This window comes from Microbacterium imperiale, from assembly GCF_017876655.1.
Taxonomy (GTDB): Bacteria; Actinomycetota; Actinomycetes; order Actinomycetales; family Microbacteriaceae; genus Microbacterium; species Microbacterium imperiale.
Map to the genome: position 1 here is coordinate 2149458 of NZ_JAGIOK010000001.1, position 56996 is coordinate 2206453.

Annotated in this window: 53 protein-coding genes, 1 tRNA gene and 1 pseudogene (2 of these 55 cut by a window edge); 35 read left to right on the forward strand and 20 right to left on the reverse strand. The window is 71.4% G+C overall.

Translation table 11 applies throughout. The features are described 5' to 3' along the window. Nucleotides 1–813 carry the 3' portion of a M23 family metallopeptidase gene (locus JOF37_RS10550; RefSeq protein ID WP_210006770.1) on the forward strand. Its footprint begins 636 nt before the window's first position, so the window shows 813 of its 1449 coding nt (coding positions 637–1449); its start codon lies beyond the left edge, outside the window; its stop codon occupies nucleotides 811–813. A gap of 69 nt (nucleotides 814–882) precedes the next feature. Here the strand turns inward: JOF37_RS10550 and JOF37_RS10555 are convergent, their stop codons facing one another. Beyond that, on the reverse strand, nucleotides 883–1416 hold the full coding sequence (locus tag JOF37_RS10555; protein ID WP_210006771.1) for an inorganic diphosphatase: 534 nt from the start codon (nucleotides 1414–1416) through the stop codon (nucleotides 883–885). A 162-nt stretch (nucleotides 1417–1578) separates the two neighbouring features. Between JOF37_RS10555 and tilS the strand changes: the two genes are divergently transcribed. The 17 genes from tilS to JOF37_RS10640 all read left to right on the forward strand — a co-directional run bounded on the left by tilS (nucleotide 1579) and on the right by JOF37_RS10640 (nucleotide 17511). Then, on the forward strand, nucleotides 1579–2580 hold the full coding sequence (gene tilS, locus JOF37_RS10560; protein WP_210006772.1) for a tRNA lysidine(34) synthetase TilS: 1002 nt from the start codon (nucleotides 1579–1581) through the stop codon (nucleotides 2578–2580). A 9-nt stretch (nucleotides 2581–2589) separates the two neighbouring features. After that, the gene (gene hpt, locus JOF37_RS10565; RefSeq protein WP_210006773.1) at nucleotides 2590–3141 is read left to right on the forward strand and encodes a hypoxanthine phosphoribosyltransferase; all 552 of its coding nucleotides are present in this window, start codon (nucleotides 2590–2592) and stop codon (nucleotides 3139–3141) included. A 77-nt stretch (nucleotides 3142–3218) separates the two neighbouring features. Next, nucleotides 3219–5234, forward strand: coding sequence for an ATP-dependent zinc metalloprotease FtsH (ftsH, locus tag JOF37_RS10570; protein WP_210006774.1), 2016 nt, complete (start codon nucleotides 3219–3221; stop codon nucleotides 5232–5234). A gap of 9 nt (nucleotides 5235–5243) precedes the next feature. Beyond that, a complete protein-coding gene (folE, locus tag JOF37_RS10575) occupies nucleotides 5244–5834 on the forward strand; it encodes a GTP cyclohydrolase I (protein WP_210006775.1) in 591 nt (196 codons plus the stop codon). Further along, the gene (gene folP, locus JOF37_RS10580; RefSeq protein ID WP_210006776.1) at nucleotides 5831–6628 is read left to right on the forward strand and encodes a dihydropteroate synthase; all 798 of its coding nucleotides are present in this window, start codon (nucleotides 5831–5833) and stop codon (nucleotides 6626–6628) included. Before folE ends, folP begins: the two co-directional genes overlap by 4 nt. After that, nucleotides 6625–6993, forward strand: a complete 369-nt coding sequence (gene folB, locus JOF37_RS10585; protein WP_210006777.1) for a dihydroneopterin aldolase — start codon at nucleotides 6625–6627, stop codon at nucleotides 6991–6993. The genes folP and folB overlap by 4 nt, the downstream gene beginning before the upstream one ends. Next, nucleotides 6990–7547 (forward strand): 2-amino-4-hydroxy-6-hydroxymethyldihydropteridine diphosphokinase, encoded by a 558-nt coding sequence (gene folK / locus JOF37_RS10590; protein WP_210006778.1) that lies wholly within the window; start codon nucleotides 6990–6992, stop codon nucleotides 7545–7547. The genes folB and folK overlap by 4 nt, the downstream gene beginning before the upstream one ends. Further along, a complete protein-coding gene (locus JOF37_RS10595; RefSeq protein ID WP_210006779.1) occupies nucleotides 7544–8032 on the forward strand; it encodes a DUF3180 domain-containing protein in 489 nt (162 codons plus the stop codon). Before folK ends, JOF37_RS10595 begins: the two co-directional genes overlap by 4 nt. Continuing rightward, nucleotides 7980–8588 (forward strand): PH domain-containing protein, encoded by a 609-nt coding sequence (locus JOF37_RS10600; RefSeq protein WP_210006780.1) that lies wholly within the window; start codon nucleotides 7980–7982, stop codon nucleotides 8586–8588. The genes JOF37_RS10595 and JOF37_RS10600 overlap by 53 nt, the downstream gene beginning before the upstream one ends. Next, nucleotides 8585–10606 (forward strand): PH domain-containing protein, encoded by a 2022-nt coding sequence (locus tag JOF37_RS15565; RefSeq protein ID WP_271175050.1) that lies wholly within the window; start codon nucleotides 8585–8587, stop codon nucleotides 10604–10606. The genes JOF37_RS10600 and JOF37_RS15565 overlap by 4 nt, the downstream gene beginning before the upstream one ends. Continuing rightward, nucleotides 10603–11307 (forward strand): DUF2520 domain-containing protein, encoded by a 705-nt coding sequence (locus tag JOF37_RS10610; protein WP_210006781.1) that lies wholly within the window; start codon nucleotides 10603–10605, stop codon nucleotides 11305–11307. Before JOF37_RS15565 ends, JOF37_RS10610 begins: the two co-directional genes overlap by 4 nt. 46 nt (nucleotides 11308–11353) lie before the next feature. After that, on the forward strand, nucleotides 11354–11992 hold the full coding sequence (locus JOF37_RS10615; protein ID WP_210006782.1) for a formylglycine-generating enzyme family protein: 639 nt from the start codon (nucleotides 11354–11356) through the stop codon (nucleotides 11990–11992). Between the two features lie 179 nt (nucleotides 11993–12171). Next, nucleotides 12172–13701, forward strand: a complete 1530-nt coding sequence (lysS, locus tag JOF37_RS10620; RefSeq protein ID WP_210006783.1) for a lysine--tRNA ligase — start codon at nucleotides 12172–12174, stop codon at nucleotides 13699–13701. Nucleotides 13702–13826: 125 nt separating this feature from the next. Beyond that, nucleotides 13827–14981 carry a DUF4192 family protein gene (locus JOF37_RS10625; RefSeq protein ID WP_210006784.1) on the forward strand — a complete coding sequence of 385 codons (1155 nt, stop codon included), beginning with the start codon at nucleotides 13827–13829 and terminating at the stop codon, nucleotides 14979–14981. A gap of 5 nt (nucleotides 14982–14986) precedes the next feature. After that, on the forward strand, nucleotides 14987–15178 hold the full coding sequence (locus tag JOF37_RS10630) for a hypothetical protein (RefSeq protein ID WP_210006785.1): 192 nt from the start codon (nucleotides 14987–14989) through the stop codon (nucleotides 15176–15178). Nucleotides 15179–15243: 65 nt separating this feature from the next. Continuing rightward, nucleotides 15244–16713, forward strand: a complete 1470-nt coding sequence (gene cls, locus JOF37_RS10635; RefSeq protein WP_210007773.1) for a cardiolipin synthase — start codon at nucleotides 15244–15246, stop codon at nucleotides 16711–16713. Between the two features lie 78 nt (nucleotides 16714–16791). Further along, nucleotides 16792–17511, forward strand: coding sequence for a hypothetical protein (locus JOF37_RS10640; protein ID WP_245338145.1), 720 nt, complete (start codon nucleotides 16792–16794; stop codon nucleotides 17509–17511). Nucleotides 17512–17581: 70 nt separating this feature from the next. On the opposite strand, the gene JOF37_RS10645 is transcribed toward JOF37_RS10640, so the two are convergent. The 5 genes from JOF37_RS10645 to JOF37_RS10665 all read right to left on the reverse strand — a co-directional run bounded on the left by JOF37_RS10645 (nucleotide 17582) and on the right by JOF37_RS10665 (nucleotide 24432). Further along, nucleotides 17582–19192, reverse strand: a complete 1611-nt coding sequence (locus JOF37_RS10645) for an L-lactate permease (protein WP_210006787.1) — start codon at nucleotides 19190–19192, stop codon at nucleotides 17582–17584. Nucleotides 19193–19203: 11 nt separating this feature from the next. Continuing rightward, nucleotides 19204–20157: an L-lactate dehydrogenase gene (locus JOF37_RS10650; protein WP_210006788.1), complete on the reverse strand. Its 954-nt coding sequence runs from the start codon at nucleotides 20155–20157 to the stop codon at nucleotides 19204–19206. A 95-nt stretch (nucleotides 20158–20252) separates the two neighbouring features. Continuing rightward, entirely contained in the window at nucleotides 20253–21620 is a 1368-nt protein-coding gene (locus tag JOF37_RS10655) for a pyridoxal phosphate-dependent decarboxylase family protein (protein ID WP_210006789.1), read from the reverse strand. Between the two features lie 38 nt (nucleotides 21621–21658). Then, complete coding sequence (locus JOF37_RS10660; RefSeq protein ID WP_210006790.1) at nucleotides 21659–23380, reverse strand: amidase; 1722 nt, start codon at nucleotides 23378–23380, stop codon at nucleotides 21659–21661. Continuing rightward, on the reverse strand, nucleotides 23377–24432 hold the full coding sequence (locus JOF37_RS10665; protein ID WP_210006791.1) for an agmatine deiminase family protein: 1056 nt from the start codon (nucleotides 24430–24432) through the stop codon (nucleotides 23377–23379). Before JOF37_RS10665 ends, JOF37_RS10660 begins: the two co-directional genes overlap by 4 nt. A 62-nt stretch (nucleotides 24433–24494) precedes the next feature. Between JOF37_RS10665 and JOF37_RS10670 the strand changes: the two genes are divergently transcribed. Both JOF37_RS10670 and JOF37_RS10675 read left to right on the forward strand, forming a co-directional pair. After that, nucleotides 24495–25118, forward strand: a complete 624-nt coding sequence (locus tag JOF37_RS10670; RefSeq protein ID WP_210006792.1) for a TetR/AcrR family transcriptional regulator — start codon at nucleotides 24495–24497, stop codon at nucleotides 25116–25118. A 108-nt stretch (nucleotides 25119–25226) separates the two neighbouring features. Further along, complete coding sequence (locus JOF37_RS10675; protein ID WP_210006793.1) at nucleotides 25227–25886, forward strand: ThuA domain-containing protein; 660 nt, start codon at nucleotides 25227–25229, stop codon at nucleotides 25884–25886. Between the two features lie 16 nt (nucleotides 25887–25902). On the opposite strand, the gene JOF37_RS10680 is transcribed toward JOF37_RS10675, so the two are convergent. From JOF37_RS10680 to JOF37_RS10705, 6 genes are all read right to left on the reverse strand, one after another. After that, nucleotides 25903–26586, reverse strand: coding sequence for a sirohydrochlorin chelatase (locus tag JOF37_RS10680; protein ID WP_210006794.1), 684 nt, complete (start codon nucleotides 26584–26586; stop codon nucleotides 25903–25905). Further along, nucleotides 26583–27728: a uroporphyrinogen-III synthase gene (locus tag JOF37_RS10685; protein ID WP_210006795.1), complete on the reverse strand. Its 1146-nt coding sequence runs from the start codon at nucleotides 27726–27728 to the stop codon at nucleotides 26583–26585. The genes JOF37_RS10680 and JOF37_RS10685 overlap by 4 nt, the downstream gene beginning before the upstream one ends. Then, complete coding sequence (gene cobA, locus JOF37_RS10690) at nucleotides 27725–28954, reverse strand: uroporphyrinogen-III C-methyltransferase (RefSeq protein WP_210006796.1); 1230 nt, start codon at nucleotides 28952–28954, stop codon at nucleotides 27725–27727. Before cobA ends, JOF37_RS10685 begins: the two co-directional genes overlap by 4 nt. Beyond that, the gene (nirD, locus tag JOF37_RS10695; protein WP_210006797.1) at nucleotides 28951–29331 is read right to left on the reverse strand and encodes a nitrite reductase small subunit NirD; all 381 of its coding nucleotides are present in this window, start codon (nucleotides 29329–29331) and stop codon (nucleotides 28951–28953) included. Before nirD ends, cobA begins: the two co-directional genes overlap by 4 nt. Next, the gene (nirB, locus tag JOF37_RS10700; protein ID WP_210006798.1) at nucleotides 29328–31901 is read right to left on the reverse strand and encodes a nitrite reductase large subunit NirB; all 2574 of its coding nucleotides are present in this window, start codon (nucleotides 31899–31901) and stop codon (nucleotides 29328–29330) included. Before nirB ends, nirD begins: the two co-directional genes overlap by 4 nt. A 75-nt stretch (nucleotides 31902–31976) precedes the next feature. After that, on the reverse strand, nucleotides 31977–32879 hold the full coding sequence (locus JOF37_RS10705) for a formate/nitrite transporter family protein (RefSeq protein WP_210006799.1): 903 nt from the start codon (nucleotides 32877–32879) through the stop codon (nucleotides 31977–31979). 165 nt (nucleotides 32880–33044) lie between these two features. On the opposite strand from JOF37_RS10705, the gene JOF37_RS10710 reads away from it, so the two are divergent. Continuing rightward, nucleotides 33045–33842 (forward strand): MOSC domain-containing protein, encoded by a 798-nt coding sequence (locus tag JOF37_RS10710; RefSeq protein ID WP_210006800.1) that lies wholly within the window; start codon nucleotides 33045–33047, stop codon nucleotides 33840–33842. Between the two features lie 92 nt (nucleotides 33843–33934). Next, the gene (locus tag JOF37_RS10715; protein ID WP_210006801.1) at nucleotides 33935–34123 is read left to right on the forward strand and encodes a ParA family partition ATPase; all 189 of its coding nucleotides are present in this window, start codon (nucleotides 33935–33937) and stop codon (nucleotides 34121–34123) included. 150 nt (nucleotides 34124–34273) lie between these two features. On the opposite strand, the gene JOF37_RS10720 is transcribed toward JOF37_RS10715, so the two are convergent. The 6 genes from JOF37_RS10720 to JOF37_RS10745 form a co-directional block, all read right to left on the reverse strand. Then, complete coding sequence (locus JOF37_RS10720) at nucleotides 34274–35944, reverse strand: ABC-F family ATP-binding cassette domain-containing protein (protein ID WP_210006802.1); 1671 nt, start codon at nucleotides 35942–35944, stop codon at nucleotides 34274–34276. Between the two features lie 703 nt (nucleotides 35945–36647). Further along, nucleotides 36648–36721, reverse strand: a tRNA-Gly gene (locus tag JOF37_RS10725). Nucleotides 36722–36814: 93 nt separating this feature from the next. Next, nucleotides 36815–39094, reverse strand: coding sequence for a beta-xylosidase/alpha-l-arabinosidase (locus JOF37_RS10730; protein ID WP_444980435.1), 2280 nt, complete (start codon nucleotides 39092–39094; stop codon nucleotides 36815–36817). Nucleotides 39095–39119: 25 nt separating this feature from the next. Further along, the gene (locus tag JOF37_RS10735) at nucleotides 39120–40016 is read right to left on the reverse strand and encodes a carbohydrate ABC transporter permease (protein ID WP_210006803.1); all 897 of its coding nucleotides are present in this window, start codon (nucleotides 40014–40016) and stop codon (nucleotides 39120–39122) included. Further along, nucleotides 40013–41032, reverse strand: a complete 1020-nt coding sequence (locus JOF37_RS10740) for a carbohydrate ABC transporter permease (RefSeq protein WP_210006804.1) — start codon at nucleotides 41030–41032, stop codon at nucleotides 40013–40015. The genes JOF37_RS10735 and JOF37_RS10740 overlap by 4 nt, the downstream gene beginning before the upstream one ends. Before the next feature lie 8 nt (nucleotides 41033–41040). After that, entirely contained in the window at nucleotides 41041–42345 is a 1305-nt protein-coding gene (locus JOF37_RS10745) for an ABC transporter substrate-binding protein (RefSeq protein ID WP_245338146.1), read from the reverse strand. Nucleotides 42346–42536: 191 nt separating this feature from the next. On the opposite strand from JOF37_RS10745, the gene JOF37_RS10750 reads away from it, so the two are divergent. Together JOF37_RS10750 and dcd are read left to right on the forward strand one after the other, a co-directional pair. Then, entirely contained in the window at nucleotides 42537–43559 is a 1023-nt protein-coding gene (locus JOF37_RS10750; RefSeq protein WP_210006805.1) for a LacI family DNA-binding transcriptional regulator, read from the forward strand. Between the two features lie 9 nt (nucleotides 43560–43568). Then, on the forward strand, nucleotides 43569–44174 hold the full coding sequence (gene dcd, locus JOF37_RS10755; RefSeq protein WP_210006806.1) for a dCTP deaminase: 606 nt from the start codon (nucleotides 43569–43571) through the stop codon (nucleotides 44172–44174). Nucleotides 44175–44231: 57 nt separating this feature from the next. On the opposite strand, the gene JOF37_RS10760 is transcribed toward dcd, so the two are convergent. Further along, nucleotides 44232–44852 (reverse strand): winged helix DNA-binding protein, encoded by a 621-nt coding sequence (locus JOF37_RS10760; protein WP_210006807.1) that lies wholly within the window; start codon nucleotides 44850–44852, stop codon nucleotides 44232–44234. Between the two features lie 110 nt (nucleotides 44853–44962). Between JOF37_RS10760 and JOF37_RS15570 the strand changes: the two genes are divergently transcribed. From JOF37_RS15570 to JOF37_RS10815, 11 genes and pseudogenes are all read left to right on the forward strand, one after another. Further along, nucleotides 44963–45490, forward strand: coding sequence for a MarR family winged helix-turn-helix transcriptional regulator (locus JOF37_RS15570; protein ID WP_245338147.1), 528 nt, complete (start codon nucleotides 44963–44965; stop codon nucleotides 45488–45490). 236 nt (nucleotides 45491–45726) lie between these two features. Next, nucleotides 45727–48516 (forward strand): hydrogen gas-evolving membrane-bound hydrogenase subunit E, encoded by a 2790-nt coding sequence (gene mbhE, locus JOF37_RS10770; RefSeq protein WP_210006808.1) that lies wholly within the window; start codon nucleotides 45727–45729, stop codon nucleotides 48514–48516. Next, nucleotides 48513–48872 (forward strand): sodium:proton antiporter, encoded by a 360-nt coding sequence (locus JOF37_RS10775; RefSeq protein WP_210006809.1) that lies wholly within the window; start codon nucleotides 48513–48515, stop codon nucleotides 48870–48872. The genes mbhE and JOF37_RS10775 overlap by 4 nt, the downstream gene beginning before the upstream one ends. Then, entirely contained in the window at nucleotides 48869–50377 is a 1509-nt protein-coding gene (locus JOF37_RS10780; RefSeq protein WP_210006810.1) for a monovalent cation/H+ antiporter subunit D family protein, read from the forward strand. The genes JOF37_RS10775 and JOF37_RS10780 overlap by 4 nt, the downstream gene beginning before the upstream one ends. Continuing rightward, on the forward strand, nucleotides 50374–50736 hold the full coding sequence (locus JOF37_RS10785) for a Na+/H+ antiporter subunit E (protein WP_210006811.1): 363 nt from the start codon (nucleotides 50374–50376) through the stop codon (nucleotides 50734–50736). Before JOF37_RS10780 ends, JOF37_RS10785 begins: the two co-directional genes overlap by 4 nt. Continuing rightward, nucleotides 50733–50990 (forward strand): MrpF/PhaF family protein, encoded by a 258-nt coding sequence (locus tag JOF37_RS10790; RefSeq protein ID WP_210006812.1) that lies wholly within the window; start codon nucleotides 50733–50735, stop codon nucleotides 50988–50990. The genes JOF37_RS10785 and JOF37_RS10790 overlap by 4 nt, the downstream gene beginning before the upstream one ends. Beyond that, nucleotides 50987–51328 (forward strand): cation:proton antiporter, encoded by a 342-nt coding sequence (locus JOF37_RS10795; RefSeq protein WP_210006813.1) that lies wholly within the window; start codon nucleotides 50987–50989, stop codon nucleotides 51326–51328. Before JOF37_RS10790 ends, JOF37_RS10795 begins: the two co-directional genes overlap by 4 nt. Nucleotides 51329–51352: 24 nt before the next feature. Further along, nucleotides 51353–52747 carry a TrkH family potassium uptake protein gene (locus JOF37_RS10800; RefSeq protein ID WP_210006814.1) on the forward strand — a complete coding sequence of 465 codons (1395 nt, stop codon included), beginning with the start codon at nucleotides 51353–51355 and terminating at the stop codon, nucleotides 52745–52747. 125 nt (nucleotides 52748–52872) lie between these two features. Next, entirely contained in the window at nucleotides 52873–53364 is a 492-nt protein-coding gene (locus JOF37_RS10805) for a hypothetical protein (protein WP_210006815.1), read from the forward strand. Nucleotides 53365–53425: 61 nt separating this feature from the next. Next, nucleotides 53426–55119 (forward strand): annotated as a pseudogene (locus JOF37_RS10810) (BCCT family transporter). A 43-nt stretch (nucleotides 55120–55162) separates the two neighbouring features. Further along, entirely contained in the window at nucleotides 55163–55609 is a 447-nt protein-coding gene (locus tag JOF37_RS10815; protein ID WP_210006816.1) for a GNAT family N-acetyltransferase, read from the forward strand. A gap of 20 nt (nucleotides 55610–55629) precedes the next feature. Here the strand turns inward: JOF37_RS10815 and JOF37_RS10820 are convergent, their stop codons facing one another. Then, nucleotides 55630–56996, reverse strand: partial view of an MFS transporter gene (locus JOF37_RS10820; RefSeq protein WP_210006817.1) — the 3' portion only. Its footprint extends 88 nt past the window's final position; the window shows 1367 of its 1455 coding nt (coding positions 89–1455); the start codon falls outside the window, past its right edge; the stop codon is at nucleotides 55630–55632.

A 56996-nucleotide genomic window follows, 5' to 3' on the forward strand; every position in this document is an offset into this window, starting at 1 on the left:
GCGCGCGACGAGCGCGACCGCCTGCAGCAGGAAGCCCAGCAGAAGATGGCCGCCGCGCAGGATGCCGCTGCCGCAGCGCAGGCTGCCCTCGAAGAGCAGACGGCGAACATGGCCACCCTGCAGGCGCAGCTCGCCGCGCTGAAGGACGAGACCGCGACCACGGTCGCCGGCTACCAGGCCGGTGTCGAGGAGCAGCGTCGCCGCGACGAGGAGCGTCGTCGCCGCGAGCGCGAAGAGGCTGCCCGACGCGCCGCCGAAGAAGAGGCTCGCCGCCAGGCTGCCGCAGCAGCCGCGGCCGCAGCGGCCGCCAACAAGCCCAGCGGCGGCGGCGGCGGCGGCGGCGGTGGCGGTGGCGGTGGCGGTGGCGGCGGCGGCGGCGGTGCCGGCCAGGTCCAGCCGTCCGGCTGGGTGCGTCCCGGTCCCGGTTACATCTCGTCGTGGTTCGGAAACCGCGGCACGATCTGCTCGAACGGCTACTGCACCTCGGGCCACCGCGGCATCGACTTCGCCGGCGGCTGCAGCGCCCCCATCTATGCGGCGGCAGCAGGGCGCGTGGTCTTCGCGGCGTACAGCGGCAGCTGGGGCAACTACATCAAGGTCGACCACGGCGGCGGCATCATCTCGGCCTACGCGCACATCCAGAACGGCGGCTACAACGTCAGCAACGGCCAGTGGGTCTCGGCCGGACAGGTCATCGCCTACGCCGGCAACACCGGCGTCTCGCAGGGCTGCCACCTGCACTTCGAGATCTACCAGGGCGGCGTCCGCATCGACCCGGCGCCGTTCCTGCGCAACCGCGGCGTGTCGGTCTGATCCCGGCGCCGAGCGCGAACGACAAGAGGGGCGGATGTCGCGACATCCGCCCCTCTTGTCGTCTGTACGTCAGAGCGTGGTGGGCGCTTCGCCCTCACCCTGCGTCTTGGTCTGGCCCTCGTGCTCCTCGAAGCGCTCGAACGCCTCGGAAACCAGGCGCTCGGCCTCGGCGGCGCCGGCCCACTCGTCGACCTTGACCCACTTGTTGGGCTCGAGGTCCTTGTAGTGCTCGAAGAAGTGGCCGATCTCGTTCTTGGTCCACTCGTCGATGTCGCCGACGTCCTGGATGTGCGCCCAGCGCGGGTCCTTCGCCAGGACCGCGACGACCTTGTCGTCGCCGCCGGCCTCGTCGCTCATCTTGAGCACGCCGACGGGGCGGACCTTCGCCAGCACGCCGGGGTAGATGTCGCGGTCGAGCAGCACGAGCACGTCGAGCGGGTCGCCGTCTTCGCCGAGGGTGTTCTCGAAGAAGCCGTAGTTGCTGGGGTAGCCCATGGGCGTGAACAGCACGCGGTCCAGGAACACACGGCCCGTGCCGTGGTCGACTTCGTACTTCACGCGGCTGCCGCGGGGGATCTCGATGACGGCGTCGTACGCGCCCATACCTGTGCTCCTTCGATAAGACGGTGGGATGCCGCGACCAGCCTACTGGCGCAGACCCGTCGTGCCGCATACAGGCTGAGCGTCGGTGTCGATGCCCCCGGGCGGGCCGCGCGAGCCCCTCAGCCCGCGGACGGCACATCGGGGCCCGGATACCGTAGGGGCGTGCCGTCGCTGAACCCCGCCATCGCCGAGGTCCGCCGCGCTGTCCGCGCCGCGCTGACCGGACTGCCCTCCGGTGGCACGGTCCTCGTCGCCCTGTCGGGCGGGGCGGACTCGCTGGCCTTGGCCGCCGCGACGGCCTTCGAGGCTCCCAAGCTCGGGATGCGCGCGGCATCGGTCACGGTCGACCACGGCCTGCAAGCCGGCTCGGACGAGGTCGCGCTCGCGGCCGCCCGCGCCGCGGCAGAGCTCGGGCTCGATCCGCTCGTCGTCCGAGTCGAGGTGGGGTCCGCGGGTGGGCCCGAGGCGGCTGCGCGCGAGGCCCGCTACGGCGCGCTGCGTGACGCGGCGCGGGATGCCGGTGCCGCGGCCGTGCTGCTCGGTCACACCCTCGACGACCAGGCCGAGTCGGTGCTGCTCGGTCTCGCGCGCGGCGCCGGCGCGACGAGCCTCGGGGGCATGACCCCCGAGCGCATCGACGACGTCTCGGGCGTGCGCTGGCTGCGGCCCCTGCTCGAGGTGCGCCGGGCGACGACGGCCGCCGCCTGCGCGGCGGCGGGGCTCGAGCCCTGGCTCGATCCCCACAACACCGACGACCGCTATCGCCGGGTGCGGGTGCGCGAGCGTGTGCTGCCGGTGCTCGAGGCCGAGCTCGGGCCGGGTGTGGCCGAGGCGCTCGCGCGCACCGCCGAGCAGCTGCGGGAGGATGCGCGGGCGTTCGACGACATGATCGCCGAGACGATCGAGGACATCGTCGAGCCGGCTGAGGCGGGCATCGCGATCTCTGTCGCCGCGCTCGCCGCGAATCCGCCGGCCCTGCGGCACCGCATCATCCGCCACGTCGTGCGCAGCGAGTTCCACGAGAGCCTGACGCGCGTGCAGACCCTCGAGGTCGCCCGGCTCGTGACCGACTACACCGGGCAGGGACCGATCGACCTGCCCGGATGCCGCGCCCGCCGCGTCGGTCGGCTCATCGAGTTCTCGGCGGGCGCGGGCGACGCCTAAACTCGTCGCATGCGTGCCGCCGAGATCGCCGACCAGCTCACCGACGTCCTCGTCACCGAGGAGGAGATCCAGGCCAAGCTCGTCGAGCTCGCCGCCCGGGTCGAGGCCGACTACGAGGGCAAGGACCTCATCCTCATCGGCGTCCTGAAGGGCGCGGTCATGGTCATGGCCGACTTCGCCCGTGCGCTCAAGCGCGACATCACGATGGACTGGATGGCGGTGTCGTCCTACGGCGCGAGCACGAAGTCGAGCGGTGTGGTGCAGATCCGCAAGGACCTCGACACCGACCTGCATGGCAAGCACGTGCTCATCGTCGAGGACATCATCGACTCCGGCCTGACCCTCAGCTGGCTGCTCGAGAACTTCGAGTCGCGCGGCGCCGAATCGCTCGAGGTGCTCGCGCTGCTGCGCAAGCCTGAGGCGGCCAAGGTCGAGATCGACTGCCGGTACGTCGGCTTCGACATCCCGAACGACTTCGTCGTCGGCTACGGCCTCGACTACGCCGAGCGCTACCGCAATCTGCGGGATGTCGCCGTGCTCGCGCCGCACGTCTACAGCTGACGCACCGGCGGTGTGCGGTACGCCCAAAACGAACGCACAGATCGCGCATAGTCCGCGCGGGGTAGCCTGATCGGACCATGGACGTCAAGAAAGTCACGCGCAACCCGCTGATGTACGTGTTGCTCATCGGCGCGCTGCTGCTGATCGGCTTCATGCTGATCTCCAGCCTCACCGGCGCGAAGCAGATCACGACCCAGCAGGGTCTCGAGCTTCTCAGCGGCGACACCGTCAGCGAGGTGCAGACCACCGACGGTGATCAGCGCGTGGACCTGACGCTGTCGGAGCCCTTCGAGGGCTCGACGCAGGTGCAGTTCTACTACACCTCCGCGCGTGCCGAAGCCGTCGTCGATGCGATCGATGCCGCCAACCCGTCCGACGGGTTCAACGACGTCGTCCCCCGCCCGACCTGGTTCGACGGGTTCCTCTCGCTCATGCTGCCGCTGGTGCTGCTGGGTCTGCTGTTCTGGTTCCTCATGTCGAGCGCGCAGGGCGGCGGCAGCCGCGTCATGCAGTTCGGCAAGTCCAAGGCGAAGCTCGTCACGAAGGAGACGCCGACGGTCACCTTCGGCGACGTCGCGGGCTCGGACGAGGCCATCGAGGAGATGCAGGAGATCAAGGACTTCCTCAAGGACCCGACGAAGTTCCAGGCCGTCGGCGCCCGCATCCCGAAGGGCGTGCTGCTGTACGGCCCTCCCGGAACCGGTAAGACCCTCCTCGCTCGCGCCGTCGCGGGCGAGGCCGGCGTGCCCTTCTACTCGATCTCGGGCTCGGACTTCGTCGAGATGTTCGTCGGTGTCGGCGCGAGCCGCGTGCGCGACCTCTTCAAGGAGGCGAAGGAGAACGCTCCGGCGATCATCTTCATCGACGAGATCGACGCCGTCGGTCGTCACCGCGGCGCCGGCATGGGCGGCGGTCACGACGAGCGCGAGCAGACGCTCAACCAGATGCTCGTCGAGATGGACGGCTTCGACCCCAAGGTCTCGGTGCTCGTCATCGCGGCGACGAACCGTCCCGACATCCTCGACCCCGCCCTGCTGCGTCCGGGCCGCTTCGACCGTCAGATCGGTGTCGACGCCCCCGACCTGAAGGGCCGGCAGAAGATCCTCGAGGTGCACGGACGCGGCAAGCCGCTCTCGCCCTCCGTCGACCTCGCCGTGATCGCGCGCAAGACGCCGGGCTTCACCGGTGCCGACCTCGCCAACGTGCTGAACGAGGCCGCGCTGCTGACCGCGCGCTCGAACGCGCAGCTGATCGACATGCGCGCTCTCGACGAGGCGATCGACCGCGTCATCGCCGGTCCGCAGCGCCGCACCCGCGTCATGAAGGACAAGGAGAAGCTGATCACGGCGTATCACGAGGGCGGTCACGCCCTCGCCGCCGCGGCGATGAACCACTCCGACCCCGTGACGAAGGTCACGATCCTGCCGCGCGGCAAGGCTCTCGGCTACACGATGGTGCTGCCCCTCGAGGACAAGTACTCCGTCACCCGCAACGAGCTGCAGGACCAGCTGACCTACGCCATGGGCGGCCGCGTCGCCGAAGAGGTCGTGTTCCACGACCCGACCACCGGCGCCTCGAACGACATCGAGAAGGCCACCGGCATCGCCCGCAAGATGGTCACCGAGTACGGCATGACCACCGAGGTGGGCCCCGTCAAGCTCGGCTCGTCGTCGGGCGAGGTCTTCATGGGCCGCGACATGGGTCACGGCCGCGACTTCTCGGAGCGGATCGCCGAGCGCGTCGACGCCGAGGTGCGGCTGCTCATCGAGCAGGCCCACAACGAGGCCTACGAGGTGATCAACGCCAACCGCGACATCCTCGACAAGCTCGCGCTCGCGCTGCTCGAGGAGGAGACCCTCGACCACCTGCAGCTCGCCGAGATCTTCAAGGACATCAAGAAGCTCCCGCCGCGCCCGCAGTGGCTCTCAAGCCAGGACCGTCCGGTGTCGAGCCTGCCCCCGATCGACGTCCCCAAGCGTCGTGAAGAGGCCGGGCTGGCCGCGTCGACCGTCGCCGAGACCGACGCCGCGGCGTCCGCCGAGCGCTCGCCGCAGCGCCGCCCGTCCGGGCAGGCGCGACCCGCGACCGCGTAGGGTCGGGGCGTGGCCGTCGATCGCGAACGCGTCGCCGCCCTGGTGCGCGACCTGCTCGAGGCGATCGGGGAGGATCCCGATCGCCCGGGGCTCAAGCAGACCCCGCAGCGGGTGGCCGACGCCTACGGCGAGTTCTTCGCTGGAGTCGGGGCCGATGCCGCCGAGCCGCTCGCGCACACGATCTCCGTCGCGCGCGGACCGGCGCCCGACACGTTGCCCTCGGGCGCGGTCATGGTCCGCGGCATCCGGTTCCGCTCGTTCTGCGAGCACCACCTGCTGCCGTTCGCCGGTCACGCGCACATCGCGTATCTGCCGGGGGAGCAGGTCGTCGGGCTCGGGGCGCTGCCGCGGGTCGTCGACATCCTGGCGGCGCGTCCCCAGGTGCAGGAGCGCCTGGGCGAGCAGATCGCCGACACCATCGCCGGCGCGCTCGACGCTCGCGGCGTGCTCGTCGTGCTCGATGCGGCGCACGAATGCGTCACGATGCGCGGGGGTCGGCAGACGGATGCCACGACCGTGACCGTCGCAGCGCGCGGCGCCTACGCCGAGCCCGCCGAACGCGCCGAGCTGATCGCGCTGATCTCGGGCGGTGCTTCGTGACGGCGATCATGGGGATCCTCAACGTCACGCCCGACTCGTTCAGCGACGGCGGACGCTACGTCGACGTGGATGTCGCCGTCGGGCACGGCATCGAGCTGCGCGCGGCGGGCGCCGACATCATCGACGTCGGCGGCGAGTCGACCCGGCCGGGTGCCGAGCGCGTCGAGGCCGAGGTCGAGCGCACGCGCGTCCTGCCCGTGATCGAGGCCCTGGCCGCGCGCGGCTTCGTGGTGAGTGTCGACACGATGAACGCCGCGACCGCCGCGGCCGCCGTCGCCGCGGGCGCGCGCATCGTCAACGACGTCTCGGGCGGCCTGGCCGACGACGACATGTTCGCGGCGGTCGCGCCGACCGACGCCGACATCGTCATCGGGCACTGGCGCGGACACTCCGCCGACATGTACGCCACCGCGCGGTACGACGACGTCGTCGCCGAGGTCGTCGCAGAGCTGCAGGATCGCATCGCCGCCGCGGCGACCGCTGGCATCGCCCCCTCGCGCATCGTGCTCGATCCCGGCATCGGGTTCGGCAAGCGCGGCGAGCAGAACTGGACCGTGCTGCGTCACCTCGACCGGGTCGTCGGGCTGGGCAAGCGCGTGCTCGTCGGCACCAGCCGCAAGGGCTTCCTCGCCGATGCGCTCGAGGGCGACCCGGAACGGGCCCGACGGGATGCCGCGACGGCGGTCACCAGCGTGCTGGCGGCCGAGGCCGGGGCGTGGGGCGTGCGCGTGCACGACGTCGCCGCGACGCGTGACGCGCTCGCCGTGCGACGGGCGTGGCGGGAGGGCGTATGAGCGATCGGATCACGGTCACCGGCATCCGGTCGATCGGCTATCACGGGGTCTACGAGCACGAGCGGCGCGAAGGGCAGGAGTTCGTCGCGGACGTCGAGCTCGAGCTGTCGCTGGCCGACGCGGCCGCGAGCGACGACGTCGCCGACACCGTCCACTACGGCGAGCTGTCCGAGCGCGTCGCGGCGATCCTGGCGGGGGAGCCGGCCGACCTGCTCGAGACCGTCGCCGACCGCATCGTGCGGGCCGCCCTGGCGTTCGAGCGCGTCGATGCCGTCACCGTCACGGTGCACAAGCCCCAGGCGCCGATCCCGGTGCCGTTCGGCGATGTCAGCGTCACCCTCACCCGTCGACGGGAGCACCGATGAACCGCCGCCTCGCCCAGGACTCCCCGGCCGCGCGCCCGGCCGCCCCGGCCGCCGATCGTCGCGCCGTCGTGGCGCTCGGCGCCAACCTCGGAGACCGCGCCGAGACGATCGCTGCGGCGATCGACGAGCTCGACCGGCTGCCGCTGACCCGGCTCGTGCGCGCGGCCGAGCCGATCGAGACCGTCGCGCTGACCCTGGACGGACCGGATGCCGCCGCCCCGGCGTACCTGAACACGGTGGCGATCGTCGAGACGCGCCTCGCACCCAGCGTGCTGCTGACGTACCTGCACGCGATCGAGCAGCGGCACGGCCGCGCACCGCGATCGCCCGAGCAGCCGCGATGGCAGGACCGCCCGCTCGACCTCGACCTCATCGTTCACGGCGACGTCGTGAGCGATGCGCCGGAGCTCACCCTGCCCCATCCGCGTGCGGCGGAGCGCGACTTCGTCCTCGGGCCGTGGCTCGCCGTCGACCCCGACGCCGAGCTGCCCGGCCGGGGCCGTGTCGACGCCCTGCTGGCCGCGCTGCGGACCGACGCGGAGGCGGCACCGTGAGACGCACCTCACCGCTGACGCTCGTCGCCGCCGCCGTTCTCGGGGTCGCGGCCGGCTTCATCATCGATCAGCTGCTGACGGGATCGGGGCGGCCCACCTTCACGCCGTCGGTGATGCTCCCGGTTCTGTTCGTGCTGCTCGGCGTCGCGAACATCGTGCTGGCCCTCCCGATCCGGCGGGCCACCCGCGGCCTCGCGCCCCGCGTCGACCCGTTCCGCGCCGTGCGCGTGGCGATGCTCGCGAAGGCCTCGAGCATCGTCGGCGCTCTCGTCGGCGGCATCGGGGTAGGCCTGCTGCTGTTCCTCCTCACACGCCCGGTCCCTCCGTCAGTAGGCTCGTCGGGAGCGGTCACCGCCACGATCGTCGGGGCCGTCGTGCTCGTCGTTGCGAGCATGATCGCGGAGCAGCTCTGCACGATTCGGAAGGACGACGATGACGAACAGCCCGGACCACCCGAGCCCGACGCCACTCCCTCCCACCACTGAGGCCGCCGCCTCGGCGCCGATCGAGCAGACTCTCGATGCGGGTACCTACGACCGCATCCGCGAGCCACGCAGCGAGAACCGCCTCGCCCTCGAGCGCGGCGTGTGGCACCAGATCTCGCGCAAGTACCTGATCGTGCAGCTGATCGGCAGCGGCTTCTGGCTCGCGGTGGTCGTCGTGGGCGTCCTCGTCGCCGTGCTGCTGTGGGAGCAGTCATGGGCGCTGATCCCCGGCGGCATCCTCGTCGTGCTCATCGTCGCCGGCATGGCGATCCTGCCGCGTCAGGTGCGCTCGATCGGCTACCAGCTGCGCGAGGACGACCTGGTCTTCCGCCGCGGCATCCTGTGGCAGCGCATGGTGGCGGTGCCGTACGGACGGATGCAGCTGGTGGACATCACCCACGGACCCATGGACCGCGGTTTCGGCATCGCGCAGCTGAAGTTCGTCACCGCGGCCGCTGCGACGGGTGTCGTGATCCCCGGGCTCACGCAGCAGGCGGCCGACGCGCTGCGCGATCACCTCATGTCGGTCGCCGAGTCGCGCCGGACCGGGCTGTGAGCGCTCCGCACGCTTCCGCCTCCGGCGACGCCGTGCCGGGACCGGATGCCGCGGCGCCGGCGCCCGCCGGAGTGTCGGCCCCGCCCGCGGAGCTCGTGCGCTCGCCGCTCAGCGACGGCGAGTGGCACCGTCTGCACCCCCTCACGCCGCTGCTGCGCGGCGGGCTCGCGCTGCTGGTGGTGCTGGGCATCGTGGTCGCGAACATGCGCGACCGCCTCATCGGCATTTTCGTGCCGGCGCTCGGTCCGGACGGCGCGACCGAGGAGTGGGAGGAGTACGAGGCCGCGGGCGACCCGATCGGCTGGGTTCTCGCCAACAACCTCATCCTGATCGCGCTGCTCGTGACCGTGGGGGCGCTCGCCCTCATCGTCGGCGGCTTCTACCTGTCGTGGCGCTTCCACACCTTCCGCATCACCGAGGACGACGTCGAGGTGCGCAGCGGCATCCTCTCGCGCACGCAGCGCCGCGCACCGCTCGACCGCGTGCAGGGCGTGAACCTCACGCGCCCGGCCGTCGCCCGTCTGCTGGGAGCCGCGAAGCTCGAGATCGTCGGCGCGGGAGCGGACGCGAACGTCAAGCTCGAGTACCTCTCGACGAGCAACGCCGAGACGATCCGCGCCGACATCCTGCGCCTGGCGTCGGGGCAGCGCCTGGCCGAGGCCCGCGCCGCAGCGGCGGCGGCGGGCGCGACGCGATCCGGAGTGACCGACACCGTCGCGCGCGGCTTCACCGGCCTGATCGAGGGCGATGACTCCGACGCCGCCGAGCCGGCGTCGGTCGTGCGCATCCCGCCCGGTCGCCTCATCGGGTCGCAGCTGGCCAGCTGGGGCACGGTCGTCATCCTCGCCGGTGCCACGGCGCTGACGATCGCGGTCGCGCAGAGCGTGTTCTGGGTGATCTTCGCCTACCTGCCGGCGCTGCTGGGCCTCGGTGCGTACTGGGTGCGCACGATCGTCCGCTCGCTGCGCTACTCGATCGCCCCCACCCGCGACGGCGTGCGCGTGACGTTCGGACTGCTCACGACGGTCTCGGAGATCCTGCCCCCCGGCCGCATCCACGCCGTCGAGGTCACGCAGCCCATCTTCTGGCGCGCGTTCGGCTGGTGGGCGGTGCGGATCAACCGGATGACCGGACGCAGCGCCACCGACACCACGACCGACCAGTTCACGACGGTGCTGCCCGTGGGCACGCTCGCCGATGTCGACCGGGTGCTCGGGCTCATCCTGCCCACGGTCGACGATGCCGATCGCGCGGCGATCATCCGTGGCGGGGTAGTCGGCGATCGCTCTCGCGATGGCGGGGTAGTCGGCGATCGCTCTCGCGATGGCGGGGTAGTCGGCGATCGCTCTCGCGATGGCGGGGTAGTCGGCGATCGCTCTCGCGATGGCGGCATACTCGGCGATCGCTCTCGCGATGGCGATGCCGCCGCCGAAGGGGTGGACGGCTATGTCACGACGCCGCGACGTGCCCGCATCCTGCGTCCGCTGTCGTGGCGCCGCAACGGCCTCGCCGTCGGCGCCGACCTGCTGCTCCTGCGGCGCGGGCTCATCTCGCGCCGGCTCGCGGTGGTGCCCCTGGCTCGCCTGCAGTCGATCGGGCTGCAGCAGGGACCGGTCGACCGTGCGCTGCGCGTTGCGACGCTGCGGGCGCACACCGTCGCCGGTCCCGTCGTGGCCTCGGTCACGGGCATCGACCGCGACGACGCGATCGCCGCGTTCGAGCGGGTCGCCGACGTCGCCGTCTCGTCGGCCGCGACCGATCGCACGCACCGCTGGGCCGCATCCGACGGGGTTACCGTGACCGACGCCGCGACCGTCGTCCCGCCGCCTTACGTTCCGCCCGCCGGAACCGTCCCGCCCCCGCCCTACGCCCCGCCGGGCGCGACGGTCACGCCGCCCCCGCCCTACGTCCCGCCCGCTCCGGTGATGCCACCCCCGCCCTACGTCCCGCCGGGCGCGACGGTGACGCCGCCCCCGCCGTATGTCCCGCCCGTCGCGTCCCCCGAGGAGGAACGATGACCGCCAGCTCTCGGCTGGGTGTCGGCATCGTCGGCGCCGGTCGGGTCGGGCCCGTCATCGGCGCCGCGCTCGCCGGGGTCGGCCACGCGATCACCGGCATCACCGCCGGCTCCGACCGCGAGCGCGTCGACGCGGTGCTGCCCGGGGTGCCCGTGCTCGACACCGACGAGGTCGTCCGCCGCAGTGAGCTCGTCGTGCTCGCCGTCCCGCACGACGACCTCGAGCCGCTCGTGGCCGGGCTCGCCGAACTCGGCGCGTGGCAGGTCGGTCAGCTCGTCCTCCACACCGACCCGGCGCACGGGCTCTCGGTGCTCGCCCCCGCCGCCGCTCGGGGAGCCATCCCGCTCGCGGTGCACCCGGCCATCACCTTCACCGGCTCGACGCTCGACCTCCGCGCGCTCACGGGCGCCTACGCCGCCGTCACGGCGCCCGCCGCCGTGCTGCCGATCGCGCAGGCGCTCGCCGTCGAGCTCGGGTGCGAACCGGTGGTCGTCGCCGACGCCGATCGCCCCGCGTACGGCGAAGCGATCGCCACCGCGACGCAGTTCGCCGCCTCGATCGTGCAGCAGTCGGCCGCCCTGCTCGACCAGGCCGGCGTGCCGGCGCCCGGGCGCTTCCTCTCGACGCTCGTGCACTCCACGGTCGAGCGGGCTCTCACGGCGGCGGGCCGCGGCGCCTCCGTCGACGAGGAGCTGCTGTGAACAGCTCGCGCCGGCAGTGGCATCCGCTCGGGAACGGTCCGCGCCGGTGAGCGACGTCGAGCTCGCCCGCATCCCGGCGGGTGAACTGCCCGTCGCGGGCGCGGGCCGGGGGCCGTGGGTCGAGTCCTTCGAGATCGGCGTGTACCCCGTCACGGAGGAGCAGCTCGGCGAGGTTCTCGGGGTGACCGCCGCGCACCCGCGGCGTCCGGCGGTGCAGCTGTCGTGGCTGCGAGCCGTGCGGTTCTGCAACGCACTGTCGGAGTGGGAGGGCCTCGATCCCGCCTACGCGGTCGACGGCGACGACGTGCGCTGGTACGAGGACTCGGACGGGTACCGGCTGCCGACCGAGCGCGAGTGGGAGTACGCCTGCCGCGCGGGCTCTCGGGCCGCGCAGTATGGACCGCTGGCCGAGATCGCCTGGACCGCCGCCGACAATCTCTCGTCGCCGCAGAACGTGGGCGGGCGGCATCCGAACCTCTTCGGCCTGTTCGACATGCTCGGCAACGTCTCCCAGTGGTGCTGGGACCTCTTCGCCCCCGACACGGGGTCTCGCGACCGCGTGTTCCGCGGTGGCGGATTCGCCGATGCAGCGACGACCGTTCGGGCCGGAACGCGCCGCGGGGCTCGCCCCGACAGCACACAGGACGACATCGGCCTGCGGGTCGCCCGCGGACCTGTCGCGTAGCCGGCCGTATCGTCGCCGCCGACGGCGCGTCGGGTGCGCATTCGTCGGACCGGCGGTGCTGGAGTAGTCCCGCCCCGCTCTTGAGGCCACGGCAGCACCAGCGGTCCGACGGGTGCATCGCGAATCACACGCGGCGCGCTCGGTAGACTTGCCGTCGAATCCCGAGGAGTTCTTCTGCCATGAGCGATGCCACGAGCGACGCGCCCGTGTCCACCACCGACGACGCCGACGAGGTCATCGAGCAGAAGGCGGTCCGCCTGGCCAAGCGCGAGCGCCTGCTCGCCGAACGGACGGATGCCGCCGGCGGCGCCTACCCGGTCAGCGTCGCGGTCACCGACACGATCCCGGCGCTGCGCGAGCGCTACGCCGACCTCGAGGCGGGCGCCGAGACCGGCGTGACCGCATCGGTCGCCGGCCGCGTCGTGTTCAGCCGCAACACCGGCAAGCTGTGCTTCGCCGCGCTGCAGTCGGGTGACGGCAGCCGCATCCAGGCGATGGTGTCGCTCGCCGAGGTGGGCGAGGAGTCGCTGCAGGCGTGGAAGGACCTCGTCGACCTGGGCGATCACGTCTCGGTGACGGGACAGGTCATCTCGAGCCGCCGCGGTGAGCTCTCGATCATGGTCACCGGCTGGCAGATCGCCGCCAAGGCGCTGCTGCCCCTGCCGAACCTGCATTCCGAGCTGAGCGAGGAGAGCCGTGTGCGCTCGCGCTTCCTCGACCTCATCGTGCGCGACACCGCGCGCGAGACGGTGGTCGCCCGCGCGAAGGTCAACGCGTCGCTGCGTCGCACGTTCGACGCGCACGGGTTCCTCGAGGTCGAGACCCCGATGCTGCAGGTGCAGCACGGCGGTGCGGCGGCCCGGCCCTTCGTGACGCACTCGAACGCCTTCGACACCGAGCTGTACCTGCGCATCGCGCCGGAGCTCTTCCTCAAGCGCGCCGTCGTCGGCGGCATCGACCGGGTGTTCGAGATCAACCGCAACTTCCGCAACGAGGGTGCCGACTCGACGCACAGCCCCGAGTTCGCGATGCTCGAGGCCTACCAGGCATACAGCGACTACAACGGCATCGCCGATTTGACGCAGGAGCTCATCCAGAACGCCGCCGTGGCGGTCGCGGGATCGACGACCGTCACGTGGGCCGACGGCACCGAGTTCGACCTCGGCGGGCAGTGGGACCGCATCTCGATGTACGACTCGCTGTCCGAGGCGGCCGGCCGCGCCATCACTCCCGAGACCCCGCTGGAGGAGCTGCAGGCGCTCGCCGCCGAGGTGGGCGTCGTGGTGCCCGAGAAGGTCGCGACGCACGGCAAGCTCGTCGAAGAGCTGTGGGAGCACTTCGTCAAGGGCGGTCTCGAGCGGCCGACGTTCGTCATGGACTTCCCCGTCGACACGAGCCCCCTCGTGCGCGAGCACCGCTCCATCGCGGGAGTCGTGGAGAAGTGGGACCTCTACGTGCGCGGCTTCGAGCTGGCGACCGGCTACTCCGAGCTCGTCGACCCGGTCATCCAGCGCGAGCGCTTCGTCGAGCAGGCCAAGCTCGCCGCCCGCGGCGACGACGAGGCGATGCGTGTCGACGAGGAGTTCCTGCGCGCCCTCGAGCACGGGATGCCGCCCACCGGCGGCATGGGCATGGGCATCGACCGCCTGCTCATGGCGATCACCGGCCTCGGCATCCGCGAGACGATCCTCTTCCCGCTCGTGAAGTGACCGGGCGGGGGGCGGTAGTCCACAGCCCCACCGACCCTCCTCCCCGAGAGCGGCACCGCTCGCGGTCTGCACAATCGGGCCGGAGTCCGACCGGCCGGATGCCGCCGCCGACCAGTGTGGTCGCCATGACCACGACCGTTCGCGCGGCGGGCGCCGCGCACTTCCTGTCTCTCGTCCCTCACCTGCTCGGGTTCCAGCCGAGCAGCAGCCTCGTCGTCGTGCCGTTCGCCGGCCGTCGCAGCCTCGGCGCGATGCGGGTCGATCTGCCCACCGGAGACCTCGACGACCTCGACCGTGCCGCGGCGACGATCGTCGGCATGGTGTGCCGCATCCCCGACGCGGATGGGCTGACCGCGATCGTCTACACCCCCGACTCGGCCGCCGAGGGGCTTCCCGGAGTTCCGCTTCTGGCCGCCATCAGCCGCGCGGCAGACGTGTGCGGGCTGCACGTGGCCGACCTGCTGAGCGTCGGCGCCGACGGGTGGGGGTCGCACCTCGACACCGCCTGCCCGGCCGGGGGCCGGTCACTGCACGAGATCGACGACGCCGCCCGCGGCGCGGGCGCACCGCCCGACCCGGCGCCGGTGCTCGAGCACCACACGGCTGGGGCTGAGCTGCCGCGGCGGAGCGCCGCCGAGCGCCGCGCCGTCGGCCACGCGCTGCACGCGTTCGAAGCGGCGCTGGCCGTGGTCTGCGGCATCCCGCGGGTCGGTCGGCGCACCCCCGCGCGCGGCGACGAGGCCGTCGATACGGACGCCCTCGCCGCGGTGTGCGAGCTGGACGACCCGCCGCGCCTGTTCGAGGCGGCGCTGACCCTCGATCCCGCCACGCTCGACCCGGGTCGGGTCGCGCTGCTGACCTGGTGCCTCTCGCGTCCGGCGCTGCGCGACGTCGCACTCGTGCAGTGGGCGACGGACGCCGACGGCGGAGCGGCGGCCCTCGATGCCCAGCACCGATGGGAGGACGGCGAGGACTATCCCGAGCGCCTGGGCCGGATCATGTGGGGCGACGGGGACGGGCCCGACCCCGATCGGCTGCGGATGGCGCTCGCCGTCGTGCGCGAGGTCGCGGCGCTCGCGCCGCGCCGGCTGCGGCCGGGGCCGCTCGCGCTGTGCGCGTGGCTCTCGTGGGCGCTGGGCCGTTCGTCGCACGCGGCGTCGTACGCACAGCGCGCGCTCGAGATCGACCCCGATCACGGCCTCGCCGAGATCATGCTGTCGTTCGTGCAGGTCGGCCACCTGCCCGACTGGGCGTTCCGTCAGCGCGGACGCGTACGATAGGAGGTATGGACGAATACGTGGGCGCGATCATCTGGTCGCTGCTGCCGACCCTCGTGGTGTCGGTCCTGTTCGTCTTCGTGCTCCGCGGCATCCTGCGCATGGACCGCACGGAGCGTCGCGCGTACGCCAAGATCGAGGCCGAGGAGCGCGCCGCGCGGGGCCTGACGGCACCCGCGTCCGACCGTCCCTCCAGCTGATCCGAGGGGACCAGCGGTCGCACCCCGATACGCTGATCCCGACGAGAGCGGAGGGTGGCGTGACGATCGAGTTCACCGCGTTCGAGTTCCCCGGCTGGTGGCTGTTCCTCGTCTTCGTCGCCGACCTGATCGTCCGCATCACCGCGATCATCGTCGTGCCCCGCAATCGACGGCCCACCGCGGCGATGGCCTGGCTGCTCGCGATCTACTTCATGCCGTTCGTGGGGGTCTTCCTCTTCCTGCTCATCGGCAACCCGCGTCTGCCGCGCAAACGCCGGCGGATGCAGCGCGAGATCAACCAGTACATCCGCGAGACGAGCGAGGGGCTCGACTTCGGAACGCTGCGGCCGGACGCGCCGGCGTGGTTCACGTCCGTCGTCACGCTGAACCGCAACCTCGGGGCCATGCCGCTCGCCGGCGACAACGGCGCCGAGCTCATCTCGGACTACGAGGAGAGCATCCGGCGGATGGCTGAAGAGGTGCTGCGGGCCGAGCGGTACGTGCACGTCGAGTTCTACATCCTGCAATCCGACAAGACGACCGATGTCTTCTTCGCCGCGCTCGAAGAGGTCGCCTCGCGCGGCGTCACGGTGCGGGTGCTGCTGGATTACTGGGCCAACCGGGGCAAGCCGTTCTACCGCAAGACGATCAAGCGGCTGACGGCGATGGGCGCCGACTGGCACCACATGCTGCCCGTCCAGCCGCTGCGCGGCAAGTACCAACGGCCCGACCTGCGCAACCACCGCAAGCTCATCGTCGTCGACGGCAAGGTGGCCTTCACGGGGTCGCAGAACATGACCGACTCCACCTACAACCTGCGCAAGAACATCAAGCGCGGTCTGCACTGGGTCGACCTCATGGTGCGGGTGCAGGGCCCCGTCGTCGCGAGCATCGACGCGGTGTTCCTCTCGGACTGGTACAGCGAGACCGGCTCCACCCCCTCCGAGGACGTCGGACTCTTCGAGGTCGAGAGCGGGCCGGGCGACCTCGACTGTCAGATCGTGCCCTCGGGGCCGGGCTTCGAGTTCCAGAACAACCTCAAGCTCTTCACGGCGCTGCTGTTCGCCGCGCAGAAGCGGGTCATCATCGTCAGCCCGTACTTCGTGCCCGACGAGGGGTTGCTGCTGGCGGTGCAGACGGCGTGCCAGCGCGGGCTGCAGGTCGAGCTGTTCGTCTCGGAAGAGGGCGATCAGGCGATGGTCTACCACGCGCAGCGCAGCTACTACGAGGCGCTGCTGCGAGCCGGCGTGAAGATCTACCTGTACCGCAAGCCGTACATCCTGCACACGAAGAGCCTCACGATCGACGACGACGTCGCCATCATCGGCTCGAGCAACATGGACATGCGCTCGTTCGGTCTGAACCTCGAGATCTCGATGCTCGTCCGTGGCGAGGAGTTCATCGAGCAGATGCGCCGGGTCGAAGACCAGTACCGCGCGCTCTCGCGCGAACTGACCCTCGAAGAGTGGATGAAGCAGCCCCTGCGCTCGACCGTGCTCGACAACCTCGCCCGTCTGACGTCCGCGTTGCAGTGATCGCCGAGGCGCGTGATACATCTGAGACGAACGCGCTGCTCGCGACACATTCCTCATAGCGACGGAAGGATGACTCCTATGACGACACGAACCACGACGGCGACCGGCCTGCTGCTGCTCGCCGCCCTCGCGCTCGCCGGCTGCGCCACCTCTCCCGGTGCCGGAGGCACGCCCGAGGCGCCCGCCACCGAGAGCGCCGCTCCCGCGGGGGACGTCGAGCTGGATGCCGCGTGGCTCGACGGCGGCCGCGCCATCGGCATCGTCACCTGGGGCAGCTCGTCCTGCCAGCCGGTCGCCGGTGAGGCGACGGCATCGGGTCAGACGGTGACCGTCGAGATCACCGACCAGGGCGACGCCTGCACCCGCGACTACGTCCCGCGCGCCTCGTTCGTGCCGCTGCCCGAGGGCGTCGACCCCTCACAGGACGTCGAGATCGTCGTCACCGGCACCTTCGCCGGCGACACCGACCTGGACGGCATCCCCGGGGCCACGCCGCCGGCCCCCGGTGAGCCAGCCGAGATGATGCCGTCCGCCGGGTGGTTCGACGACGGGGGCATCGTCCTGCTGACCTACGGCTCGTCGAGCTGCCCGCCGGTGTTCGAGACCGTCGAGCTCGGCTCGGCCGGTGAGGTGCGCGCGGTCGAGGCCGCGGCCGCCGCCGACCAGGTGTGCACGATGGACTACGCGCCGCGCCTCAGCGTGCTCGGCGTCGGCGAGGTCTCGGACGACGACCGGCCCGGCGAGCTCGTGCTCGTGTCGGCGACCGGCGACGAGCAGCGCATCCCGATCACCGGCTGATCGCACACCACGCACGAACGACGGATGCCGGCGAGCTGAGGGCTCGCCGGCATCCGTCGTTCTCGCTCGTCTACACCGAGCCGAGCTGGGCCAGCACGAAGGTCCACACGCTGATGAAAGCGAGCATGCCGAGGCTGTAGAAGATCGACGCGCGCAGGATCTCGCTCTCACGCCCCGACAGGCCGACGGCGCCCGCGGCGATCGCTATCGACTGCGGCGAGATGACCTTCGCCGCCGCACCGCCGGCGGTGTTGGCTCCGACGAAGAGCGTCGGGTCGACGCCGATGCGCTCGGCCGTCGTGGCCTGCAGCTGGCCGAACAGGGTGTTGTTGTTGACCACCGATCCGGTGAGGAAGACGCCGATCCAGCCGATGACCGGGGCGAACAGCGGGAACAGCGGCCCGGCGCCGGCCAGTGCGGTGCCGATGGTGGCCGAGCCCCCGGACAGGTTCGCGATGTTGGCCAGGACGAGGATCAGCGTGATCAGCAGCAGCGCTCGCCACAGCTCCCGCACCGTCTGCACGAACTGCTCGCGCAGCATCCGGCCGGTCAGCGCCTTGGTCGTCGCGAAGGTCACCAGCACCGCGAGCAGGATCGCCGTGCCCGTCGCGTTGATGGGCGTCCAGCTCCACGTGGTCTGCGCCACGACACCGCCGGCGGAGGTGACCTGGCCGAACACCCCGGGGATCGGGACGTTGACGACGGCCCAGCTGAGGGCGCCGCCGGGCAGGAACAGCGCCTTGAACGCGGGGATGCTCCAGACGAAGACCAGGACGGTCAGGATGTAGAACGGGCTCCACGCGGCGATCACCTCACGCGCCGTGTGGCGCTGCTCGACCGGGGCGCTCGCTCCGTTCTCGCGGAAGATGTGCTTGGGCTGCCAGACCAGGCGCAGCCCCGCGAGGGCGAGCATCCCGAGAAGACCGGGGACGATGGCCGCCAGCTCGGGCCCGAGGAAGGTCAGCACCGCGGCCTGGCTGCCGCTGAAGACGACCGTCAGCACCACCGTCGCGGGCCACGTCTCGCGCAGGCCGCGCCACCCGTCGAGGATCATCACGAGCAGGAACGGGATGAGGAGCGTCAGCGGCTGCAGGATGAGCACGAGCACCCGCGACAGGTCCATCACATCGAGGCCGCTCACCTGCGCGCCCACGATGACCGGGATGCCGATCGCGCCGTACGCGCCGGCCGCGAGGTTCGCGACGAGGCTGAGCATGGCGGCCTTGACCGGCTTGAACCCGAGCTGCACGAGCATCGCCGCGCAGATCGCGATCGGCACGCCGAACCCGGCGGCCCCCTCGAGGAAGGCGCCGAACGCGAAGCTGATCAGCAGCACCTGCAGGCGCTGATCGGGCGAGACCAGGGCGATCGACGAGCGGATCACGGCGAACCGGCCGCTCGCGACGGCGATCTTGTAGAGCCAGACCGCCATCACGATGATGTACGCGATCGGCCAGATCGCGCTGAGCAGTCCGAACAGGCCCGCACCGGCCGCGGCGGAGGCCGGCATGCCGAAGACGAGCAGGGCGACGGCCACCTCGGCGACGACCGCGCTGCCCGCGGCCAGGATGCCCGACAGCTTCAGGACCACGAGGCACACGAGGAAGACGATGATCGGCGCCGCCGCGACGAGAGCCGACAGCCACAGGGTGCCGAGGGGGTCGATGGTCTGAGTCCACATGATCGTGCCTCTCAGCTGCGCACGGCGCCGATGACCCCGCGAAGGGCATCGGCGGAGGCGCGCAGCTGCGTCTGTTCGTTCTCGGACATGGGGGTGTTCGCGATGGGCACGGCGCCCGCTGCGCTGACGACCGACGGCACCGACAGGGCGACGCCGTCGACCCCCGCGAAGCCGTCGAGCACGGTGCTGACCGGAAGGACGGCGTGCTGGTCCTGCAGGACCGCCTCGACGATGCGCGCCGACGACAGTCCGATCGCGTAGTTGGTCGCGCCCTTGCCGCGGATCACCGTGTATGCGGCGTCGCGGACCTCGGCGGCGATGTGGTCGAGCTCGTCGAGCGTCATCCGCGGGTGACCCGGGCGCTCCCACTCGAGGATCGGCACCGTGCCGATCGTGGCGCTCGACCACAGCGGGAACTCGGTGTCGCCGTGCTCGCCCACGATGTAGGCGTGGACGCTGCTGGTCGAGACGCCGGCGCGCTGCGCGAGCTTCCAGCGCAGACGGGAGGTGTCGAGGACGGTCCCGGAGGAGAAGATGCGCTGCCGCGGCAGCCCGGCCGCCTCGGCGGCGACGACGGTGAGGACGTCGCAGGGGTTGGTCACGATGACATAGACGGCGTCGGGGGCGACCTCGAGCAGGCGCGGCATCATGCCGCGGATGATGCCGGCGTTGACACCGGCCAGCTCGGTGCGAGTCTGCCCGGGCTCCTGCTTGGCGCCCGCCGTGATGACCACGACGTGCGAGCCGGCGGCCACCGAGATGTCGGAGCTGCCCACGATGTCGCTCGCACCGATGAACTGCGAGCCGTGGGCGAGGTCGAGGGCTTCGGCCTCGACGCGCTCGGCGGCGATGTCATACAGGGCGACATGGCGGGCGGAGCCGCGGATGAGCGAGGCGTAGGCCACGCTGGCTCCCACGGCGCCGGCTCCGACAACGGTCAGTTTCGAGTTCTCGATCACGTTCACGACACCAGCCTAGGTGTGGTCAGACCACATGATCCAGTGCCGTTGCCCGGGTTTTTGCCGAGGCGTTTTTCCGGCCCGCCGGAAACCCGACGAGGTCAGATCATCGTGTCGAGGATGCCGGTCAGGTCCTCGAACGTCGTCCGGGGATTGAGGATCGCGAAGCGCGCGTTCGTCCGGCCCGCGTGGCTGCTCGGGGTGACGAACGCGTGCTGACGCTCGAGCAGGTCCGACGACCACCGCGCGTAGTCGGAGCGCTCCCACCCGACCCGCTCGAAGACCACGACTCCCAGCTGCGGACGGCGCACGAGCGTGAGCTCGGGTCGGCGCTCGATCTCGTCCGCGATGCGTTCGGCCAGCTCGATCGAGTCTGTGATCGCCGCGCGGTAGACGTCGGTGCCGTAGGTCGCCAGCGAGAACCACAGCGGCAGTCCGCGCGGGCGGCGGGTGAGGTGCACGGCGTAGTCGGACGGGCTCCAATCGCCGGTCTCGGTGAGCGTGTCGAGGTATTCGGCGTGCTGCGTGTGGGCGCGCCGTCCGAGCTCGGGGTCGCGGTAGATCAGCGCGCACGCGTCGAACGGTGCGAACAGCCACTTGTGCGGGTCGACGATGACCGAGTCGGCGTGCTCGACGCCCGCGAAGCGGTGCCGTGCGACCGGCGAGAGCATCGCGGCGAGACCGTACGCCCCGTCGACGTGCAGCCAGACGCCGTGCTCGCGGGTCACCGCGGCGACTGAGGCGACGTCGTCGACGATGCCGAAGTTCGTCGACCCCGCCGTCGCGACGACCGCGAACACGCTGTCGCCGTGCTCCTCGAGCGCCGCGCGGACGGCCTCGCCGCGCAGCATCCCGTCATCGGCGACGGGAACCGCCACGACCTCGACGTCCATGACCCGCGCCGCCGAGGCGATCGACGAGTGCGCCTCGGCACTGCACACGACACGCCACCGGTCCGGACGGATGCCGCGCTCGCGAGCGGTCTCGCGCGCGGCGACGAGTGCCGACAGGTTGCCGAGCGTCCCGCCCTGCACGAACACCCCGCCGGCGCTCGCCGGCAGCCCGAACTCGTCGGCGAGCCAGCGCAGCACCTCGTTCTCGGCGTGCACGGCGCCCGCACCCTCGAGCCAGGATCCGCCGTACAGCGCGCTCGCCGAGACGACGACGTCGAACGCCGCCGCGGCCTTGGAGGGCGCGCTCGGGATGAACGACAGATACCGCGGGTCGTCCGTCGAGATGCAGGACGGCGCGAGGATGTGCTCGAAGACGCCGATGGCCTTCCGCGCGCCGATGCCGCGCTCGTCGATCGTGCGGCCGGTGAGGCGACGCAGCTCGGCGGGCGGCAGCGGCTTGTCGAGCGGATTGTTCTCCGCGAGCAGGCGCTCGCGCGAGTAGTCGAGGACGAGGTCGACGATCGCTCGCGTCTCGTCCGTGACGTCGTGCATGCGGGCCGGGAAGCGCTCGGTCATGGGTCCTCCTGGGTCCGAGGGTAGTTCGTGGGGTGAGGTCAGGTCAGGGGCGGTGTGCGCGGCGGTGCGACCCGGCGCGGCGCGAGCGCCTCGATGGCGGCGCCGAGGCGCAGCAGCGCGTTGTCGTCATAGGCGCGGCCGGCGATCGTCAGGCCCACCGGCATCCGGATGTCGTCGAGCACACCCATCGGCACCGTCACCGTCGGGATGCCGAGGTGGCGGATGGCGAGGTTGCCGTTGGCGATCCAGGTGCCGTTGCGCCAGCCGAGGTCGGCCGACGCGGGGTCGACGTCCATGTCGGCGGGGGCGACGTCGGCGACCGCGGGGAAGACGACGGCGTCGAGGCCGGCGGCATCCATCCACTCCTCGAGGTCGATCCGGCGGGTGCGCTCGAGTCCGCGCAGCCCCTCTTCGAGGTGCGGGATGTCGCGCAGTGCGGTGTCGGGATGGGCGGCGACCCACGCCGGGTAGAGGGCGATGTCGTCGTCGAAGCCCGTGTAGCGGTCGGGCAGGGCACCCTCGGGGTGCGGGAAGATGCGCGCGCCGTCGACTCCGGCCAGACCCGGGAAGGCGGGGTCGCCGTTGGCGCGCAGGAAGTCGTCCCACGCCCAGGCCGACAGGTCGACGATCTCGCGGCGCAGATACTCGGGGCTCACGCGCCCGTTCGTCGCGATCGAGCCGGCGCCCGGGCGATCGTTCTCGTAGCGCGAGACGACGGGGAAGTCGGTCTCGATGACCTCGGCTCCCGCGGCTTCGAGCTCGGCGCGCAGCGATCGCCACAGGGCGAGCACGGTCGGGCGGGTGTCGATGCGCCGGCCCGTGGGCCCGCCGATCCCGGGCGATGCTGCCGTACCGGCGTCGGCATCCGCATTGATGTACATGCGGGGAATGCCCAGACGCCGACCGGACAGCGCGCCGCGAGCGGCTGGGGCGTCCGCGACGGCGAGGTCGCCGTAGCGTCGCGGACGCACCTCCGAGGCGCGGGGCAGCGTGAGCCAGGGCTGTGCACGCCAGAAGTCGCCGCGAGAATCGGGGTCGTCGGCGACGACGGCGTCGAGCACCGCGAGCAGATCGGCCATCGTACGGGTGTGCGGGACGACGACATCCATCGTGGGGACGAGCGGCCAGTTGCCGCGGACCGAGATGACCCCGCGCGACGGGGTGTAGGCGCACAGGGCGTTGTGCGATGCCGGACCGCGGCCGCTCGACCAGGTCTCTTCGCCCAGTCCGAAGGCTGCGAAGCTCGCCGCGGTCGCGGTGCCCGACCCGTTCGACGACCCCGATGCGAACGGGGCGGTCAGGTACTCGGCGTTGTAGGGGCTCTCGGCGCGACCGTAGAGGCCGCGCTGCATGCCGCCGTTCGCCATCGGCGGCATGTTGGTCAGCCCGAGGCAGATGGCGCCGGCCGCGCGCAGCCGCTCGATCGTGAAGGCGTCGCGCTGAGCGACGAGCTCGGCGAAGGCGGGGCTCCCCGCGGCGGCGGTGAGCCCGCGGACGAGGTAGCTGTCCTTCGCCGTGTACGGGATGCCGTCGAGGGGACCGCGGGACTCGCCGCGAGCCCGCCGGGCGTCGGATGCCGCGGCTTCGGCGCGCGCGTCGGGGTTGCGCACCACGACGGCGTTGAGGGCCGTGGGCGTATCGGGTCCGTCGTAGGCCTCGATGCGGGCGAGGTAGGCCTCGACGAGCCCGACGGCCGTCGCCTCGCCGCGCGCCAGCGCCGCCCCAAGCTCGCCGATCGTCGCCTCGGTGACCTCGATCACTCGAGTCCCCCCGAGTCGACCCGGGGGAGGGCCGGCTGCTGCTGCGTGATGCAGTGGATGCCGCCGCCGCGGGCGAACAGCGGACGCGCGTCGACTGTCACGACGCGCCGGCCCGGGTAGGCGTCGGCGAGGGTGCCGCGCGCCCGGTCGTCGGCGTGCGGGTCGCCGAATCCGCACGCGATGACTCCGCCGTTGACGACGAGGTGGTTGACGTAGCTGTAGTCGACGAAACCCTCGGCATCGCGCAGCTGCGCCGGGGCGGGCAGGTCGATGACCTCGAGGCGCCGGCCGGCGGCATCCTCCGCTTGCGCGAGCTCGGCGCGAAGCCGGGGGATGACCGCGTGGTCGGGGTGCGCCGGGTCGGGCTGGGCGTGCAGCAGCACGCGTCCGGGGCTGGGGAAGGTCGCGACGATGTCGATGTGCCCGTTGGTGCCGAACTCGTCGTAGTCGCGTGTGAGCCCGCGCGACAGCCAAATCGCTCGCTCCGCGCCGAGCGTGCGGAGCATCTCGGCCTCGACGCGGGCGCGGTCGGCGAAGGGGTTGCGCCGAGGGTCGAGCTGCACCGTTTCGGTGAGCAGCACGGTGCCCTCGCCGTCGACGTGGATGCCGCCGCCCTCGTTGACCAGCACCGAGCTGACGAGCTCAGCGCCGACGTGGGCCGCGATGGTGCGGGCATGCTCGGCCGAGAGCCGCCACTCGGCCCAGTCGGGCGCGCCCCAGCCGTTGAAGATCCAGTCGACGGCCCCGAGGGCGCCGGGGCGTTCGTCATCGATGACGAAGGTCGGGCCGTGGTCGCGCATCCAGAACTCGTCGACCGGAGCCTCGAGCTGGGTGATCCCGTCGCCGAGCATGGCACGGGCGCGAGCCGTCTCGCTCGGGTCGACGAGCATCGAAACGGGCTCGAACTCGGCGACGGCATGGGCGACGGCGGTCCAGGCGGCGTATCCCTCGGCGCGCTCCGCCTCGGTCTCGCCGAGGGTGACGCCCGCGCGGGGGAAAGCCATCCAGGTGCGTTCGTGCGGCGCGGTCTCGGCCGGCATTCTCCACGCCATTGCGGTCCCTTCGAAAAGTTGATCGCTTGATCAATTTCTCGGAAGCGTACAGACTGACGGTCATGCCGTCAAAGGATTCCCCGGTACGCACCCGCCTGAGCGGGTCCGAACGGCGCGCGCAGATCTCCCGTGCGGCCGAGGAGCTCGCCCGCCGACAGGGACTCGACGCCGTGACGCTGCGCGCCGTCGCGGCAGAGGTGGGCGTCGGCTCCGCCCTCGTCGCACATCACGCGCCGAGCATGGACGAGGTCGTCGCCGACGCGTTCGAGGCGATCGTCGCCGCCGAGCTCGCCGACCTCGAGCGGCTGCGCGACGCGCACGCCGACCCGGTCGCGCTCGTCCGCGAGCTGCTGGGCACTCTCCTCGACGGCTCGCGGTCGGACGTCACGCTCATCTGGGTGCAGTCGTGGGCGCTCGGCGGGCGCAACGACACCCTCGCCGCGCGCGTGCGCGCCCAGATGGACGCCTGGACCGACTTCCTCGAGGACATCGTCCGGCGCGGCACCGCGGCGGGGCGGTTCCGCGTCGAGGACGCCGGTGCCGTCGCGGCGCAGCTGCTCGGCATGATCGACGGGCTCAACGCCCACGCCCTCGTGTCGTGGCGCGACGCGGCCGGGCGCATCGCGCTGATGTCGACGGCCCTCGAGGCCATGCTCGGGCTCGACGCCGGCGACCTCAGCCGCTGACGGCCCGCGCAGGTCACCGCCTCGCACAGCTCCGCCGCATTCTCAAGCGCCTCGGCCCGCAGCGGGTGCCGGGCCTACGGTGAGACCATACGCGGGGAAGGATCGTCGATGACACACCGAGCACTCGTTCTGACCGGGTCGGGACGGTACGCCGACCCGTGGCATCCGTTCGCCGAGGTGGGTGCCGAGGTCGCCGACATCCTCCGTCACCGGGGGTGGGATGTCGCCGTCTCGGACGACGTCGACCAGGGCATGGCCAATCTCGACGGCTACGACCTCGTCGCGGTCTGCGCGGGAGACCCGTGGCGGGAGGGGACGCGCGGAGCACCCCCGGCGGCGGTCGCCGGATTCGCCGCGGCGCTCGAGCGCGGAATCGGTGTGCTCGCGATGCACTCCGCCGTCTCGTCGCTGCGCGACTATCCCGAGTGGGCGTCCGCGCTCGGCGCGATCTGGCTGCCCGAGCTGTCGTACCACCCGGAGGCGGGCGAGATGACCGTGCAGGTCGAGCCCGATGCGGTGCCCGCCGAGGTGCCGGTGACCTTCCACACGCACGACGAGCGCTACTGCGCGCTGCAGCGACTGGGCCACCGCACCGTCGTGGCCTGGCACGAGGGCGACGGTGCGAAGGAGGCCGCCGCGTGGGTGCGCGAGTTCGGCGGCGGCCGCATCGCCGTCGACGTCCTCGGGCACGACGCCCGGGCCCTCGAAACGTCGGGTCACCGCTCGCTGATCGCGGCGCTCGCGGCCTGGGCGGTCGCGTCGAGCTGACGCTTGCGCGCGTCGGTCAGCGGGCGGCGGCGCGGTAGCGCTCCACGATGACGGCGGCGACGGCATCTTCGGGAGCCAGCGGCGGCGTAACGACGTCGGCCCCGCCTGCCGCGATGACGCCGGCGAAGTGTCCCGGTGCGAGCACGTAGCTCGCCGCGAAGACGCGCTTCGCCCCCGCCTCGCGGGCGGCGCTGACGGCCTCGGCGATACGGGTGCCCGCCCCCGCAGCGAATCCCGTGGTCACGGGCCGGCCGAGCCGTGCCGCGAGCAGCTCGGCCATCGCCGCGACGTCCACGGCGGCCGCCGGGTCGGACGACCCCGCTGCGGCGAGGACGACCGCGTCGGTGGCCGCGTCCAGCCCCGCAGCGTGCAGCCGCTCGGCGAGCAGTTCGGCCAGCAGCGGGTTCGGACCGAGGGCGGCCGTCGCGACGCACGGCCCCGGCGCAGCCGCCACAGCACGGGCGATGTCGACGCGCGTGTGGAACCCCGTCGACAGCAGCACCGGGACGACCACGGATGCCGCGCCCGCGGGCACCGCCGCCACGACGGCGTCGATCTCGGGCTCCTGGACGTCGACGAACGCCTCGTCCACGCGGACCTCCGGCAGCATCGCGCGCACGCGGTCGACCAGCGCCGAGATCGCGGCGCGTCCCTCGAGTGAGCTGGTGCCGTGCGAGCAGGCGATGAGGATCGGGTTCACGGCATCCCTCCGGCGGGTACGACGTCGAGGCGGTAGCCGCGCTTGACCACGGTGCGGATGAGCGTCGCCGAGCCGAGGGCGTCACGCGTGCGCGCGATGGCGACATCGACCGCGTGGTCGCCCGCCGCCGAACGGGGGAGGACGCGCTGCAGATCGGCGCGGCTGACGACGCCGCCGGCCGCGGTGAACAGCGCATCGAGGATGAGCATCGAGGTCGGCGACAGCGGGATCGCCCGGCCGTCCAGCACGGCGGCCGAACTGCGCAGCTCGAGCCGGCCCGCCGGTGTCGGGAGCGAGGGGGCATGGCCCCCGCCGAAGTGCGTCACGACCGCCCGGACCAGCGAGCCGAGGCGGCCGCGGTCGGCGATGAGCGGCTCGACTCCGGCATCGCGGATCGGTGCCGCCGTGATGGGACCGACCGCCGCGAGCAGCAGGCGACGAGCGTGCGCGCGTCGCAGGATGTCGTCGAGGGCGCCTTCGCGCCGAGCGGTCGCCATCCATTCCGCGGCGCCGGGGGCCGAGGTGAACAGCACGGCGTCGACTTCTCCCCGCGCCGTCGCGATGACCGACCGGGCGACCTGCGCCGGGTCGGGCGGCGGGCCCCAGCGGTACACGGTCAGGCTGACCACGTCGGCTCCCGCCTCGGTGAACAGCTCGTCGAGCCCGTCGGAGCCCGACCCGTGGTGCTGCACCGCGACGCGGCGCCCCCGCACCCCCTCGGCCAACAGGAACTCGCCCAGCTCGCCCGACGTCTCGGACTCGGCCACCCAGTCGGCGATGAGGCCCGCCTGCTGGATCGCGCCGCGGGCCTTGGGGCCGCGCGCGACGATCTGCGCCCCGCGGAACGCGGCGTGGAGGTCGTCGAGCTGGCCCGCCTCGTCGGCTGCTTCCATCCAGCCGCGGAACCCCACGCCCGTCGTGACCACCACGACGTCGGGCGGCCGCGCGATTAGCGCCCGGGTCGCCGACATCAGTGCCTCGTCGTCGATGTGCGAGACGATGCTGAGCGCGGGGGCGTGGCGGACGGCCGCCCCGTGGCGTTCCAGAGCCGTCGCGAGCTCGGTCGATCGCCGGTCGACGGCGATGACGACGGTGCACCCGCCGAGGGCGGCCGAGAGCGCGGGACGGACGGACTGGTTCACCGGGTGACGCGCTCCCGATCCGATGCAGCGGTCAGCAGCAGGTCGGCGCGCGCCACCTCGCCGATCACGATGACCGCCGGGTTCGCGACGCCGGCGGCCGCGGCATCCCGCTCGACCTCGGCGAGCGTCGAGTGGGTGGTGCGCTGCTGCGGCGTGTGCCCCCGCTCGACGATCGCGACCGGGCGCGAGCCGGGGGCTCCGGCCTCGCGGGCGGCGGCGACGATGCGCGGCAGCGCCGCGACACCCATGAGGACGACGGTCGTGATGGTGTCGTCGCCGAGCGCTGCCCGCGTCGACGCCGAGACGGCGCCCTGGCCGTTGGCCACGTGGATCCCGGCGGACACCCCACGATGCGTGACCGGGATGCCCGCGGCCTGCGGCACCGAGACGACGCTCGTCAGCCCGGGCACGACCTCGACGGCGACGCCGGCGGCGTGGCACGCGGCCACCTCTTCGCCGCCTCGGCCGAACACGAACGGGTCGCCGCCCTTGAGGCGGACCACGCGCTTTCCGGCGCGCGCGTGGGCGACGAGGAGCGCGTTGATCTCGTCCTGCGTCACCGGATGGTGGCCGGGGCGCTTGCCGACATCGATGATCTCGACGTCGGGCTCGAGCTCGTTCAGCACGTCGGTGGGACCGAGGCGATCGGCGACGACGACATCCGCCTCGGCGAGCAGTCGCCGTCCGCGCACCGTCATGAGGTCGGCCGGCCCGGGGCCGCCGCCCACGAGATCGACCCGACCCCCGCCGCGTCGGCAGCGGCGCAGCGGAAGCGTTCCGGCGCGCAGCGCGTCGGCGATCGCGTCGCGCAGGCGCACGGCCCGGCGGGGATCGACGCCGGCGTCCGAGGCCACGCCGACGAGGACGTCGCCGCTGCGCGTCTCGGCCGTCAGGCGCGCCGAGCCGTGGGCCCCGTCGGAGGTGTTGACGCAGAACACGCGCCGGCTCTCGCACCACGCGGCGACGGCGGTGTCGACGCGCGGGTCGCCGGTCGCGGAGTGCACGAGCCATGCGCCCGCGATGTCGTCCGACCGCACGCGGCGTGCGTGCCACGTGAGCCCGTGCGTCGTGACGGCTCGGCGCATCTCGTCGCCCAGCTCGGGTGAGACGACGTGGATGTCGGCCCCCTCGTCGATGAAGCGGCCGACACGGCGGGCCGCGACGGCGCCGCCGCCGACGAACAGGACGCGGCGGCCGGTCAGCGACAGTCCGAGCATGGTGGTCATGCGACACCTCCGACGCGGATGAAGACCGTTCCGGCGTCGACCGCCACGGGCCACACCCGCAGCGCGACCGGCTGCTTGCCCTGAGCGTCGAGGCACGCCCCCGTGCGCAGATCGAAGACCTGCTTGTACATCGGCGAGGCGACGGTCGGAGCGTCGCCCCGGGTGCCGACGATGCCGCGCGACATCACGTTCGCGCCGCTGTACGGATCGAGGTTGGATGTCGCGTGCACGCGGCCGTCGTGCAGCAGGAAGAGAGCGATCTGCTCATCGCCCAGCAGCGCCGCGCGGCCCCGCTCCACCTCGAGGTCGGCCATGCGGCACACGGCCGTCCACGCCGATCCACGCGTGCGCGCCGGCGTCTGGTCGATCAGGGTCACCGCCGCACCTCCAGGGTCGTGCCCGCGATGAGCACGCGGTCGTCCGCACGCTCGTCCGCCGTCGCCGGGCGCGGCTGTCCGCGCTCGACGGTGTAGGCCAGCGAGGGATCGGGCGTCGTCGGGGCGTTGACGAACGAGGCGAACCGGCGCAGCTTGTCGGGGTCGGCGAGGGTCGCCGCCCACTCGTCCTCGTACGCGTCGATATGCCGCGCCATGGCGGCATCGAGGTCGGCGCAGATGCCGAGCGCATCGTCGAAGATGACGGCGCGCAGCCCGTCGATGCCGCCCTCGAGGTCTTCGAACCACGGAGCCGTGCGCTGCAGTCGGTCGGCCGTCGAGATGTAGTACATGAGGAAACGGTCGATCGCGGTGAGCAGGGCGTCGTCGTCGAGGTTCTCGGCGAGCAGCACCGCGTGCCGCGGCGTGAACCCGCCGTTGCCGCCGACGTAGACGTTCCACCCGGTCTCGGTCGCGATGACCCCGACGTCCTTGCCGCGGGCCTCGGCGCACTCGCGCGCGCAGCCCGAGACGCCGAGCTTGAACTTGTGCGGTGCGCGCAGTCCTCGGTATCGCAGCTCGAGGCGCACCGCCATGCCGACGGAGTCCTGCACCCCGTACCGGCACCACGTCGACCCGACGCACGACTTCACGGTGCGCAGCGACTTGCCGTACGCGTGTCCGGACTCGAAGCCGGCGTCGACGAGCCGCCCCCAGATCGCGGGCAGCTGTTCGAGGCGGGCGCCGAAGAGGTCGATGCGCTGTCCGCCGGTGATCTTCGTGTACAGGTTGAAGTCCTGCGCGACCTGCGCGATCACGAGAAGCTTCGCGGGCGTGATCTCGCCCCCCGGGATGCGAGGGACCACCGAGTAGCTGCCGTCCTTCTGCATGTTCGCCATGACGTGGTCGTTCGTGTCTTGCAGGGTGGCGTTCTCGCCGTCGAGCACGTGGCGGCCGGTGAGGGTCGACAGGATGCTGGCGAGCGCGGGCTTGCAGATGTCGCACCCGCGGCCCGTGCCGAAGCGCTCGATCACGGCGCTGAACGTCGTCAGGCCCGATACCCGCACGGCATCGAAGAGCTGCCGGCGCGACAGGTCGAAGTGCTCGCAGAGCGCGTTGCTGACCGTCGCGCCCGACTTCGCGAGCTCGGCGCCGACGAGCTTCTTGATCATCGGTACGCACGAGCCGCAGGCCGCCCCGGCTTTCGTGCAGGCCTTCACCGCGGCGACATCCGTGCATCCCTCGTCGTGGACGGCCGAACGGATGCCGCCGGCGGTGACGCTGTTGCACGAGCAGACGAGGGCCGCACCGGGCAGCTCGCCGGTGGGGGCGGCGACGCCGCCGTCGGGCAGCAGGTATGCGGCCGGGTCGCCGCCGAGCGCGCCGCCCACGAGGGGACGCAGCGACCCGTAGGCCGACGCGTCGCCCACGAGGATGCCGCCGAGCAGCGTCTTCGCGTCGTCCGAGAGCACGAGCTTCTTGTAGACCCCGGCGACGGGGTCGGCGTAGACGACGTCGAGCGCGCCGGGCGTCTCGGCGAACGCATCGCCGAAGCTCGCGACATCCACGCCCGACAGCTTGAGCTTGGTCGACAGGTCGAAGCCGCCGAAGGCGGCCTCGAGCCCGAGCAGACGCGTCGCGGCGACCTCGGCCATCGCGTAGCCCGGTGCGACGAGCCCGACGCACTGCCCGCCGAAGCTCGCCACTTCGCCGATCGCGAGGATGCGGTCATCCGAGGTGTCGCAGCGCTCGTCGATCACGACGCCGCCGCGCGGATCGACGGTCAGGCCCGCGCCCCGTGCGAGCTCGTCGCGGGGCCGGACGCCGACGGTGAAGACGACGACGTCGGTGTGCTCCCACGTGCCGTCGCGGAACTCCAGGCCCACGACCTGTCCGCTGCGATCGGCGTCGAGCCGCGTGGTCAGCGAGGACGTCCGCACCCCGATGCCGCGTGCCGTGATCAGGCGGCGCAGCGCGTCGCCGGCCGGGAGGTCGAGCTGCGCCGACATCAGCCTGTCGGAGGACTGCACGACGGTGCAGTCGACGTCGAGACCCTGCAGGGCGCCGGCCGCCTCGAGGCCGAGCAGGCCGCCGCCGATGACGGTTCCGGTGAGCCGCCGGCCGAGCTCGGCCGAGCGTCGCTGCACGAACGCCTCGAGGGCTTCGACGTCGTCGAGGGTGCGGTAGACGAAGCAGCCGTCGTGGTCGTAACCGTCCACCGCCAGTCGGGCCGCGTACGAACCCGTTGCGAGCACGAGCCGGTCGTAGCCGATGCGCTCGCCGGTGTCGGTCAGCACCTCTGCGGTCTCGCGGTCGATGCGGGTCGCCGTGCGGCCCCGCAGAAAGCGCACGCGCTCGTCGTCGAGGGGTGACCGGTCGAGCTCGAGGTCCTCCGCGGAGGCGCCCGCGAAGAACGAGGTCAGCCCGACCCGGTCGTACGGGTGGCGGGGCTCATCCCCCACGATCGTGACTCGCCACGTGTCGCCCGCCCGGCTGAGGAGGCTCTCGACGAAGCGGTGAGCGACCATGCCCGCCCCGACCACCACGACGTGCGCGGGACCGGTGGGGCTCATGTCGCGACCGTACGCGCGGGAGGTTGCCACCGCGTCAGGGGCGTGTTTCGCGTTGTTTACGGAGCGGGCCACGGGTCACACCCGGGACGTCTCGGGCTCGACGGCGGCGGTGGCTGCGGCGGCATCCGTCGGCGCCGGGCTCGTCACGGTGCGGGCCCGCTTCGAGGCGCGGATCCGTCGCGGCGAGGCGGGCCGGCCGTAGGTGAGGTACAGCGGGATCGCGACGAAGACGAGGCCACCGACGAGGTTGCCGAGCACCGTGGGGATCTCGTTCCAGATCAGGTAGTCCATGATCGTGAAGTCGCCGCCGAGCAGCAGGCCCGAGGGGAACAGGAACATGTTCACGATCGAGTGCTCGAAGCCCATGAAGAAGAAGAGCATGATCGGCATCCACATCGCGACGATCTTGCCGATGACGTCCTTCGAGATCATCGCCAGGACGACGCCGGTGGCGACCATCCAGTTGCACAGCACGCCGCGGATGAAGAGCGTCAGCATGCCCGCGGCGCCGTGGTCGGCGTAGCCCACCGTGCGCCCCTCGCCGATGTGTCCGATGGCCTCGCCGACCTCGTTCGGCGGCGTCGAGAACCCATACGTGACGACGATCGCCATGAGCACCGCCACGGTGAACGCGCCGATGAAGTTGCCGAGGAACACCAGCCCCCAGTTGCGCAGGATGCCGCCGAGCGTCACCCCCGGCCGGCGGTCGAACCACGCCAGCGGTGCGAGCACGAAGACCCCGGTGAGCAGGTCGTAGCCGAGCAGGTACAGCATGATGAAGCCGATGGGGAAGAGCACCGCCCCGAGCAGCGGGCTGCCGGTCGTCACCGAGACGGTGATGGCGAACGCGGCGGCGATCGTGAGCACCGCGCCGCCCATGATGGATCGGACGAGGGTGTCGCGGGTCGAGAGCATGACCTTCGACGCACCCGCGTCGATCACGGTCTGCACGAGTTCGGTGGGCTTGACGTAGGACATTGGCGTCCTCCTTCGGTCGAGAGCCGGTGGGTATGGTGCTCGACGCTAGAGGCGGGGTGTTTCCCCGTCGGTCTCGCTGATCGTCCGTTCCGTTACCTCTTTCTCACTTCGCGCGCTCGCCGGTTGTGAGATCGACGACGGGCGCCGGTGGTGCAGAGTAGCGGTGTGCCCGTCGTCTCCGCCCTGTACCGCTACCCCGTCAAGGGCTTCACGCCCGAGGAACGCGACGAGCTCGTCGTCCAGGCCGACGGCCGCATCGCCGGCGACCGCGTGCTGGCCTTCCGCTTCGCCGACGCGGTGGAGCCCGAGGATGCCGACGGCCTCGAGTCGTGGCCGAAGAGCCGGGGCCTCGCGCTCATGGACTTCCCGGCGCTGGCTCGCGTTGCGCTGACCTTCGACTCCGGCGAGCGTCGCCTGCGGCTGAGCGTCGACGGCAGCGTGCTGGCCGAAGCGGCCCTCGACGATGCCGGCCGGCGCGAGCTCGAGAAGGCGATCACCGCGTTCGTGCAGGAGTCGGGCGACGCGCGACGGCTCGACCGCGAGGGCGTGCTGCCGCTGCGACTCGTCGGCGACGGCGCGACCTCGCGCTTCCAGGACCGCGCCCGCGGCTACGTCTCGCTGCACGGAGAGGCCTCGGTCGCGAAGGTGGATGCCGCGGTGCCGGCCCCCGTCGACAGTCGCCGGTTCCGCTCGAACATCGTCATCGCGGGTGTCCCACCCTGGGACGAGCTGGCCTGGCGCGGCCGCATCCGGATCGGCGAGGTCGCCTTCGACGTGCAGAAGCCCATCGGGCGGTGCGCCGCGATCATGGCCAACCCCGACACGGGCGAGCGCGACGCCCGGCTGCTGCGGGTGCTGACGACCGAGTTCGATCAGGCCGAGCCGACCCTCGGCATCCTGCTCCTTCCCGCCGCCGGCGGGGGAGTGGTGCGGGTCGGCGACGAGGTCGCGGTCGAGGGCTGAACCGGGGCGGGGTGGCGCCGGGAGGAAGGTGGCCACTCGGTGCCCCTCGCCGTCGTTGGACAGAAAGGCTCCGTCGGCAGACGACAACCGTCATGAACCTGGCAGCCGTTCTGTCCAGCAACGCCCGCGTCCTCGTCGCCGACGTCGACCCGCAGCGAAGCGCTACCGACTGGGCTGGGGCCGGCGGCGACTGCGTGCCCTTCGACTTCGACACGGCAGAGAACCCGCAGGTGCTCGCGAATCTCCGGAACGAAGCGCGACCCGTCCGCGGTCAGGCCTAAGGACGACGCCCTCGAAATGCTCGACGAAATGAACCTGGCGCACTTGCGCGGCGTCATCCGCGAGTAGGTGATGCACGCCGACGCGCCCCTGACCGGCGTGGTGGTCACCACCTACCCGCGCAGCCGAGCACCGGCCGACGGGATCGACGACTACAAAGACCTGGCCCTGGAACTCACGAGCCTCTGGGCCGGTGCTGCCAGTCGCAACGAGGGCCAGCCGTCGACGTCGCGGAGAAGCTGGCGGTCGTGGGTGGATACGATCACAGCCGCTTGGGTGGCGTTGAGCGCGTCGGTCAGTTCGTCGACGAGCGCGATCGAGAGGTGGTTGCTCGGTTCGTCGAGCAGGAGCACGTGCGGCTTGGTGGCGAGCACCAGGGCCAGGTCGAGACGACGTTGCTGGCCCATCGACAGCTCACCTATCCGTTTGCCCGACTCGCGGGCGCGAAGGAGCCCGAGCTGCGACAGACCGACGGCCTCGCTCGCCTGGACGGTGCCGGCCGCCACGAGTGTGTCGACGTAGGCCGCGTACACCTCGCTTGCGCGGCGATCCAGCGGCAGCGCGGTCTCCTGATGGAGGAACGCAAGCCGGACATGCGATGGACGACGAACGCTGCCCGTGTCCGCGTGCAGATCACCCGCTGCAACGCTCAATAGAGTGGACTTCCCGGCCCCGTTGGGTCCGGTTACGACCAGACGCCCCCGGTGCGCCAGCGAGAGCGTCACCGGGCGCGTGAGCCTGCCGGCCACGGTCACCTCATCCACACTCAGCAGCACCGCTCCGGTTCGCGTCGCGAGGTCCGGGAAGCGGAACACTTGCGGCGGCTCGGGGACGGTCACCGCGTGCGCTTCGAGCTGTTCCTGCCGGCGGTGCACACTCTGCACGAGCCCGCCCGCGCGCGTCGCCCGTCCGTGCTTGTTGGTTCCCTTCTCTGGCCGCCAGCCCGAGACGAGACGGTTCTGCGCTGAGCTGAGACTGTCCTGCAGTCGCCCGAGCTCGGTCTGCTGTCGCTCGTATTCTTGCTCCCACCTTTCGCGCTCCGCGCGCCGGCCTTCCCGGTAGCCGGCGTAGCCGTTGCCGTACACGCGCACCCGATCGTCGGGGGTTGGGTCGAGGTCGACGATCGTCTCCGCGACGTCGGATAGCAGCGCGCGATCGTGGGTGACGACGACCACGCCGCCCTTGCGCGACCGCAGTTGCGCGGTCAGGAACTCGAGCCCGCTCCTGTCGAGATGGTTCGTCGGCTCGTCGAGCAACAGAAAATCGTCATCGGCGCCGAGCAGGCACGCCAAGCGCACCCGGTACCGCTGCCCGACGGAGAGGTCGTGCAGTCGGCAGGCGGGATCGGTTTCGGCGTCAAGCGCTTCCAGCGCGATCTGCACCCGCCGTTCGGCGTCCCACGCATCGAGGACTTCTGCGTGCTCCAGAGCGGCGGCATATCGCTCCTCAGCTCCGGTGACGCCCGCCGAGAGTGACGCCGCGGCCGAATTGAGGGACGCCAGGGCGGCCAGCGGCTGCGCGATCGCTTCCGCGACCGCCTGGCCCACAGTTCTGTCGTCGCCGCTCGGCATTTCCTGTTCGGCTATGCCGAGCGTCCCGAGTCGCTGCACTACTCCGCTGTCCGGGGCAAGAGCGCCGCTGAGGACGTGCAGGAGCGTCGACTTACCCCGGCCGTTCTCGCCCACGATCGCTACGCGCGAGGTGGCCGTGATCGTGAGGTCAACGTGGTTGAGGACGGGGGTGGCTCCGCGCATCACAGAGACGTCGGACGCGATGAGCTGCGCGTGATGGCGCGCGGGTAGAGGGGTCTTGAGGGAGAGCATTCGTATCCTCCGGAACGACGCACCGCACGGCTGAGAAGCGTGCGCGGGTGCGCAAGATGACGGCGACCCGTGCAGGGTCGAGGACGAGCGGCCGCCGCAGGCTCGGATGACTCAACGAGCGCGGTAAGCCTCACTCAGCCGTCACAGGAAGTACAAATGCACGTTTCAAGGGTAGGCGCGATCCGCGCCGCTATGCAACAGCGCGAGACCTTGTAGGTTTCCGCGATCGCTCGAAACTGATCGATTTCGGCACGGCTGGCGAGCAGCTCCGTCGGACGCGACCGGTGGCCGCGTCCCTTTCGCATTGGAGGGGCTGACGGGAATCGTCCCCACCGCCTCCTCCACGCATCGCTGCGCGCTGCGCGGAGCCTCGGGCGGCGTGGGCCCACCCACCGCCTCCTCCACGCATCGCTGCGCGCTGCGCGGAGCCTCGGGCGGCGTGGGCCCACCCACCGCCTCCTCCACGCATCGCTGCGCGCTGCGCGGAGCCTCGGGCGGCGTGGGCCCACCCACCGCCTCCTCCACGCATCGCTGCGCGCTGCGCGGAGCCTCGGGCGGCGTGGGCCCACCCACCGCCTCCTCCACGCATCGCTGCGCGCTGCGCGGAGCCCCGGGCGGCGTGGGCCCACCCGCGAGCGAGTCGGTTCGGACGGCAACACCGCGAATGCCCCGCCGCGCGGCCGGTGGCCGCCCGTCGGGGCATTGGAGGGGCTGACGGGAATCGAACCCGCGCTATCTGCTTGGGAAGCAGATGTTCTGCCATTGAACTACAGCCCCGCGCACCCTGAGGTGCTCGGTCAGCTTACCCCACAGGTGCCGGACCGCCGGAAGCTGGGCCGCCCTCACCGGCCCCGCTTCCCGGCCCTGCGCTCACCGTTCGATCGCGACCTCCACGATCCGGCGGTCGGCGGCGGTGACGCGGTGGACGTCGCCGACGAACTCGAGCGCCGCCTCGGTCTCGCGCTCCGCACAGGACGGCCCGACCCACAGCTCGATGGCGCCGGGCTCGACGATCCGGGTGCCCTCGCGCCCGGTGAACGCGAGGCGCGCGGTGGGCACATCGAACGCGACGGTCGCCTCGGCACCGGCATCCAGGTCAACGCGGGCGAAGCCGAGCAGCTGCGCGACCGGTCGCGTGACACTAGCGTGCACATCGCGGGCGTAGAGCTGCACGACGTCGGTGCCCGCGCGCTCGCCGGTGTTCCGCACCCGGACGCGCGCCGTGAACGAGCCGCCTGCTGTCACTGAGCCCGTGACCGTCAGGCCGTCGCGTGCGAAGGACGTGTAGGTCAGCCCGTGCCCGAAGGGAAGCGCCGGAGTGCTGTCGGCACTCGTGATCTCGGTGGGGCCGCCCAGGATCGGGTGCAGGTAGCTGTAGGGCTGCGCGCCGGCGGAGCGGGGGAGCGAGACGGGCAGATGCCCCGACGGCGAGACCTCGCCGGTCAGGATCGCCGCGATCGCGGATCCGCCCTCCTCGCCGGGGAAGAACGCCTGCAGCACCGCAGCTGCGGCGCCGTCGCCCGACAGGGCCCAGTCGATCGCGTAGGGGCGGCCGGTCAGCATCACGAGCACGACGGGCGTCCCGGTGGCGATGAGGCGTTCGACGAGCTCGCGCTGCACGCCCGGCAGCTCGAGCGACGCGACGTCGTTGCCCTCGCCGACGGTGCCGCGCCCGAACAGCCCGGCCCGGTCACCGACGACGACGATCGCGACCTCGGCGGCGCGCGCCGCGTCCTCCGCCTCGGCGAAGCCGCTGCGATCGTCGCCCTCCGCATCGCAACCGCGCACGACCGTGACCTCGGCTTCGGGAAGGGCCGACGAGAGGGATGCCGCGAGCGTGGGGATCTCGAAGCCCATCGGCACGCCGGGGTGGTGAGCCAGCACGTGGTTGGCGAACGAGTAGCAGCCCATCAGGGCTTCGGCGCTGTCGGCATTCGGACCGATCACCGCGACGCGGCGCGGCGCGGCGAGCGGAAGCACGCCGTCGTTGGTCAGCAGCACGACGGACTCCTCCGCGAGTCGGCGTGCGACCGCGCGGTGCTCGGGCGAGTCGAGGTCGACGTCGGTCGGCGGTGCGTCGAAGGTCTCGTCGAGCAGACCGAGCTCCTCCTTCTGCGTCAGCACGCGGCGCACCGCCCGGTCGATCACGGCCTCGTCGACGAGGCCCGCGCGCACCCGCTCGGCCAGCGGCGCCGTGAACGCGTCGCCGGTGGGCAGCTCGACGTCGATGCCGGCCTCGAGGGCGAGCTCTGCCGCCTCGCCGCGGTCGCGGGCGACCGCGTGCATCGTGTGCAGGAAGGCGACCGAGAAGTAGTCCGACACGACCGTGCCGTCGAACCCCCACGCATCGCGCAGGATGCCGGTGAGGTAGGCGGGGGTCGCGCCGACCGGCATCCCGTCGATCTCGGCGTACGAGTTCATGACCGACCGCACGCCGCCGTCGCGCACCGCCATCTCGAACGGCGGCAGGAAGACATCGGCGATCTCGCGCGGCCCCGCGTGCACGGGGGCGTGATTGCGTCCCGACTGCGAGCCGGAGTAGCCCACGAAGTGCTTGAGCGTCGCGTGCACCCCCGTGCTCTGCAGCCCGCGGACGTACGCCGTGCCGAGCACGCCGACGACGTACGGGTCCTCGGCGATGCACTCGTCGACGCGTCCCCATCGCGGGTCGCGGATGACGTCGAGGACGGGCGCGAGCCCCTGATGGATGCCCAGCTCGCGCATCGAGGCGCCGATGAGGGCGCCCATCTCTTCGACGAGCTCAGGGTCGAACGACGCGCCCCAGGCCAGCGGCGTGGGGAAGGTCGCCGCCTGCCACGCGGCGAGCCCGGTCAGGCACTCCTCGTGCACGAGCGCGGGGATGCCCAGGCGCGTCTCGCGGACGAGTCGGCGCTGCTCGTCCCACAGCCAGGCGGCGCGCTCGACGGGATCGACCGGGCGCGTGCCGTAGACCCGGGTGAGCTGCCCGAGACCGTGGACGGTGGCGTCGGCGTACGCGGTCGACGAGGCCATCTCGCCGGCCATGGGCGCGACGACCTCGTCGCCCTGGTCGACCCAGAAGCCCACGAGCTGGGCGAGCTTCTCGTCGAGGGTCATCCGCGCGATCAGGTCGGTGACGCGCGTGGAGACGGGGATATCGGTCAGAGTCACGGTCCGTGCTTTCTGTGGTGGGGGATCAGCCCTTGACGGCGCCGGTGAGACCGCCGACGATGCGGCGCTCGAACAGGCTGAAGAACGCCAGGGCGGGGAGCATCGACAGCGAGGTGAAGGCGAGGACCTTCGCGGTGTCGACGGAGTACTGCGACGAGAAGGCCTGCACGCCGAGGGGCAGCGTGAACGTCGCCTCGTTGTTGAGGATGAACAGGGGCAGCAGGTAGCTGTTCCAGCTCGCGATGAACGCCAGGATGCCGACGGTGATGACGCCCGGGATCGACAGGGGCAGCACCATCCGCCAGAAGAACGACAGCCGGCCGCATCCGTCGATGAACGCCGCCTCTTGGATCTCGTCCGGGATGGCGCGCAGGAACGGCACCAGGATGATGATGGTCATCGGCAGTGCGAACGCGATCTGCGGCAGGATGACGCCCGCGAGCGAGTTCATCAGACCGAGGTCGCGGATGACGATGTAGAGAGGCGTGATCGCGACGGTGATGGGGAACATCAGGCCCGACGCGAACACCGCGTACAGCACACCGCGTCCGCGGAACCGGTAGCGGGCGATGACGTAGCTGGCCATGAGGCCCAGGACGACCGCTCCGGCCGTGGTCGAGAGGGCGGCGATGGTGGAGTTGAGCACCTGCTGCCAGAACTGCGACCCGGTGAGGACCGCGAGGTAGTTCTCGATGTTCCACGGTGCCGGCCAGCCGGCGGGGTCGACCGTGATCTGCGCGTTGCTGCGGAAGCCACCGATGATGATGTACAGCACCGGCGCGAGCATGAGTGCGATCGTCACGAGGGCGACGAAGTAGACCAGGGGGCTGCCCCAGGGCAGGCGCTCCTTGCGGCGGCCGCGACGACCGGTCGGTGCGGGTGCGACGATCGCGCGGGTGGCGGGGGAGGTCAGAGCGGTCATCGTTCCTGCTTCCCTTCGGTGATGGCCCCCGCCGTGTCGCGGCGCAGCACGTAGCGCTGGTACACGATGGCGACGACGAGCGAGATGAGGAAGATCACGACGGCGACGGCGTTGCCGTATCCGTAGCTGCCGGCGTTGCGGCCGTTGACGACCATGTAGGTGGCCATCGTCGAGGTGCCGGCCGTCGAGGCGACGTACTGGCCCCAGATGATGTACACGAGGTCGAACAGCTGCAGCGCGCCGATGATCGACAGGAACGCCCAGATGCGCAGGGTGGGTGCGAGCAGCGGCAGGGTGATGCGCCAGTGCGTCTGCCAGTACCCGGCGCCGTCGAGGGCGGCCGCTTCGTAGAGCTCCTCGGGGATGCCCTGCAGGCCGGCGAGGAAGAGGATGACGGCGAAGCCGACGTACTTCCACGTGAGGATGCCCATGAGGGTCCAGATCGCGATGGACGGGTCGGCGATCCAGTCGCGGGTGAGGGCGCCCAGACCCAGCTGCTCGAGAGCGCCGTTGAGCGCGCCCTGCGTCTGCAGCATGAGGCCGAAGCCGGTGCCGACGACGACCTCGGCGATGACGTAGGGGACGAAGATGAGCACCCGGATCAGCGACTGACCGCGCATGCGGCGGTTTAGCAGAAGCGCCAGGAGCACCGCGACCGGGCCCTGCAGCACGAGCGAGGCGATCACGATGACGGCGTTGTGGCTGAGCGCCTCGACGAAGGTCGGGTCGGTGAGGATCGTGATGTAGTTCTGCAGACCGACGAATTCGGTGGGCGGGCCGTAGCCCTGCCACCGGAAGAACCCGTAGTAGGCCGCCATGACGACGGGGAAGATGACGAACCCGACGAACATCACCAGCGCGGGGCCGACGAGCACCGCGACCTCGAGGCGTCCCGACCAGCCCAGGCCTCGGCGGCGCCGGGAGGGCGGGGGCGTCGTGGTGACGCCCCCGCCCTCCCGGGCCGCGAGATCCGAACCGGTGGCGGTGTCCGCCACGGCTGTCTCGCTGATCGACATGGTTTCGGTCAGCCCTTCTTCGCGGCGTCGGAGACCGACTGGATCATCTGCTCGGGCGAGCTCTTGCCCGCGAGCAGGTCGACCACCGCGACGTTCAGCGCGTTGCCGACGTTCTGGCCCAGCACGGTGTCGAGCCACTGCGACACGAACGGCGCCTTGTTGTAGGCCGCGAGGACGTCCTGCAGGTACTCCTCCTCGACGGCGCCCTGAGCGACCGAGTTCACCGGCGGCGCGTTGAACGCCTTGTAGTACGCCTCCTGCTGCTCGGAGGTGGCGAGGAAGTTGAGGAAGTCGGCGCACTCCTTCGGGGCCTTCGCCGAGCAGGAGTAGCCGTCGACGCCGCCCATGATCGAACCGGGCTCACCCGCACCGCCCGACAGCTCGGGGAACGGGAACCAGGCGAGGTCGGGCAGCGGCTGCTCGTCGGGCGTCAGCGACGCGATGACACCCGGGTTCCAGGCGCCCATGAGCTCCATGCCCGCCTGGTGGTTGGCGATGAGGCCGGCGCTGCTGCCGGCACCCTGCTGCGCCGAGGTGGTGAGGAAGCCCTCGTTGAACGGCTGCGACTCGGCGAAGTCGGCGAGGTCTTCGGCGGACTTCAGCCAGCACTCGTCGCTGAAGTCCTTCGAGTCGCCGGTCGCCTCGATGGTCTCGGCGCTGCACTCGCGCAGCGCGAAGTTGTAGAACCAGTGCGCCGCGGGCCAGGCATCCTTCGCGCCGAGCGCGATGGGGGCGATGCCCGCGTCCTTGAGCTGACCGACCGCGGCCTCGAGGTCCTCGATGGTCGTGGGGGTCTCGGTGATGCCGGCCTGCGTGAACAGGTCGGAGCTGTACCAGAACCCGCTGGGGAGCACCGCGAGCGGCATCGCCCACACCTTGTCCTGGTAGGTCTCGGCCTTGAAGGATCCCTCGGAGATCTCCTCCTTGGCGGTGTCGCCGATCAGGTCGGTGAGATCCATCAGCTGGCCGGCCTGCACCATCGCCGCCATCTTGCCGCCGCCGCGCTGCAGGAAGATGTCGGGCGGGTCGCCGGCGTTCAGCGCGGTCTGGAGCTTGCCGTCCATGTCCTCGTTCTGCACGGACTGCATCGTGATCTTGACGTTCTCGTTCTCGGCCTCGAACGCCGCGATCGCGTCCTTCCAGAACTCCTGGCCGGGGCCGGTCGTCGAGTTCTGCCAGAGGGTCATCTCGACGGTGCCGTCGGCGCTGCCGCCGTCGCCGCCGCTGCTGCAGGAGGTGAGGGCCAGGGCGCCCACCGCCAGGATCCCCGCCGTGACGGCGGCCTTGCGGCCGACCGTGGTCATGCGTGCCATGTGATTCCTTCTCTCTTCGTTGAGTGGACATCTGCCGGTGAACACGGCCGCGCGGGTGATCGGGATCACGGAGCGACGGTGCTCGGTGTCGTCGGACTCGCTGGTGCTGTCGGACACCGAAAGTTTCGGCCGACAACAAAGAGGTGTCAAACGTTTTCGAAAACGGTTTCCATTGGCATTAGCATGCGACCATGACGCGGAACCGGCCGACCATCCACGACGTCGCCGCGCGCGCCGGCGTCTCGGTCTCGACCGTGTCGAAAGCGGTGAACGGGCGATACGGCGTCGCGACCGCGACCGTGGACGTCGTCATGGCCGCCGTCGCAGACCTCGGCTACGAGTCGAGTCTCATCGCGAGCAGCATGCGGTCGCGCTCGACCGGGGTCATCGGCGTTCTCGTCGCCGACTTCGAGCCGTTCAGCGCCGAGATCCTCAAGGGCGTCGGCGATGCGCTGCGCGACACCAGCTACGACCTGCTCGCGTATTCCGGCTCGCGGGGAGACGAGGAGGGGTGGGAGCGCCGGTCGCTGTCTCGCCTGAGCGGCACACTCATCGACGGCGCCATCATGGTGACCCCGACGGTCGTGAAGGCCGGTGCCGACGTCCCGCTCGTCGCGATCGACCCGCATACGGGGCCCGCGGACGTCCCGACCGTCGAGAGCGACAGCTACGGCGGCGCGCGCGAGGCGACCGCCTATCTCGTCGCGCTCGGGCACACGCGCATCGGCTACATCGCCGGTCGGGCCGATCTGCGCTCATCGATCGCGCGGGATGCCGGCTACCGCCGGGCCCTCGCCGATGCCGGCATCCCGTTCGATCCGAGGTTCGTCGGTGCCGGCCGCTATCGCGAGGCGACCGTGCGCGAGGTCGCGATCGACATGCTCTCGGCGCCGGATCGTCCGACGGCCGTGTTCGCGGCGAACGACGTGTCGGCGATCGCCATCGCGCAGGTCGCGGCGGAGCTCGGCCTCGCGGTTCCGGGCGACCTGTCGATCGTCGGATTCGACGACATCCCCGAGGCCACCCGGTTGCCGACCGCTCTGACCACGGTGCGCCAGCCGATGGGCCGCCTCGGCGCCGCCGCCGTCGAGCTGCTGCTGACGCTCATGCGGGGTGAGACGCCCGCGACGACCCACGTTCGGCTGCCGACCAAGCTCGTCCTGCGGCAGACGACCGCGCCGCCGCGTCCCGGGTCCGAGGCGGCACGGGCCTAGGCTGTCAGCGTGCTGCTGAGTGATCGCGACATCCGTGCCGGAATCGATCAGGGACGCATCGGTCTCGACCCGTGGGACCCCTCGATGGTGCAGCCCTCGAGCGTCGACGTGCGCTTGGACCGGTACTTCCGGCTGTTCGACAACCACAAGTACCCCTTCATCGACCCGGCGCAGGACCAGCCCGAGCTGACGCGGCTGATCGAGGTCGACCCGGATGAGCCGTTCATCCTGCACCCCGGTGAGTTCGCTCTGGGATCGACGTTCGAGCAGGTGCGCCTGGCGGACGACGTCGCCGCACGCCTCGAGGGCAAGTCGTCCCTCGGGCGCCTCGGCCTCATCACCCACTCCACGGCCGGGTTCATCGACCCCGGATTCTCGGGGCACGTGACCCTCGAGCTCGCGAACGTCGCGACCCTGCCGATCAAGCTGTGGCCGGGCATGAAGATCGGCCAGCTCTGCTTCTTCCAGCTGACCTCGGCCAGCGAGAACCCGTACGGCTCGGGCCCGTACGGCAATCGCTACCAGGGGCAGCGGGGGCCGACGGCATCCCGGTCGTTCCAGAACTTCCACCGCACCGACGTCGGCACCATCGACGCGGGTTCGCGCGGCGCCTGAGACGCCGAGGCCCCCGACCGACGGCGGATGCCGCGGGCCGAGGGCTCGATGGTGCGATCAGGCGGCGTCGCGACCGGCGCGGAAGCCGGCGGTGAAACCGCGCTCGAAGGCGCGCTCTCCCCGGTGGTGCTCTCCCCGGTGGTGCGGGTGCTCGCCGTGCATCTCGTGATGCGCTTCCCCGCCGCGGTGGCTGCCGCAGCGGCCGCGGGGTGCGGCTCCGAAGCCCCGGTGTCCGCGCGGTCCGAAGCGGCGAGGCGCCGACTCGTCCCACCCGAGCTCGCGGGCGATCGTCTGCAGCGTCGCGAGGGTCGCGGCGAGATCCGCCTCGGGGACGGCGTCGCTCACGCGGCCGTGCACGCCGTCGACGAGGGCTTGGATGCGCTCGCGCTCCGCGCGCCCCCGGTCGCTGATGCGCCACTGGCCGTCGGCCTCCTCGACCCAGCCGCGAGCGGCGAGGGAGCGGACCCGCTTGCCGCCCTGCTGCACCCGCTCGGCGAGAGCGGGGGCGTCGAGCCTGCCCGCGACGACGTTGAGCACGGCCCAGTCGCGGCGATCGAGTCCTTCCGGGGCCAGCGCGCGGTCGAGCTCCGCCGCGAGGGCCGAACCGGCGGCGCGGGCCCAGAAGGCGAGCGTGCGGTGACGGGTGGCGGCATCCTGTGTGGTCTGTTCGGTGGTCATGGTGTTTCCTTCCGTGGGCCGGTCGATCCGACCCGATGTATGTCCTTTTGCATGCATATGCACTATGACATGGAGGGAAATGCATGTCAAGCGACATGTATCCTCGAGTCATGCCCGCCCCAGACGACACCGAGATCGACGCCATCGCCGACGCCCTCGCCCGCTTGCGGGCGCTGCGCCGCCCCGGCGGGCCGGGAGGACCCGGGCGTGGACACCGGCACGGGCCGGGCGGTCACGGACACCGACCCCACGACGCACCTGACGCCTGGGATGGACCGCGCGCGGGCGGGGGACGGATGGCCGGTCTCGCGCGACTGCGCATGCTGGAGGCGCTCGAGGCGGCGACCCGTCCGCTCAGCGTCGGCGAGATCGGCGACGCGATCGGCGTCGATCAGCCGCGTGCGTCGCGCCTGGTGCAGCAGGCTGCCGAGCTCGAGCTGGTGCGGCGCGAAGCCGATCCCGATGACGCGAGGCGTACCCGGATCGCGTTGACCGACGCCGGTCGCCGGTTCGCCCAGGGTGTGCGCACAGAGCGTCGCGCGGCGCTCGGCGGAGCGCTCTCGGCGTTCAGCGACGACGAGCGCACCGAGTTGGCCCGCCTGTTGGGCAAGCTCGCCGACGCGTGGCCCCGCGACTGACGGGCGCGCGGCGCCGACGCGCTCGACGAGCTGTGCGATGCACGCCCCTCGCGTCGCGTCAAGCCGCGCCGTCGTTTTGCGAATGCTCAGGAAGATCTCGGTACGCTGTCAGCTGGTGAGCCGGGAAGTCTGGTCGGCATTGTCGTCCGACCCATCCCGGAGATCTCTGTGCTCACCCGTACTTCTCATCACGCCTGCGCTCGTGCGCGAGTCCCTGCCGAGGCCGAGGACTCCTCGTGATCCTCGTCGCGGCCGTGGCTGCATGCTGGCTGCTCGTCGCGCTCTCACCGCTGATCGTGCGTCTCACGGGGCGCTTCGCCGGCTGGCCACTCGCTGGCGGGCTCCTCGCCGTGCTCGGCATCGTCCTCGCCGCCGGCAGCGGCGGACCCGGAGTGCGCGAGTCGGTCCCGTGGATCCCCGCGCTCGACATCGCGCTGCGCCTGCGCCTGGACGGGCTGGCCCTGCTTTTCGCGGTGGTGGTCCTCGGGATCGGCGCCGTCGTGCTCGTCTACTCGAGCTCGTACCTTCGGCAGCCGCGCTCGCCGGGCTTCTACGGGCTGATGACGGCTTTCGCCGCCGCGATGCTCACGCTCGTCCTCGCCGACGACCTCGTCGTCCTGTTCGTCGCGTGGGAGCTCACGACACTCTGCTCGTATCTGCTCATCCTCCGGTCCGGTCCGCAGGCCCGTGACGCCGCCACCCGCACCCTTCTCGTGACGGCGGCGGGCGGACTCGCGCTGCTCGCCGCGGTGGTGACCGTCGCGGTCCACACGGGCACGACCGACCTGACGGCCGCGCTGGCTCACGAGGCCTGGCGCCAGGATGCTGCTTTCGCGGGCATCGTCGCGGCACTCGTTGCCGTCGCCGCCATGACCAAGTCCGCTCAGTTCCCCTTCCACGCGTGGCTCCCGGACGCCATGGTCGCCCCGGCGCCCGTGAGCGCCTACCTGCACGCCGCGGCGATGGTGAAGGCGGGTATCTACCTGCTCCTGCTCTTCGCGCCCGCGGCATCCCACTCGCCGCTCTGGAGTCCGCTGCTGATCGCGGTCGGCCTGTGGACCGCCGTCATGGGGGCGTTCTTCGCCCTGCGCCGCGGCGACATGAAAGAGCTGCTGGCATATTCGACGATCAGTCAGCTTGGCCTCCTCGTCGCCGTCATCGGCGTGGGCACCCCGACCGCGATGCTCGCGGCGAGCACGCACGTCGTTGCCCACGCGCTGTTCAAGTCCGCCGCGTTCATGGGCGTGGGTCTGCTCGAGAAGCGGACCGGCACCAGGCTCCTCTCCGAGCTGCGTGGCTCGTGGCCGGCACTGCGCTGGGATGCGGCGATGCTCATCCTCGCGGCGGTGAGCATGGCGGGGGTCCCGCCGCTGCTCGGGTTCATCAGCAAGGAACTGCTGCTCGACTCGTTCCTCACGGCGGGCCCGGCTGCGGTGTCGTGGATGCTGGCGCTGACCGCGACCGCAGGAGCCGTCTTGACCGTCGCATACAGCGTGCGGATGATCCTGCCCCTGCTGCCGGGCCGCCGCGCCGCCGACGCCCGAGTGCCCGAGGGTGTCGCGCCCTGGCGGACCACGCGGACCATGTCGATGGCCGTCGCCGTTCCCGCACTCGTCGGCCTCTTCGGCGGTCTCGCGGCCCCGGTCCTGGATCCGCTCGTGGTCCCGGCTGCGGCGGTCGCCGCCGCAGTGCCCGCGTCGGGCGTCTCGGGGATCTACCTGTGGCACGGCGTCAACGCCGCTCTGATCCTGTCGGTCACGGCGATCCTCATCGGAACCGCCGTCGGCATCCGCACGCGAGGGTTCACCCCCGCCGCGCGGGCCGCACGGTTCTCGGGCGTCATCGCGGTGCAGCGCGCACAGGAGGGCATCATCGCCGCCGGTCGGCGCGTCGGCGACCTCACGCGATCGGACGCTCCGGCGACGAATCTCGTCGTGCCGGTCGCACTCATCGGCGTCACCGCCGTCGGTCTGCCGACGCTGTGGCGCGGATGGCCCCGCTACGACGAGCCCTTCCTGATCCTCGACTTCCTGCTTCTGCTGCTCGTGGCGTGCGGCGTGATCGCCGTCGCCGTGGCCACCCGCCGGCTGACCGCCATCATCGCGGTCGGTGTCGCCGGCTTCGCGGTCGTGCTGTGGTTCCTCGTGCTGGGCGCCTCGGATGTCGCCGTGACGCAGCTGCTCGTCGAGATCCTCACCGTTGTCGTGATGGTCCTGGTGCTGCGGCGCATGCCTCGTCGATTCCCGAGAGTACGTCCGGCTCGGCGCGCCGGCGCGGTGATCGCCGCAGTCGCGGCCGGCTGCGCCGCGACCCTCGCGACCCTCGTCTTCACCGGTCATCGCGAGATCTCCGACGTCGCTGCGTTCTTCCTCCGCGAAGCCGAGTCGCTGACAGGCGGAACCAACATCGTCAACACGATCCTGGTCGACTTCCGAGCCCTCGACACCCTGGGCGAGCTGGTCGTGCTGGCCATCGCCGCGGTGTCGATCACGGTCCTGCTGGACGCGCGGCAGGCGGTGGACCGCTCGGTTCCGCGTCCCGCCTCGCGCACGCTCGCCAGTGCGCGGGCCAACGCCGTGATCCTCCGCACGGCCGGCCGCCTCATCGCCCCGGTCATGGTCGTCGGATCGGCGTACGCGCTGCTGCGCGGGCACAACGATCCCGGCGGAGGCTTCATCGCCGCGCTCATCGGGGCGGCAGCCATCGCCCTGATCTATCTCGCGGCGCCGAGCGACGAGATCCCCCGTATCGAGCGCTCGTATCTGGCGATCGCGGGCGCCGGCATCGTGGTGGCCGTGGGCACCGGGCTGCTGGGTCTTCTCGACGGCTCGTTCCTGCGTCCGCTGCACATCGACATCGGCGCCGTGCACACCACGACGGCGCTCGTGTTCGACCTCGGCGTGTACCTCGCCGTTTTCGGCGTCATCCTCGCCGCCATCAACCGTCTCGGCCTGTCGCCCTCGGACGAGCCCGCGCGGCGCGAACGCCGGCGTCATACCCGCTCTCCAGAAAGGAGCGCACGATGATCCTCGCTCTCACCATCGGCGTGCTCGTGGCCGGGGCGGTGTATCTGCTGATGCAGAAGGACCGGCTGCGCGTCATCCTCGGCTTCGTCCTGCTCTCGCACGCGGTGAACCTGCTCCTGTTCAGCGCCGGCGGCATCGACTCGCGCGCCGAGCCGTTGGGCGGTTCACTCGACCCTTCGACCACCGCCGACCCGCTGCCCCAGGCGTTCGTGCTGACGGCGATCGTCATCGCTTTCGCCATCACGATCTATCTCCTGGTGCTCGCGGTGACGGGCGATCCGTCCGAGGACGCGGAGCCGGAGGGTGCCCCCTCTCCGACCCGGTCGCGGCAGCGCGTGGGGGGAGGGGAGTCATGAACGCATCGCTCCTGCCCCTCATCGTCGCGATACCGCTGCTGGCCGCCGGGGTCGCGGCCTTCGCGCGCCGTGACCGACCGTGGTCCCGCGTCCTGCTGCTGACGGTGCTGACCGGGAACATCGTCGCCGCGGTGGCGCTGGTGGTCGCGACGGCCGACGGCAGCGTGCTCGCGCACGGCGTCGGCGGCTGGCCCAACGGCATCGCCATCCCTTTCGTGGCCGACGCCCTCTCCGCCCTCATGCTCACCGTGGCCGGCGCGCTGACCCTCGTGTGCGTGGTCTTCGCGATCATCGCCGACACCGGTCGGCACCGGTTGTTCGCCGCTCTCGTGCTGGTCCTGACCGCGGGGGTGAACGGTGCCCTGCTCACGGCCGATCTGTTCAACCTGTTCGTCTTCATCGAGGTCATGCTGCTGCCCTCGTACGGCTTGCTCGTGCTGGCGCGGCAGGGGCGCGGCACGGTCGAATCCGTCACCGGATCGCGGCTCTACGTCACCTTCAACCTGTTCGTCTCGACGGTCTTCCTCGCCGGAGTGGCGCTGGTCTACGGAGTCGCCGGCACGGTCAACCTCGCCGAGCTGGCGGGCGCCGCGCAGGAGTCGGGACTCGTCGCCGCGGCGCTGGGCGTGTGCCTCTTCGCGCTCGCGATGAAGGCGGCCGTCGTTCCCGTCCACGGCTGGCTGGCCCGGGCGTATCCCTCGACATCCCCCGCGATCACGGCCCTGTTCTCGGGCCTGCACACGAAGGTGGCCATCTACGCGATCTACCGGATCTATGCCGTCGGCTTCGAGGGCGACCGGACGTACCTGTGGATCGGGATCGTCGCCTTCAGTGCCACCATGGCGGTCGGCGTGCTGGGTGCGGTGGGGGAGAGCCGGATGCGGTCGGTCCTGGCCTTCCACATGGTGAGCCAGATCGGCTACATCCTGCTGGGCGTGGCGCTGTTCACGCCGCTCGGACTGGCGGCGGGCATCTTCTACCTGCTGCACCACATGATCGTGAAGGCGTCGCTGTTCCTCTCGGCGGGCGCGATCGAAACGCGCTTCGGCACGGACCGTCTCGATGAGCTCCGTGGCCGGATCGGGCGCGAGCCGGTGCTGATGGTGGCGTTCGGCGTGGCGGCGCTCTCGCTGGCCGGCATCCCGCCCTTCTCCGGGTTCTTCGCCAAGCTGACCTTGCTGATGGCCGCCATCGACGCGGGCGAGATCGCCGCGGCGGTGGTCGCGATCGCCGTCAGCCTCATCACACTGCTGTCGATGCTGAAGATCTTCAACGCGGTGTTCGCCCCCACGGTGACCGGTCTGGATCCGCAGCCGTCCGGAACGGCCGCGGTGGCCGTGCGGGAACGTGCGGCGACGCGGACGAGTCTGGCCGCTCCTGCTCTCGTGCTCGCCGGTGTCACGGTGGCCCTCGGCTTCGGCGCTCAGGGACTGTTCGCGTTGGCCGAGGTCGCCGCCGCCGGCCTGCTCGACACGTCCGGCTACGTCAGGGCGGTGCTCCCGTGATCGGCCGCATCATCTCGCTCCCGCTGCGCGCTGCGTGGTTCACGCTGTGGTTCGCCGGTCAGCTCCTGACGTCGTCCGTCTCCGTGATCGGCGACATCCTCAGCCCGGGACTGGCTGCCACACCGCGCGTGGTGCGTCTGCCGCTCGGGTCGGCCGGCGACGCGCACGTCACCGCGATCAGCGTGCTGATCACCTTGACCCCCGGCACGCTCGTGCTCGGCGTGGTCGAGAGCGAACGCAGCGGCCGGACCCTGCTGGTGCACACGCTCTACCACCCGGACAGCGGTGCGGCCCTGGCCGCCCTGAGCGACATGGACCGACGCATGACGCGGGCGGTCCGGCTGAGAGGAGACGCATGAACCTGCTCGACATCGCCGCGGCCGCGTGCGCGGTCGCGATGATCGCCTCCGTCGTGCACATCGTGCGCGGGCCGACCCCCGCGGATCGGGTGATCGCCGCCGACCTGCTCACCTTCAGCCTGGTCGGCCTCGTCGCGGTCGTCGGTGTGCGCCTCGCCCGCGACGGCACCTTCGACCTCGTTCTGGTCGCCACCCTCGTCGCGTTCCTCGCGGCGATCTCGCTCGCCCGTGCACTGACAGGGGGACGGCGATGATCGTCCTCGAGATCATCGGGCAGGTGCTCGCCGTCATCGGCGCGCTCGTGCTCGTCGTCGCGGCGATCGGTCTGCGCCGCTTCCGCGACCCCTACGCGGGTATCTCCGCCGTCGCGACGGCCGCGGGCCTCGGCGTGACCTTCATCACGGTGGGCGCGGTGATGCAGCTGCCGACGGTCGACAACATCGTGAAGGTGGTCCTGGCGGTCGCGCTGCAGCTGATCACGTCGGCGGTCGCGGCGATCGTGATCGCCCGGGCGGCCGTGAACTCCGGCCACGCCTTCAGCCCGGGAACCGACGCGGCCGCGCTCGATCCGGCCGACGACGATGACCTCTGACGCCCGGCACGGGTGCGAAGGGTGATGACCGGCACCGGTGCCGTCGCGATCAACCCGGCGACACGTGTCCTGCGGCGTGGTGCCGGGTGGGTGGGAGATCTCACCCGGCGGTCGCCCGCCCGGGCCGCGATCGCGATCTTCGTCGTCGCAGGGCTCGGCTTCACGCTGCTGCTGCGTCTTCCCGCGGCGGCCGCCGACGGTCGGGCGACGCCGTGGGCCGATGCCGTCTTCACCGCGGTCTCGGCGATCACCGTCACCGGACTGACGAGCGTCGACACCGCGGAGCACTGGTCGGCGTACGGCAAGGTCGTCATCCTCTTGGCGATCCAGACCGGGGGGCTCGGCATCGTGACGGTCGCGCTGCTGTTGGCCCGTGCGGTCACTCGGCGGCTCGGACTGGGCAGCAGGCTCTTCGCCCAGCAGGCGATCGGCGCGCCGCAACTCGGCGAGGTCAAGGACCTGCTGCGCATCGTCGTCGTGACGACGTTCGTGATCGAGGGCGCCATCGCCATCGCTCTGGCCCCCTCATTCATCACGGCGGAGGGGTGGGCGCGGGGTGCTTGGTCGAGCGTTTTCTACGCGGTGTCGGCGTTCAACAACGCGGGCTTCAGCGTGCATGCCGGCGGCGTCGCCGCCTTCGGTCATCACCCCGGCATCCTGATCCCGCTCACCGTCGCGGTGCTCATCGGGAGTCTGGGGTTCCCCGTCTACCTGAATCTGCTGCACGCGCGATGGACGCGCAAGCGATGGACGCTGCACACCAAGCTGACGCTCATCACGACCGGCATCCTGTTCGTCGTCGGCGCCGCGGGATGGGCGGTGACCGAATGGGGCAATCGGGCGACGATCGGCGACCTGCCCGTCGCGGAGCGCGTGGGCAACGCCCTGTTCGCCTCGGCGATGATGCGGTCCGGCGGCTTCGCGATGATCGACCCCGCCGATTCCACGTCCACCACCTTGCTGCTGACCGACGCCCTCATGTTCGTCGGCGGCGGATCGGTGTCGACGGCCGGCGGCATCAAGGTCACCACACTCGCCGTGCTCTTCCTCGCGATCGTCGCCGAGGCCCGCGGTGTGCCCCACGTCACCGCGGCCGGCCGCACGATCGCGACCGGCGTGCTTCGCGTCGCGATCTCCGTCACGTTCCTCGGTGCCACGCTCGTGCTCGGCGGCGCGGGACTCATCACCCTCGTCAGCGACGCGCCCCTGGACCGCATCCTGTTCGAGGTCATCAGTGCGTTCGCGACCTGCGGGCTCTCGGTGGGGTTGTCGGCCGAACTGGGGCCGTTCGGCATGTACGTCCTCTCGGCGCTGATGCTCGTTGGCCGGGTCGGGCCGATCGCGCTGGCCACCTCGCTGTCGGTACGGCGACGCAACATCCGGTTCCAGCTTCCCGAGGAGCGGCCGATCGTCGGGTGACACGCCAGGGCCCTGCCAAGCCGCGAGACGGTGTGGCATAGGGTGATCAGGTCCGAGCGCGAATCGGGCAGGTGCGCCGGGAAGTCTGGTCGGCATGACGCTGACAGCTACCCAGGAGAGACACCGTGAACCCTCGCATCGCCGTCGCCGGCGACCGCCCTCAGCCGCTCGGCTCCGCCATCGACACCATCGCGCAGAGCGGGGAACCGACCTGCCTGCTGTGGTTGATCGACCTCAGCGCCGAGACGAGCGCACGCCGCGTCCGCGCCGAGCTGAAGAGCCGGTACGCCGACATGCTGGCGCACGCGGCGAGTCTCACCGCGTTGCGCCACCTCATCATCCTGTGCCTGCACGACGAGAGCATCGCCGAGCGCAAGGTGCACGCCGCGGGAGCCGCGTTCGCCACCCGCCTGCATGCGGAGCTGGAGCGCGCCCGGGGCCGGTACGTCGACGTCGCCGTCATCGACATCAGCGCCTGTCGCGACACCCGTCGCCTGCTCGACCGCGTCGAGGAAGCCGCGGATCAGCCCGCAGGGCCCGCCGGCAGCGTCGCGCTGACCTGGCGGGAGATCCGCGACCGCACGATCCATGCGGCCGCGGCCGCGGCCGAGTACTGACCCCGCCGGGCGCTTACCCTCTCTCGGGCCTGCGGGCAAGCCGCGGAGCGCACTTGGCCGGATGCTGTACGCCTGCGACCCTTGTCTGGTGAGTTCCGAGAATCAGCCCTCCGCCGCCGAGCGGATCGCATCCGTGACCACCGGCCGCACCATTGCCCCCTGGGTGTTCTGGCCGGCGGCCGTCGTCATCGTCGGCTTCAGCGCGTTCGCCATCATCTTCCCCGAGACTGCGGAGACGTTCTTCGGCGCCATTCAGACCTCGGTCGTCGACTCGTTCAACTGGTACTACGTGCTCATCGCCGCGTTCTTCGTCGGCTTCGCGATCTTCGTGGGCTTCAGCCGCTTCGGAGACATCAAGCTGGGGCGCGATGACGACGAGCCCGAGTTCTCGACCGGCTCCTGGTTCGCGCTGCTGTTCGCCGCGGGGATGGGTATCGGCCTCGTCTTCTACGGCGTCAGCGAGCCCCTCAGCCACTTCGTCGACCCCCGCCCGGGCGTCACCGGCACGGAGCAGCAGCTCGCGCAGGGGGCCCTGACGCAGACCTATCTGCACTGGGGCGTCCACGCGTGGGCGATGTACGTCGTGGTCGGCCTTGCGCTCGCGTACGCGATCCACCGTCGTCGCCGGCCCATCTCGATCCGCTGGGCGCTCGAGCCCCTGCTGGGCAACCGTGTCCGCGGCGCTGCGGGAAACGTCATCGATGCCGTCGCGCTCGTCGGCACCCTCTTCGGCGTCGCGACCTCGCTCGGCCTCGGGGTCATGCAGATGGGGTCGGGGCTGGAGTCCGTCGGCTTCCCCGAGATGAACGACCTCACCCTCATCGGCCTGATCGCGATCATCTCCGTTCTCGTGCTGTTCTCGGTGCTCTCGGGTGTGACCAAGGGCATGAAGTGGCTGTCGAACTTCAACCTGATCGTCGCCGGTCTGCTGCTCCTGTTCCTCCTCGTCGTCGGTCCCACCCAGTTCCTGCTGCGCGAATGGGTGCAGTCGATCGGTGCGTACATCCAGGACTTCGTCGGTCTGTCGTTCACCGTCAGCGCCCTGCAGGGTACGGCCGGTGAAGAGTGGCAGGCGGCCTGGACGTCGTTCTACTGGGGCTGGTGGATCTCGTGGGCGCCCTTCGTCGGCATCTTCATCGCGCGCGTCAGCAAGGGACGCACCGTGCGGCAGTTCGTCGCCGGCGTCCTGCTGGTGCCCACGCTGATCGGCATCCTGTGGTTCGCCGTCCTGGGCGGATCGGCGCTGTACCGCGAGCTGCAACAGCCCGGCTCCATGCTCGCGTCCGACGGATCGGTCGACCTGCAGGGCGCCCTGTTCCAGCTGCTCTCGTCGGTGCCGGCGGGGGCGTGCTGACCGTCGGCGCCATCGTGCTCATCGCGGTGTTCTTCATCACGTCCGCCGACTCGGGCGCGCTCGTGATGGGCATGATCGCCACCGGTGGCAACCCCGAGCCGCCGCGCTGGGTGCGCACGTTCTTCGTCCTCACCACGGCGACGCTCGCGAGCGCGCTGCTGATCGCCGGCGGGCTGCAGGCGCTGCAGACGGCCGCGATCCTCATCGCCCTGCCGTTCTCGGTCGTGATGCTGCTCATGTGCTGGTCGACCGTCCTCGCGTTCCAACGCGAGCGGCGGGCGTACGCGCGCGCCGAGCGGGCGCAGTTCATCGAGCGCATCGGCGACCACTACGGTCTCGAGGTCGAGGAGCCCAACGAGCGCGGGGTGCGCTTCCCCTGGATCGGCGGCAAGCGCACCTGACCGGGCGGGCGGGGAAGGACCCGGGCCCGCCTAGGCTGGACGGATGCCTCCGGTCTCCTTCGCCCGCCTGATCGACGTTCCCGCCGAGACGCTCTACCGCCTGATGTGGTTGCGCGTCAGCGTCTTCGTCGTCGAGCAGCGCGCCGCCTACCCGGAGCTGGACGGGCGCGACCTCGAGCCCGACACCGAGCTGTTCTGGGCCGAGGAGGACGGTGAGGTCGTCGCGACACTGCGGCTGCTGCGCGACAGCGATGCCGCCCGCATCGGGCGGGTGGCGACGGCCGAGGCGGCGCGCGGACACGGCCTCTCGGCGCAGCTCATGCGTGCCGCCGTCGAGCGTGCCGAGGAGCGCTGGCCGGGCACCGCGATCGATCTCGACGCGCAGAAGCATCTGGCCCCCTGGTACGCCCGCTTCGGGTTCGAGATCAGCGGCCCGGAGTTCTCGGAGGACGACATCCCGCACGTGCCCATGCGGCGCGCCGCCGTCTGAGCGACCGGACGCTCAGCGGATCAGCGGATGCCGGCCTGCTTCGGCAGCCGGACGAACAGCAGCAGGATGAGCCCGAGCGTCAGGACGACCGCGATGCCCAGGACGCCCCAGATGATCGCACCGAACCACCCGATGAACAGCGCCCACATCAAAGGTGACAGGAAGCTGGCCACCCGGCCGGTCGTCGCATAGAGTCCGAAGATCTCGCCCTGCATGCCGGGCGGTGTGACCCGCGCCAGCAGCGAGCGGCTCGCCGCCTGCGCCGGTCCGACGCAGGCCGAGAGCACGAGGCCCGCGATCCAGAACACGATCGACCCGGCGTCCTGCAGGACGAACAGCAGCACGGCGACGGCGATGAGCCCCGACAGCGTCGCGATGATCACCGACCGCGCGCCGAAACGGTCGTCGAACCGGCCGGCCACGATCGTCGAGGCTCCCGCCACGAGGTTCGCCGCGATGCCGAAGATCATGACCTCGGTCGCCGAGAAGCCGAAGGCCCGGGCTGCGAGCACCCCGCCGAAGGCGAAGACGCCCGCGAGGCCGTCGCGGTAGACGGCGCTCGCGAGCAGGAACCAGAACGTGGGCCGCTGCGTGCGGTACAGGCGCGCGATGTCCTTCACGAGGTGCACGTACCCGGCGAGGAAGCCGACCTTCGTCGCGCCGGCGGGTGCCGGGCTCTCGGGGACGTTGAGAAGCAACGGGATCGCGAACACGAGCGTCCACACGCCGCACCCGACGGCGATGAGGCGGTAGGCGAGACCGTCGCTGGTGTCCATGCCGAACCAGTCGACGAACGTGAGCGCGACGACGATCGCGAGCGCGATGATGCCGCCGATGTACCCGAGGCCCCAGCCGAGCCCGCTCACGCGGCCGATCGTGCGGGGGGTGGAGACCTCGACGAGCATCGCGTTGTAGTTGACGCCGGCGATCTCGGACACGACCGCGCCGAGTGAGAGCACGATCGCCCCGTACCAGAAGTACGCCGGATCGGCGAAGGTGAAGAACAGCGCGAACTGCAGCAGGGCGAGCAAGACGGTGAAGACGCCGAGCCAGCGCTTCTTGCGGCCCGAGCGGTCGGCGGTCTGTCCGAGGACGGGCGCGAGCAGCAGGATCAGGATGCCGGCGGCGGTCGAGGCGACGCCGTAGCCGCTGGCCAGGTCGGCCAGTGCCGCCTCTTTGATCGGGTCGCTGTCGGGCAGGGCAGCGACGTCGGCGGGCAGGAACCAGTCCGACACGAGGAACAGCGACGCGAAGACGAAGGTCAGGATGACCGAGTTGAACGGCTGCGTCGCCCAGTCCCACAGTGCCCACGAGACGACGGCGCGGCGCGGCACCGGGCGTTCGGCATCCTCTCGCTCGCGCAGGTCGGCGATGCGTCCGAGCGCCT

Coding starts and splice junctions, on each gene's coding strand:
- JOF37_RS10555 (WP_210006771.1), bottom strand. CDS start 1,416: ATGGGCGCGTACGACGCCGTCATCGAGATCCCCCGCGGCAGCCGCGTG.
- hpt (WP_210006773.1), top strand. CDS start 2,590: ATGCGTGCCGCCGAGATCGCCGACCAGCTCACCGACGTCCTCGTCACC.
- ftsH (WP_210006774.1), top strand. CDS start 3,219: ATGGACGTCAAGAAAGTCACGCGCAACCCGCTGATGTACGTGTTGCTC.
- folB (WP_210006777.1), top strand. CDS start 6,625: ATGAGCGATCGGATCACGGTCACCGGCATCCGGTCGATCGGCTATCAC.
- folK (WP_210006778.1), top strand. CDS start 6,990: ATGAACCGCCGCCTCGCCCAGGACTCCCCGGCCGCGCGCCCGGCCGCC.
- JOF37_RS10600 (WP_210006780.1), top strand. CDS start 7,980: ATGACGAACAGCCCGGACCACCCGAGCCCGACGCCACTCCCTCCCACC.
- JOF37_RS10610 (WP_210006781.1), top strand. CDS start 10,603: ATGACCGCCAGCTCTCGGCTGGGTGTCGGCATCGTCGGCGCCGGTCGG.
- lysS (WP_210006783.1), top strand. CDS start 12,172: ATGAGCGATGCCACGAGCGACGCGCCCGTGTCCACCACCGACGACGCC.
- JOF37_RS10625 (WP_210006784.1), top strand. CDS start 13,827: ATGACCACGACCGTTCGCGCGGCGGGCGCCGCGCACTTCCTGTCTCTC.
- JOF37_RS10630 (WP_210006785.1), top strand. CDS start 14,987: ATGGACGAATACGTGGGCGCGATCATCTGGTCGCTGCTGCCGACCCTC.
- JOF37_RS10640 (WP_245338145.1), top strand. CDS start 16,792: ATGACGACACGAACCACGACGGCGACCGGCCTGCTGCTGCTCGCCGCC.
- JOF37_RS10645 (WP_210006787.1), bottom strand. CDS start 19,192: ATGTGGACTCAGACCATCGACCCCCTCGGCACCCTGTGGCTGTCGGCT.
- JOF37_RS10655 (WP_210006789.1), bottom strand. CDS start 21,620: ATGACCGAGCGCTTCCCGGCCCGCATGCACGACGTCACGGACGAGACG.
- JOF37_RS10665 (WP_210006791.1), bottom strand. CDS start 24,432: ATGGCGTGGAGAATGCCGGCCGAGACCGCGCCGCACGAACGCACCTGG.
- JOF37_RS10670 (WP_210006792.1), top strand. CDS start 24,495: ATGCCGTCAAAGGATTCCCCGGTACGCACCCGCCTGAGCGGGTCCGAA.
- JOF37_RS10675 (WP_210006793.1), top strand. CDS start 25,227: ATGACACACCGAGCACTCGTTCTGACCGGGTCGGGACGGTACGCCGAC.
- cobA (WP_210006796.1), bottom strand. CDS start 28,954: ATGACCACCATGCTCGGACTGTCGCTGACCGGCCGCCGCGTCCTGTTC.
- nirB (WP_210006798.1), bottom strand. CDS start 31,901: ATGAGCCCCACCGGTCCCGCGCACGTCGTGGTGGTCGGGGCGGGCATG.
- JOF37_RS10705 (WP_210006799.1), bottom strand. CDS start 32,879: ATGTCCTACGTCAAGCCCACCGAACTCGTGCAGACCGTGATCGACGCG.
- JOF37_RS10715 (WP_210006801.1), top strand. CDS start 33,935: ATGAACCTGGCAGCCGTTCTGTCCAGCAACGCCCGCGTCCTCGTCGCC.
- JOF37_RS10720 (WP_210006802.1), bottom strand. CDS start 35,944: ATGCTCTCCCTCAAGACCCCTCTACCCGCGCGCCATCACGCGCAGCTC.
- JOF37_RS10735 (WP_210006803.1), bottom strand. CDS start 40,016: ATGACCGCTCTGACCTCCCCCGCCACCCGCGCGATCGTCGCACCCGCA.
- JOF37_RS10740 (WP_210006804.1), bottom strand. CDS start 41,032: ATGTCGATCAGCGAGACAGCCGTGGCGGACACCGCCACCGGTTCGGAT.
- JOF37_RS10745 (WP_245338146.1), bottom strand. CDS start 42,345: ATGGCACGCATGACCACGGTCGGCCGCAAGGCCGCCGTCACGGCGGGG.
- JOF37_RS10750 (WP_210006805.1), top strand. CDS start 42,537: ATGACGCGGAACCGGCCGACCATCCACGACGTCGCCGCGCGCGCCGGC.
- JOF37_RS10760 (WP_210006807.1), bottom strand. CDS start 44,852: ATGACCACCGAACAGACCACACAGGATGCCGCCACCCGTCACCGCACG.
- JOF37_RS15570 (WP_245338147.1), top strand. CDS start 44,963: ATGCCCGCCCCAGACGACACCGAGATCGACGCCATCGCCGACGCCCTC.
- JOF37_RS10775 (WP_210006809.1), top strand. CDS start 48,513: ATGATCCTCGCTCTCACCATCGGCGTGCTCGTGGCCGGGGCGGTGTAT.
- JOF37_RS10780 (WP_210006810.1), top strand. CDS start 48,869: ATGAACGCATCGCTCCTGCCCCTCATCGTCGCGATACCGCTGCTGGCC.
- JOF37_RS10790 (WP_210006812.1), top strand. CDS start 50,733: ATGAACCTGCTCGACATCGCCGCGGCCGCGTGCGCGGTCGCGATGATC.
- JOF37_RS10795 (WP_210006813.1), top strand. CDS start 50,987: ATGATCGTCCTCGAGATCATCGGGCAGGTGCTCGCCGTCATCGGCGCG.
- JOF37_RS10800 (WP_210006814.1), top strand. CDS start 51,353: ATGACCGGCACCGGTGCCGTCGCGATCAACCCGGCGACACGTGTCCTG.
- JOF37_RS10815 (WP_210006816.1), top strand. CDS start 55,163: ATGCCTCCGGTCTCCTTCGCCCGCCTGATCGACGTTCCCGCCGAGACG.